The 55,445-nt window shown below is 67.2% G+C and carries 57 protein-coding genes, 1 tRNA gene and 1 riboswitch (2 of these 59 only partly in view); of the genes, 45 read left to right on the top strand and 13 right to left on the bottom strand.

From position 1 onward, the window contains the following. Positions 1 to 518: the 3' portion of an N-acetyl-gamma-glutamyl-phosphate reductase gene (gene argC, locus IP65_RS02245; protein ID WP_054130597.1), read on the top strand. 412 nt of this gene lie to the left of the window's left edge; the window shows 518 of its 930 coding nt (coding positions 413-930); its start codon lies beyond the left edge, outside the window; its stop codon occupies positions 516 to 518. 75 nt (positions 519 to 593) lie between these two features. On the opposite strand, the gene IP65_RS02240 is transcribed toward argC, so the two are convergent. Further along, positions 594 to 899 carry a 2Fe-2S iron-sulfur cluster-binding protein gene (locus IP65_RS02240; protein ID WP_022674665.1) on the bottom strand — a complete coding sequence of 102 codons (306 nt, stop codon included), beginning with the start codon at positions 897 to 899 and terminating at the stop codon, positions 594 to 596. A gap of 127 nt (positions 900 to 1,026) precedes the next feature. On the opposite strand from IP65_RS02240, the gene IP65_RS02235 reads away from it, so the two are divergent. The 31 genes from IP65_RS02235 (at position 1,027) to IP65_RS02085 (ending at position 34,020) form a co-directional block, all read left to right on the top strand. Beyond that, a complete protein-coding gene (locus tag IP65_RS02235; protein WP_022674666.1) occupies positions 1,027 to 1,644 on the top strand; it encodes a DNA-3-methyladenine glycosylase in 618 nt (205 codons plus the stop codon). Then, positions 1,641 to 2,444, top strand: coding sequence for an SDR family oxidoreductase (locus IP65_RS02230; RefSeq protein WP_054130596.1), 804 nt, complete (start codon positions 1,641 to 1,643; stop codon positions 2,442 to 2,444). Before IP65_RS02235 ends, IP65_RS02230 begins: the two co-directional genes overlap by 4 nt. Before the next feature lie 4 nt (positions 2,445 to 2,448). Next, positions 2,449 to 3,063, top strand: a complete 615-nt coding sequence (gene ccmA, locus IP65_RS02225) for a heme ABC exporter ATP-binding protein CcmA (protein WP_054130595.1) — start codon at positions 2,449 to 2,451, stop codon at positions 3,061 to 3,063. Next, positions 3,060 to 3,722 (top strand): heme exporter protein CcmB, encoded by a 663-nt coding sequence (ccmB, locus tag IP65_RS02220; RefSeq protein ID WP_054130594.1) that lies wholly within the window; start codon positions 3,060 to 3,062, stop codon positions 3,720 to 3,722. Before ccmA ends, ccmB begins: the two co-directional genes overlap by 4 nt. Before the next feature lie 62 nt (positions 3,723 to 3,784). Further along, positions 3,785 to 4,783 carry a cysteine synthase A gene (locus IP65_RS02215; RefSeq protein WP_022676166.1) on the top strand — a complete coding sequence of 333 codons (999 nt, stop codon included), beginning with the start codon at positions 3,785 to 3,787 and terminating at the stop codon, positions 4,781 to 4,783. Positions 4,784 to 4,797: 14 nt separating this feature from the next. Continuing rightward, entirely contained in the window at positions 4,798 to 5,148 is a 351-nt protein-coding gene (locus IP65_RS02210; RefSeq protein WP_022676167.1) for a hypothetical protein, read from the top strand. Positions 5,149 to 5,549: 401 nt separating this feature from the next. Continuing rightward, positions 5,550 to 6,050, top strand: a complete 501-nt coding sequence (locus IP65_RS02205) for a division/cell wall cluster transcriptional repressor MraZ (RefSeq protein ID WP_022676168.1) — start codon at positions 5,550 to 5,552, stop codon at positions 6,048 to 6,050. Beyond that, the gene (gene rsmH, locus IP65_RS02200; protein WP_231627515.1) at positions 6,047 to 7,051 is read left to right on the top strand and encodes a 16S rRNA (cytosine(1402)-N(4))-methyltransferase RsmH; all 1,005 of its coding nucleotides are present in this window, start codon (positions 6,047 to 6,049) and stop codon (positions 7,049 to 7,051) included. The genes IP65_RS02205 and rsmH overlap by 4 nt, the downstream gene beginning before the upstream one ends. After that, entirely contained in the window at positions 7,048 to 7,845 is a 798-nt protein-coding gene (locus tag IP65_RS21215) for a hypothetical protein (protein WP_156306355.1), read from the top strand. Before rsmH ends, IP65_RS21215 begins: the two co-directional genes overlap by 4 nt. Beyond that, positions 7,842 to 9,581: a penicillin-binding protein 2 gene (locus tag IP65_RS02190; RefSeq protein WP_054130593.1), complete on the top strand. Its 1,740-nt coding sequence runs from the start codon at positions 7,842 to 7,844 to the stop codon at positions 9,579 to 9,581. Before IP65_RS21215 ends, IP65_RS02190 begins: the two co-directional genes overlap by 4 nt. After that, complete coding sequence (locus IP65_RS02185; RefSeq protein WP_054130592.1) at positions 9,578 to 11,044, top strand: UDP-N-acetylmuramoyl-L-alanyl-D-glutamate--2,6-diaminopimelate ligase; 1,467 nt, start codon at positions 9,578 to 9,580, stop codon at positions 11,042 to 11,044. Before IP65_RS02190 ends, IP65_RS02185 begins: the two co-directional genes overlap by 4 nt. Next, the gene (gene murF, locus IP65_RS02180; protein WP_054130591.1) at positions 11,041 to 12,546 is read left to right on the top strand and encodes a UDP-N-acetylmuramoyl-tripeptide--D-alanyl-D-alanine ligase; all 1,506 of its coding nucleotides are present in this window, start codon (positions 11,041 to 11,043) and stop codon (positions 12,544 to 12,546) included. Before IP65_RS02185 ends, murF begins: the two co-directional genes overlap by 4 nt. Continuing rightward, positions 12,547 to 13,611 carry a phospho-N-acetylmuramoyl-pentapeptide-transferase gene (mraY, locus tag IP65_RS02175; protein ID WP_022675968.1) on the top strand — a complete coding sequence of 355 codons (1,065 nt, stop codon included), beginning with the start codon at positions 12,547 to 12,549 and terminating at the stop codon, positions 13,609 to 13,611. Beyond that, positions 13,608 to 14,903, top strand: coding sequence for a UDP-N-acetylmuramoyl-L-alanine--D-glutamate ligase (murD, locus tag IP65_RS02170; RefSeq protein ID WP_054130590.1), 1,296 nt, complete (start codon positions 13,608 to 13,610; stop codon positions 14,901 to 14,903). The genes mraY and murD overlap by 4 nt, the downstream gene beginning before the upstream one ends. Positions 14,904 to 14,983: 80 nt before the next feature. Next, positions 14,984 to 16,135: an FtsW/RodA/SpoVE family cell cycle protein gene (locus tag IP65_RS02165; protein WP_231627547.1), complete on the top strand. Its 1,152-nt coding sequence runs from the start codon at positions 14,984 to 14,986 to the stop codon at positions 16,133 to 16,135. Continuing rightward, complete coding sequence (murG, locus tag IP65_RS02160; RefSeq protein WP_054130588.1) at positions 16,132 to 17,334, top strand: undecaprenyldiphospho-muramoylpentapeptide beta-N-acetylglucosaminyltransferase; 1,203 nt, start codon at positions 16,132 to 16,134, stop codon at positions 17,332 to 17,334. The genes IP65_RS02165 and murG overlap by 4 nt, the downstream gene beginning before the upstream one ends. Then, positions 17,331 to 18,755, top strand: a complete 1,425-nt coding sequence (murC, locus tag IP65_RS02155; protein WP_022675972.1) for a UDP-N-acetylmuramate--L-alanine ligase — start codon at positions 17,331 to 17,333, stop codon at positions 18,753 to 18,755. The genes murG and murC overlap by 4 nt, the downstream gene beginning before the upstream one ends. 104 nt (positions 18,756 to 18,859) lie before the next feature. Further along, complete coding sequence (gene murB / locus IP65_RS02150) at positions 18,860 to 19,765, top strand: UDP-N-acetylmuramate dehydrogenase (RefSeq protein WP_054130883.1); 906 nt, start codon at positions 18,860 to 18,862, stop codon at positions 19,763 to 19,765. Continuing rightward, positions 19,762 to 20,727, top strand: coding sequence for a D-alanine--D-alanine ligase (locus tag IP65_RS02145; protein WP_054130587.1), 966 nt, complete (start codon positions 19,762 to 19,764; stop codon positions 20,725 to 20,727). The genes murB and IP65_RS02145 overlap by 4 nt, the downstream gene beginning before the upstream one ends. A 2-nt stretch (positions 20,728 to 20,729) precedes the next feature. Continuing rightward, positions 20,730 to 21,671 carry a cell division protein FtsQ/DivIB gene (locus tag IP65_RS02140; RefSeq protein ID WP_054130586.1) on the top strand — a complete coding sequence of 314 codons (942 nt, stop codon included), beginning with the start codon at positions 20,730 to 20,732 and terminating at the stop codon, positions 21,669 to 21,671. Between the two features lie 7 nt (positions 21,672 to 21,678). After that, positions 21,679 to 22,962: a cell division protein FtsA gene (gene ftsA, locus IP65_RS02135; protein WP_054130585.1), complete on the top strand. Its 1,284-nt coding sequence runs from the start codon at positions 21,679 to 21,681 to the stop codon at positions 22,960 to 22,962. Between the two features lie 218 nt (positions 22,963 to 23,180). Continuing rightward, a complete protein-coding gene (gene ftsZ, locus IP65_RS02130; protein WP_054130584.1) occupies positions 23,181 to 24,644 on the top strand; it encodes a cell division protein FtsZ in 1,464 nt (487 codons plus the stop codon). A gap of 153 nt (positions 24,645 to 24,797) precedes the next feature. Beyond that, positions 24,798 to 26,855, top strand: a complete 2,058-nt coding sequence (locus IP65_RS02125; RefSeq protein ID WP_054130583.1) for an SPOR domain-containing protein — start codon at positions 24,798 to 24,800, stop codon at positions 26,853 to 26,855. Positions 26,856 to 27,069: 214 nt separating this feature from the next. Beyond that, a complete protein-coding gene (locus IP65_RS02120; RefSeq protein WP_028658410.1) occupies positions 27,070 to 27,573 on the top strand; it encodes a YbjN domain-containing protein in 504 nt (167 codons plus the stop codon). 18 nt (positions 27,574 to 27,591) lie between these two features. Next, positions 27,592 to 28,398, top strand: coding sequence for a pyrroline-5-carboxylate reductase (locus IP65_RS02115; RefSeq protein ID WP_054130582.1), 807 nt, complete (start codon positions 27,592 to 27,594; stop codon positions 28,396 to 28,398). Between the two features lie 130 nt (positions 28,399 to 28,528). Further along, positions 28,529 to 29,272, top strand: a complete 744-nt coding sequence (locus IP65_RS02110) for a Bax inhibitor-1/YccA family protein (RefSeq protein WP_054130581.1) — start codon at positions 28,529 to 28,531, stop codon at positions 29,270 to 29,272. 232 nt (positions 29,273 to 29,504) lie between these two features. Beyond that, a complete protein-coding gene (locus IP65_RS02105; protein ID WP_133726760.1) occupies positions 29,505 to 30,275 on the top strand; it encodes a hypothetical protein in 771 nt (256 codons plus the stop codon). Between the two features lie 103 nt (positions 30,276 to 30,378). Beyond that, a tRNA-Ala gene (locus IP65_RS02100) sits at positions 30,379 to 30,454 on the top strand. A gap of 179 nt (positions 30,455 to 30,633) precedes the next feature. After that, entirely contained in the window at positions 30,634 to 31,689 is a 1,056-nt protein-coding gene (obgE, locus tag IP65_RS02095; protein ID WP_054130882.1) for a GTPase ObgE, read from the top strand. 236 nt (positions 31,690 to 31,925) lie between these two features. Further along, complete coding sequence (gene proB, locus IP65_RS02090) at positions 31,926 to 33,059, top strand: glutamate 5-kinase (protein ID WP_054130579.1); 1,134 nt, start codon at positions 31,926 to 31,928, stop codon at positions 33,057 to 33,059. Between the two features lie 25 nt (positions 33,060 to 33,084). After that, on the top strand, positions 33,085 to 34,020 hold the full coding sequence (locus IP65_RS02085; RefSeq protein WP_082349707.1) for an NAD(P)-dependent oxidoreductase: 936 nt from the start codon (positions 33,085 to 33,087) through the stop codon (positions 34,018 to 34,020). An 18-nt stretch (positions 34,021 to 34,038) separates the two neighbouring features. On the opposite strand, the gene IP65_RS02080 is transcribed toward IP65_RS02085, so the two are convergent. After that, on the bottom strand, positions 34,039 to 35,052 hold the full coding sequence (locus IP65_RS02080) for an aromatic ring-hydroxylating dioxygenase subunit alpha (RefSeq protein ID WP_054130578.1): 1,014 nt from the start codon (positions 35,050 to 35,052) through the stop codon (positions 34,039 to 34,041). A 59-nt stretch (positions 35,053 to 35,111) separates the two neighbouring features. Here IP65_RS02080 and IP65_RS02075 point away from each other — a divergent pair, with 59 nt between their 5' ends. Further along, a complete protein-coding gene (locus IP65_RS02075; RefSeq protein WP_054130577.1) occupies positions 35,112 to 35,741 on the top strand; it encodes a TetR/AcrR family transcriptional regulator in 630 nt (209 codons plus the stop codon). Between the two features lie 19 nt (positions 35,742 to 35,760). Here IP65_RS02075 and IP65_RS02070 read toward each other — a convergent pair whose 3' ends face one another. The 6 genes from IP65_RS02070 to cobA form a co-directional block, all read right to left on the bottom strand. Further along, positions 35,761 to 37,164 (bottom strand): MFS transporter, encoded by a 1,404-nt coding sequence (locus IP65_RS02070; RefSeq protein ID WP_197279193.1) that lies wholly within the window; start codon positions 37,162 to 37,164, stop codon positions 35,761 to 35,763. A 123-nt stretch (positions 37,165 to 37,287) separates the two neighbouring features. Further along, positions 37,288 to 38,088 (bottom strand): phosphoadenylyl-sulfate reductase, encoded by an 801-nt coding sequence (locus tag IP65_RS02065; protein WP_022674676.1) that lies wholly within the window; start codon positions 38,086 to 38,088, stop codon positions 37,288 to 37,290. 4 nt (positions 38,089 to 38,092) lie between these two features. Next, positions 38,093 to 38,533, bottom strand: coding sequence for a DUF934 domain-containing protein (locus IP65_RS02060; RefSeq protein ID WP_054130576.1), 441 nt, complete (start codon positions 38,531 to 38,533; stop codon positions 38,093 to 38,095). Next, positions 38,526 to 40,160 carry a nitrite/sulfite reductase gene (locus tag IP65_RS02055; protein WP_022674674.1) on the bottom strand — a complete coding sequence of 545 codons (1,635 nt, stop codon included), beginning with the start codon at positions 40,158 to 40,160 and terminating at the stop codon, positions 38,526 to 38,528. Before IP65_RS02055 ends, IP65_RS02060 begins: the two co-directional genes overlap by 8 nt. Positions 40,161 to 40,162: 2 nt before the next feature. Beyond that, complete coding sequence (locus tag IP65_RS02050) at positions 40,163 to 40,459, bottom strand: DUF2849 domain-containing protein (RefSeq protein WP_028657417.1); 297 nt, start codon at positions 40,457 to 40,459, stop codon at positions 40,163 to 40,165. 8 nt (positions 40,460 to 40,467) lie between these two features. Beyond that, positions 40,468 to 41,235, bottom strand: coding sequence for a uroporphyrinogen-III C-methyltransferase (gene cobA / locus IP65_RS02045; protein ID WP_054130575.1), 768 nt, complete (start codon positions 41,233 to 41,235; stop codon positions 40,468 to 40,470). Positions 41,236 to 41,402: 167 nt separating this feature from the next. On the opposite strand from cobA, the gene IP65_RS02040 reads away from it, so the two are divergent. The 9 genes from IP65_RS02040 to IP65_RS02000 all read left to right on the top strand — a co-directional run bounded on the left by IP65_RS02040 (position 41,403) and on the right by IP65_RS02000 (position 48,342). Next, entirely contained in the window at positions 41,403 to 41,867 is a 465-nt protein-coding gene (locus tag IP65_RS02040) for an EF-hand domain-containing protein (RefSeq protein ID WP_054130574.1), read from the top strand. A gap of 54 nt (positions 41,868 to 41,921) precedes the next feature. Continuing rightward, on the top strand, positions 41,922 to 42,479 hold the full coding sequence (locus tag IP65_RS02035) for an RNA polymerase sigma factor (RefSeq protein WP_082349705.1): 558 nt from the start codon (positions 41,922 to 41,924) through the stop codon (positions 42,477 to 42,479). Next, positions 42,472 to 42,864 carry a hypothetical protein gene (locus IP65_RS02030; RefSeq protein ID WP_156306353.1) on the top strand — a complete coding sequence of 131 codons (393 nt, stop codon included), beginning with the start codon at positions 42,472 to 42,474 and terminating at the stop codon, positions 42,862 to 42,864. Before IP65_RS02035 ends, IP65_RS02030 begins: the two co-directional genes overlap by 8 nt. Then, a complete protein-coding gene (locus IP65_RS02025) occupies positions 42,861 to 43,298 on the top strand; it encodes a periplasmic heavy metal sensor (protein ID WP_054130572.1) in 438 nt (145 codons plus the stop codon). The genes IP65_RS02030 and IP65_RS02025 overlap by 4 nt, the downstream gene beginning before the upstream one ends. A 98-nt stretch (positions 43,299 to 43,396) precedes the next feature. Next, positions 43,397 to 44,890: a DUF1800 family protein gene (locus tag IP65_RS02020; protein ID WP_022677934.1), complete on the top strand. Its 1,494-nt coding sequence runs from the start codon at positions 43,397 to 43,399 to the stop codon at positions 44,888 to 44,890. Between the two features lie 2 nt (positions 44,891 to 44,892). Further along, positions 44,893 to 46,038 carry a DUF1501 domain-containing protein gene (locus tag IP65_RS02015; protein ID WP_054130571.1) on the top strand — a complete coding sequence of 382 codons (1,146 nt, stop codon included), beginning with the start codon at positions 44,893 to 44,895 and terminating at the stop codon, positions 46,036 to 46,038. Between the two features lie 97 nt (positions 46,039 to 46,135). Continuing rightward, a complete protein-coding gene (locus tag IP65_RS02010; RefSeq protein ID WP_022677932.1) occupies positions 46,136 to 46,384 on the top strand; it encodes a GCG_CRPN prefix-to-repeats domain-containing protein in 249 nt (82 codons plus the stop codon). A 157-nt stretch (positions 46,385 to 46,541) separates the two neighbouring features. Next, positions 46,542 to 46,874 (top strand): hypothetical protein, encoded by a 333-nt coding sequence (locus IP65_RS02005; protein ID WP_054130570.1) that lies wholly within the window; start codon positions 46,542 to 46,544, stop codon positions 46,872 to 46,874. Positions 46,875 to 46,913: 39 nt separating this feature from the next. Further along, positions 46,914 to 47,002, top strand: a riboswitch (Fluoride riboswitch). A 38-nt stretch (positions 47,003 to 47,040) separates the two neighbouring features. Next, positions 47,041 to 48,342, top strand: coding sequence for a chloride channel protein (locus IP65_RS02000; RefSeq protein WP_054130569.1), 1,302 nt, complete (start codon positions 47,041 to 47,043; stop codon positions 48,340 to 48,342). Here the strand turns inward: IP65_RS02000 and IP65_RS01995 are convergent. The 4 genes from IP65_RS01995 to IP65_RS01980 form a co-directional block, all read right to left on the bottom strand. Further along, complete coding sequence (locus IP65_RS01995) at positions 48,310 to 49,260, bottom strand: mechanosensitive ion channel family protein (protein WP_054130568.1); 951 nt, start codon at positions 49,258 to 49,260, stop codon at positions 48,310 to 48,312. The two genes, IP65_RS02000 and IP65_RS01995, sit on opposite strands and share 33 nt — an antisense overlap. Next, complete coding sequence (gene metC / locus IP65_RS01990) at positions 49,257 to 50,489, bottom strand: cystathionine beta-lyase (RefSeq protein ID WP_054130567.1); 1,233 nt, start codon at positions 50,487 to 50,489, stop codon at positions 49,257 to 49,259. Before metC ends, IP65_RS01995 begins: the two co-directional genes overlap by 4 nt. A 95-nt stretch (positions 50,490 to 50,584) precedes the next feature. Continuing rightward, complete coding sequence (gene sseA, locus IP65_RS01985; RefSeq protein ID WP_022675168.1) at positions 50,585 to 51,442, bottom strand: 3-mercaptopyruvate sulfurtransferase; 858 nt, start codon at positions 51,440 to 51,442, stop codon at positions 50,585 to 50,587. A 137-nt stretch (positions 51,443 to 51,579) separates the two neighbouring features. Continuing rightward, on the bottom strand, positions 51,580 to 52,899 hold the full coding sequence (locus IP65_RS01980; RefSeq protein ID WP_054130566.1) for a hypothetical protein: 1,320 nt from the start codon (positions 52,897 to 52,899) through the stop codon (positions 51,580 to 51,582). Between the two features lie 157 nt (positions 52,900 to 53,056). On the opposite strand from IP65_RS01980, the gene queF reads away from it, so the two are divergent. The 3 genes from queF to IP65_RS01965 all read left to right on the top strand — a co-directional run bounded on the left by queF (position 53,057) and on the right by IP65_RS01965 (position 54,354). Further along, complete coding sequence (gene queF / locus IP65_RS01975) at positions 53,057 to 53,536, top strand: preQ(1) synthase (protein WP_054130565.1); 480 nt, start codon at positions 53,057 to 53,059, stop codon at positions 53,534 to 53,536. Positions 53,537 to 53,750: 214 nt separating this feature from the next. Next, the gene (locus IP65_RS01970) at positions 53,751 to 53,933 is read left to right on the top strand and encodes a Flp family type IVb pilin (RefSeq protein ID WP_022678626.1); all 183 of its coding nucleotides are present in this window, start codon (positions 53,751 to 53,753) and stop codon (positions 53,931 to 53,933) included. Between the two features lie 238 nt (positions 53,934 to 54,171). Continuing rightward, positions 54,172 to 54,354 (top strand): Flp family type IVb pilin, encoded by a 183-nt coding sequence (locus tag IP65_RS01965; RefSeq protein ID WP_054130878.1) that lies wholly within the window; start codon positions 54,172 to 54,174, stop codon positions 54,352 to 54,354. Between the two features lie 145 nt (positions 54,355 to 54,499). Here the strand turns inward: IP65_RS01965 and IP65_RS01960 are convergent, their stop codons facing one another. Further along, positions 54,500 to 55,445, bottom strand: the 3' portion of a protein-coding gene (locus IP65_RS01960) for an aldo/keto reductase (protein WP_054130877.1). 104 nt of this gene lie beyond the right edge of the window; 946 of the gene's 1,050 nt are visible here — the last part of the coding sequence; its start codon lies beyond the right edge, outside the window; it ends in the stop codon at positions 54,500 to 54,502.

The raw sequence follows: 55,445 nt of genomic DNA, 5'->3' as shown, positions 1-55,445 counted from the left end.
ATGTGGTGCACGCCGTTTCGGGCTATTCGGGTGGCGGCAAGGCGCTGATCGCCCGGTTCGAAGACGATACCGATATTGCCTGGCGCGGCTATGGCCTGGCCTTCGGGCACAAGCACGTGCCGGAAATGACTGCCTATGCCGGTCTTTCGGTCGCTCCGCTGTTCAGCCCGGCGGTGGTGCCGGCGCTGCGCGGCATGGTGGTGGAAGTGCCACTGTCATTGCAAGCGATGCCCGGCGCCGGTTCGGCAGAGGCGATGTTCGCGGCGCTGGACGCGTTCTATGCCGGCAGCCCGATCGTCAGCGTCAAGCACGGCGCGCCGGCCGAGGGCGAGTTCCTGATGCGCCGCAGCGCCCAGGCGTGGGACGGCCTCGCGCTGAGCGTGATTGGCAGCAAGGATGGCACCCAGGTGCGCCTCGTCGCCCAGCTCGACAATCTGGGCAAGGGCGCCAGCGGCGCGGCGGTGCAGACGCTCAATCTGATGGCAGGCCTACCGGAAACCGCGGGTCTGTCGCTGTAATTCGCGATCCTCATCCGCAAAAAAAGGCGCCGGAGCGATGCCCCGGCGCCTTTTTTTGCGTCAACGCGCGAAAGATCAGTCTTCCGGCGCGATGGTGACCTTGAGGCCATCGACGACCGGCAGCTGGCACGACAGGCGCGACGTGGCGGTGCGGTGGTCCGAGCTGTCGAGCAGGTCGTTCTCGTCTTCGCTCATCGTCGGCAGCGCGTCGGCGCCATCATCGACATAGACATGGCACGTGGCGCACGAGCAGCACCCGCCGCACAGGGCAAGCAATTCGTCAAAGCCGTTATCGCGGATGGCTTCCATCACGGTAAGGCCGCTATCCACTTCGATGGCCTTTTCGGCACCGGCACGATCGACGACAACAAGCTTCGGCATTGTCTAAAGCTCCTCATGGTGGGCGGGATTCGCATCGATCTCTGTTCGCCCTTCGTCCCGGCTGCTAATGCCCTGAGAAAATATTGGCCAGAAAAATTTGAGCATGTGCGAAGGGATGCAGCGCCGAATGGGACTTTCTAACCAGGCGATCACGGCGGGACTGGATCATCTCGCCACGCAGAACCCGGCTTTTGCCGCAGCTTTGGCCAAAGTCGGCTATCCCGAACCGCGCATTCGCGAAACCGGCTACCGTACGCTGCTGCGCACCATCGTCGGGCAGCAGGTGAGCGTGGCGGCAGCCGCATCGGTGTGGGCGCGGCTCGAAGCGCTGCTGGGTCCCGACATGCCGCCGGCCGATCTGCTCGCGGCCGATTTCGATGCGCTGCGCAGCTGTGGCCTGTCTCGCCAGAAGCAGGGCTATGCCCGCTCGCTGTGCGAACTGGTGGTATCGGGCGCGCTCGATCTGGCGGCCTTGCCCGATGATGATGAGGCGGCCATTGCCCAACTGGTGCAGATCAAGGGCGTGGGCCGCTGGTCTGCCGAAATCTATTTGCTGTTTGCCGAAGGACGGCCCGATATCTGGCCAGCAGGAGACCTTGCCGTGCAGGTTGGCCTGGGCAAGTTGCTGGGCCTGCCGGAACGGCCGAGCGAGAAGGAAACGCGCGCCCTGGCCGAGCCCTGGCGCCCGCATCGCGGCGCCCTCGCGCTGTTTACCTGGCATTGCTATGCCAATCCCGCGCTATGACGAAATGCATCTTCGTCACCGGTGGCGCGTCGGGCATCGGCCGGGCCATCGCCATCCGCTTCGCCCGGGAAGGCTGGTTTGTGGCGCTGGCCGATGTCGATAGCGCCGGCATGGCCCAGACCGGTGCGCTGCTGCCGGCCGGGCGCTGGTCAGCTCACCTGCTCGACGTGCGCGATGCCGCTGGGTGGGACATTGCCTTGGGCTTGGCCGCAGCGGCAGGGGGCGGCGTGATCCATGTCGTCGCCAACAACGCCGGCGTGCCGCTGGGCGGCGCCTTGGCGCAGTGCACGGTGGACGAAATCGAACGGGTGATCGCGATCAACCTGACCGGCGCCACGCTGGGCGCACGGGCGGCCTATCCCTGGCTCAAGGCGGCCGCGGGGCAGGGCGCCTGCCTGCTCAACACCGCCAGCGCGGCTGCGCTCTATGGCACGCCGGGCACGTCGGTCTATGCTGCCACCAAGGCGGGCCTGCGCGCGCTGACCGAGGCGCTCGACGCCGAATGGGCGGGCGATGGGATTGCCGTGCGCAGCCTCATGCCTGGCTTCATCGCCACGCCGCTGCTCGAACACGCACCCAATGCCGCCACGCCCGGCACGATCACAGACGCAGTGGTGCGCCAGGGGTTGGAGATCGGCACGCCCGATGCCGTGGCTGAGGCGGCGTGGCAGGCGGTGCATGGGCCGCGCCTGCATATGCTGGTCGGCCCCACGGCGGGGCGCCTGGCCTTTGCCGCGCGCTGGCTGCCGGGCACGCTGCGCCGCCGGTTGCGGCGGGGCGGTGGCACGGCTACGGCTTGATCACATGACCGCGCCCCATCTTGCCGCCCATGACCTTGCCTGTCGGCGTGGCGATCGCGTGTTGTTTCGCGGCGTGGGCTTTGCGCTGGAAGCGGGACAGGCGCTGCATCTGGCCGGCGCCAATGGCATCGGTAAATCCAGCTTGATCCGCATCCTGGCGGGGCTGATGCGGCCCTTTGCCGGCAGCGTGGAGCGCGCTGGCAACGTCGCCCTGGTCGACGAGCGGCTCGCGCTCGATCCGCATCAGCCGCTGGGCCGGGCGCTGGCGTTCTGGCATGCGATCGATCGCACCGTGCCCACGCGGGATGATCCCTTCGGCCTGGCTGATCTGGCCGATGTGCCGGTGCGCTATCTTTCCACCGGGCAGAAGAAGCGCGCCGCGCTGGCGCGCCTGGCTGCGGCGCAGGCGCCGATCTGGCTGCTCGACGAACCGCTCAATGGCCTCGACACGGCCTGGGCGGCCAGGGCCCAAGCCGCGATCGAGGCGCACCGTGCCGCGGGGGGCCTGGTGATCATCGCCTCGCACCAGCCGCTGGCGCTGGCCGGGGTGCAGACCCTGGCCATGGCCGATCACGTGCCCGCGCTACAAAGCGATGATGGCGATGGAGACTGGGCATGATCGCGCGCATCTGGCCGATCTTCCGCCGTGATCTGGCGCTGCTGCTGCGCGGCGCGCAGGGGCGGGGCGGGGCTGCGCTGCCGCTGCTGTTCTTCCTGGCCGTGGCGATGCTCTATCCCTTTGCCGTGGGGCCGGATGCGCGCCTGCTGGCTCGCACCGGGGCTGGCGTGATCTGGGTCGCGGCGCTGCTGGCCGCGATCCTGCCGCTTGATCGGCTGGTAGAGCCCGATGTCGAAGCCGGGCTGTTCGATCAGTGGGCGTTGCGCGGCCTGTCGGAAGAAGTGCTGCTGATGGTGCGGATCGTGGCGCACTGGATCAGCTTTGGCGTGCCGCTGCTCCTGGCAGCGCCCGTGGCAGCCGGGCTGCTCTCGCTCGATGCCGGGCAACTGGCCATGGTCGAATGGGGTCTGCTGCTCGGCACGCCGGGGCTTGCGGCGATTGGCGTGACGATCGCCGCGCTCACTGCCGGCCTGCGCGCCGGTGCGGCGCTGGGCGGGCTGCTGGCCATTCCGCTGACGGTGCCGCTGCTGATTTTCGGGGCTGGTTCGCTGCAACCGGGAGGTGAGGGCGGGCTCGGCCTGCTGGCGGCGTGCAGCCTGGTAGCGCTGGCCGTGGCGCCGTTTGCCGGGGCAGCGGCGATCCGGGCGGCGCGCGAATAGCTTTGCCGGCCCCAAGCGCAATTGGGTTGCCGTTTGCGTCATGGCGCCTTACCTCGCAAGGCATGACTGCTTCCGCGATCGTCCCTGACAGCCTCTCCTTGATCGGCAACACTCCGCTCGTGCGCCTGGCCGGCCCGAGCGAGGCGGCTGGCGCCGAAATCTATGGCAAGTGCGAATTTGCCAACCCCGGTGCCTCGGTCAAGGATCGCGCCGCGTTGTGGATCGTGCGCGATGCCGAGGAACGCGGCGCGCTGCAGCCGGGCGGCACCATCGTCGAAGGTACGGCGGGCAACACCGGCATCGGCCTGGCGCTGGTCGCCAATGCGCTGGGCTACAAAAGCGTGATCGTCATGCCCGAGACGCAGTCGCGCGAAAAGATGGATACGCTGCGCGCGCTGCGGGCCGAGCTTGTGCTGGTGCCGGCGGCGCCCTTTTCCAATCCCAACCATTTCGTCCACACCTCGCGCCGCATTGCCGAGGAAACCGAAGGCGCGATCTGGGCCAACCAGTTCGACAACATTGCCAACCGCCGCGCCCATATCGAAAGCACTGCGCCCGAAATCTGGGCGCAGATGGATGGCCGCGTCGATGGGTTCATCTGCGCGGCGGGCACCGGTGGCACGATCGCCGGCACCGGCATGGGCCTCAAGGCCTTTGACGAAAAGATCACCGTGGGCCTGGCTGATCCCCACGGCGCTGCGCTCTACAACTATTACGCCCATGGCGAACTCAAGGCCGAAGGGTCTTCTGTCGCCGAAGGCATCGGCCAGGGCCGCATCACCGCGAACCTGGAAGGCGCGCCGATCGATACCCAGTTCCGCATTTCCGACCAGGAAGGGCTTTATTGGGTCGAGCGCCTCTTGGCCGAGGAAGGGCTGTGCCTGGGCCTGTCGAGCGGGATCAACGTGGCAGGCGCAGTGGCGCTAGCCAAGCAACTCGGCCCTGGCGCGCGGGTAGCCACGATCCTGTGCGATACCGGCTTCCGCTATCTCTCGTCGCTCTACAATCCCGAATGGCTGCGCGCCAAGGGGCTGCCCATCTTCCCGTGGCTTGAGCAATAAGCTATAGCCGCGCGATGGCGCTGTTCCGATTGCATCGCGAACGCAAGTTGACCCCGTTCGGGGCCGCATCGGCTGCGCCGATCGCGCCGGTGCATCATGTCCCGCTTTCGCCCCGTGAACTGCGCGCGCAGGCGGTCTATCGCCTGCAAGTGGGGCTGTTTGGCCTGGGCGGGATCATCCTGCTGATCAGCCTGGCCAATGTCGTCATGGAGCGGGTGACCCTGGCCAACCGCGCGGCCGCACTCGATCCCACGGTGGAAGCGAGCGCCACGGCCGCCAACGACCCGCTGGTCGACATGGGCGTGGCCCCCGAACTGCCGGTGGGCGCCGCCCCCGCGCAACAGAACCCCAGCCAGCAGCACTGATCCGCCGCACTGCGGATTGCCCCCAGGTGGCAAATCCGCCCTGTTCGGGGAAAGCACGGGCCAAACCGCCGATCATTCCCGTTCGTTCACGGGAAAGCGCGGGAAAAACCATCTCCATTACGGGCGTGATTCGGAAACTGGCGGGATTCCAAGGGCTTCAATGTGAAACATAAAGTGAACATATCTATGGTTAAGCGTAAAATACCATAAAAAACCTCAATCGAATCAGCTTCTGACCGTTCTTTCCCGCAATTTCCCCTTTTCGCCCGGGGCGTCCCGCGATAGCATGGCGCCATCGGGACAAACTTTCATGTCGCATCCGTGGGGGATGGTTCGGCTGGTGTGCGCACATCAGCCGTCGACGGGGAGCTTTTGTCCGGCGGGCAAGGTGGTGACGGGACGTGGCGGGAGCACCGTCAAACTATTGGGGGCAGGGCTTCTCGCCGCGTGGCGAGAAGAACCGCTTCGTCCTGCCCGCAGACTTCCGCGCCACCGTGAAAGACGCTTCGCAGGGCCAGCGCCTGCTTTGCCTCGATCGCCATCACAAGTTCCCCTGCCTCACCGGTTTCGGGCTGTCCCGCGTGGAAACCTTTCCCGCCCGCATTGCCCGGGAAGAGGAAATGGCCTTCAAGCGCGGCGACGACTTTGACCCTGACACCCGTGCCGCCCAGCTTTATGGTTTCCTGCGTGCCAGCTTTGACGAATCCGGTCGTTTCATCCTGCCCGATCACCTGGGGGAGCAGGCCAGCGTGAACGACGCGCTCTATTTCCATGGCGGCGGGGAATTTTTCACCATCTGGGCACCCGAGGTGCTGTTCACGATGGACAGCGGCTGGGACAGCGCCAAGGCGACCTGCCGCGCGCTGATGGCCGAAGCCGCGCAAAAGGCGAAGCGCAAGTGAGCGCGCAGTTGCCCACCGACCTGCCGCCCTCGGCAGCTGTGCCCGCGCAGGCCCCGCACATTCCCGTGCTGCTCGATGAAGTGATCGCCGCGCTGGCGCCGCGGCCGGGCGAGGTGATCGTCGACGGCACGTTCGGTGCGGGCGGCTATACCCGCGCGATCCTGGCTCAGGGCGCTACGGTCCACGCCTTTGATCGCGATCCCGATGCGATCACCGCTGGCCGCCTCTGGCCCGAAACCCAGGGCGCCGCGCCCACCCTCGTGCTCCATCCGCGCCGGTTTTCGGAAATGGCCACCGCCCTGGCCGAAGCCGGGGTGGGCCAGGTGCAGGGCGTGGTGCTCGATATCGGGGTCAGCTCGATGCAGCTTGACCAGCGCGAGCGTGGCTTTGCCTTTTCCAGCGATGGCCCGCTCGATATGCGCATGTCGCAGGACGGGATGAGCGCGGCCGATTTCCTGAACGAGGCCGACGAGGCCGAGATCGCCGATGTGCTTTATATCTACGGCGAAGAGCGGCAATCGCGCCGCGTCGCCCGCGCCGTGGTCGCGGCGCGCCCGCTGACCACCACCGGGCAGTTTGCCGCCGTGGTGCGCAAGGCGCTGGGGTATCGCCCGGGGGCGGCCAAGGATCCGGCCACGCGCAGCTTCCAGGCGGTGCGCATTCACGTGAACGGCGAACTGGATGAGTTGCGCGCCGCGCTCGATGCGGCAGAGCGCCTGCTGGCGCCGGGCGGGCGGCTGGCCGTGGTCAGCTTCCACAGCCTGGAAGACCGCATCGTCAAACAGTTCCTGCGCGAGGCGGCGGGCGCCACGCCTGCGGGCTCGCGCCATCTGCCGCCCCAGGCGCAAGCCTTTGCGGCCGTGTTCGAAAAGCCATCGGCGGCGATCCGCCCTGGCCCGGAAGAAGAGGCGCGCAATCCGCGCGCCAGGTCTGCCACCTTGCGCTGGGCGGTGCGAACCGCTGCCCCGGCGCGCGCGCTTGCGGGGAACCTGTCGGCATGATCCTGTCTGCTCAACGCCTGCGTTCGATCGGTTGGCTCGCCCTGCTTGCAGTGTGCGGCGCGCTGGTCATGATCCTGTCGTTCCGGGTCAATGCCCTGCGCAGCCAGGTGCATCGGGCCGAGGGCCAGATCGTGGCGCTCAAGCAGCAGAAGATGTACCTGGAAACCGAGTTCGAAACGCGCGCCAACCAGCAGCAGCTCAAGGCGTGGAACGATCTTGAATTCGGCTATGTCGCCCCGGTCGCCGGGCAGTATCTGGAAAACGAACGCCAGCTGGCAGTGTTGAGCAAGCCTGCCGAACCTGATGCACCCGCCCCGATTCGCGTGGCCACGGTGGATGACAGCGTGATTGCCGCTGCCGCGTTCCCGGCGCTGTCGGGCGATCATCCGACGGTGCGGCCGCTGTCGGAAACGCACGAGGCGGAAAGCGATGATGCTGGCGCCGGCAAGCCGCGCAGCCGCCCGCTCGACCATGCCCAGGCAACCGCCACGCTGGCCGAAAAGCTCGGTACGCTGCATGCGGCCAGCACCCATACGGTGGCGGCGCGCGACGAAAAGCGCGAAAAGCACGACAAGAGCGGCGCCAAGCACACGGCAAGTGTGGAGAAGGCCGCGTCCAAGGCTTCCCGCGAGGTGGCCGCGCGGACTAAGGCTGGCACCAAGTCTGCCCGGGCAGATGCGAGGGATGGCAAGGGCGGCAAGGACAAGGCGAAGGCCAAGGCCAAGTCGCCGGTCAAGACTGCGCAGAAGAGTGCCCGCGGGGATCGCAAGACAGGAGTGAAGACGAGCCGGTGAACCAGCTTACCGCCTCGGCTGCCATCGCCACCGGCCGCGTCCAGCTGGCCAGCGTGCGCCAGCGTTCGCTGGTCACTGCCAAGGTTCGCGTCTTGGTGGTCGCGGTTGGCTTTGTCTTCCTGACGCTGACGGCGCTGGTGCGCCTGACGCAGCTGGGCCTGTTCGAACAGGCGCCCGATCGCCGCTCGCTGGCCGAGGCATTGCTGCCCCCGCGCGGCGAGATCACCGATCGCAATGGCGTGCCGCTGGCCCGCGCGTTTCCGTCCTATTCGCTGTGGTTCAATCCCAAGGCGCTGGGCGAAAAGGGCAATCCCCTGGTCAAGACGCCCGAGGAAGTGGCCCGCGCCTTGATGCAGATCTTTCCCGATGCCGATTACAAGGATCTGGTTGCCCGGCTGAAATCGGGCAAGGGCAGCTATCTGCGCAAGCGCGTGCTGCCCGAGGAAGCCAACCGCGTGTTCGCGCTGGGCGAACCGGCGCTGGAATTCCCGCGCGAGAATCAGCGCTATTATCCGCAAGGCTCGCTCGCGGCCAACGTGCTGGGCTACGTCGATGAAGAGGGCAAGGGCCACGTCGGGATGGAGCAGGTGCTCGAACCCCGCCTGCTCGATCCGGCGCAGCGCGGCACCCCGGTGGAACTCTCGCTCGATTCGCGCGCCCAGGGTGCGCTGGAAGACGAGCTGCTGCGCGGCATGCAGGAAAGCAACGCCAAGGGCGCGGCCGGCATCGTGCTCGATGTCGATAGCGGCGAAGTGATCGCGCTCGCCTCGCTCCCTTCGTTCAACCCCAATCGGTCAGACCGCGCGTTCAACGACCTGGTGTTCAACCGCGTATCGAACCAGGTGTACGAGCTTGGCTCCACCTTCAAGCCGATCACCATTGCGGCCGCGATCGATGCCGGCGTCGTGACCGATCTGTCGGTGCGCTATCCAACCGCGCCGCTGCACATTGCCGGGCGCACCATTCATGACAGCCACAACTTCGGCGCCTCGCTCAACGTGCCCGAGGCGCTGATCCACTCGTCGAACATCGTCACCGCGCAAGTGGCCGACAAGCTGGGCGGCCCGCTGCTGAGGCAGACGATGATGGCGCTGCACATGAACCAGCGCCCCACGATCGAGCTGCCGGCGCGCGGTTTCCCGCTGTGGCCGCATGGCGAAAACAAGGCTGGCGACTGGAGCCGGATCACCACCATGACGGTCAGCTATGGTCACGGCATCGCCGTCACGCCGCTGCATCTGGCCTGCGCCTATGCCGCGCTGGTCAATGGCGGCCTCTGGCGCCCGGCCACGCTGTTCAAGGTCGATCCGGCGCACATTCCCGCCGGCACCCGGGTGTTCAAGGCATCGACCAGCGCGCGCATCCGCCAGTTGCTGCGCATGATCGTGGCTGATGGCACGGGCCGCAAGGCCGATGCCTCGGGCTTCCGCGTGGGCGGCAAGACCGGCTCGGCCGAAAAGCCCGGCAATGGCGGCTATCGCAAGACCTCGCTGGTCGCGACCTTTGCCGCCGCGTTCCCGATGGACAAGCCGCGCTATGTGGTCATCGCCATGCTCGATGAACCGCAAGGCACGGCGGCCACTTCGGGCCAGCGCACGGCGGCCTGGAATGCGGCGCCGATCGTGGGCCGCGTGGTGCCGCGCATCGGGCCGCTGCTGGGCGTGGTGCCCGATGGCAGCCGCGACGTGGATATTTCGGATCTTTCGCCGTTGATCGGCAATGGAGAAGGTGAATGAAGCTGGGTGTGCTGGCACGGTCTGCCGGCGTGGCGCTGCCCGATGCAGCCGCTGACATCAACGTAACCGGCTTTGCCATCGACAACCGCAAGGTGGCGCCGGGCACGGTGTTTGGCGCCTTTGCCGGCGCGCAGGTGAATGGCGAAGACTTCATTCCCGCCGCCATCGCCGCTGGCGCCGTCGCGGTGGTCGCCCGGCCCGAAGCGCGCGTCGAAGGCGCCGTGCACATCGCCGATGCCAACCCGCGCCGCCTGTTTGCGCATCTCGCCGCGCCGTTCTTTGCCCCGGTGCCCGAAACCGTGGTGGCCGTCACCGGCACCAACGGCAAGACCTCGACCGTGGAGATGACGCGTCAGCTGTGGCGCATGGCCGGCCACGCCGCTGCCTCGATCGGCACGCTGGGCGTCACCACGGCCGATGAAAGCGTCTCCACCGGGCTGACCACGCCCGATATCGTCACGTTCCTGGCCAACATGCATGGCCTGGCCCGCGAAGGGGTGAGCCATGTTGCCTATGAAGCATCAAGCCATGGCCTTTCGCAGTTCCGCAATGAAGGGCTGCGTGTGGTGGCTGGCGGCTTTACCAACCTGAGCCGCGACCATCTCGATTATCACGAGACCATGGACGCCTATTTCACGGCCAAGATGCGCTTGTTCGACGAAGTGGTCGCCGAGGGCGGCACGGCGGTGGTCTGGGCCGACGACGCCTGGAGCGACAAGGCCTTGGCCCATGTCGCCGCGCGCGGCCTCAAGGCGCTGACCGTGGGTGAAAAGGGCGAGGCGATCCGCCTGGCTGGCCGCACGCCGACCCAGCTGGGCCAGGTGCTGGAACTGGTGCACGATGGCGCCACGCGCAAGGTTACGCTGCCGCTGATCGGCGCCTATCAGGCGGCCAACGCGCTGGTGGCGGCAGGGCTGGTCATCGCCAGCGGCGGCGCGGCGGCGGCAACGCTCGATGCCCTGGCGCGCCTGCAGCCGGTGCGCGGGCGGCTGGAACGCGCCGCGATCAACCGCGCCGGGGCGCCGGTCTATGTCGACTATGCCCACACGCCCGATGCGATCGAGGCGGCGATTGCCGCGCTGCGCCCGCATGTCGGCGCGCGGCTGATCACCGTGATTGGCGCGGGCGGCGATCGCGATACCGGCAAGCGTGCGCCAATGGGCGCGGCGGCCTGCGCCGGGTCTGATCTGGTGATCGTGACCGATGACAATCCCCGTGGCGAAGATCCCGCCGCGATCCGTGCTGCCGTAATGGCCGGGTGCGATGGCCGCGCCGTGGAAGTGGCCGATCGCCGCGCTGCGATTGCCCATGCCGTGGGCCAGGCGGGCAAGGGGGATATCGTGCTGGTGGCCGGCAAGGGCCACGAACAGGGACAGATCGTGGGGCGTGGTGAAGCCATGCGGGTGCTGCCGTTCGATGACGTGCAGGTGGCCCGTGAATGCGTGGGAGAGATAACCGGATGACCGCAGCCGCCGCCCTGATCGATTGGCCGCTTGAGGCCGAGGACGACACCCCGCTGGCCCTGTGGACAGCGCAGGAGATCGCGGCGGCAACCGGCGGCAAGGCCTCTGTCGCGTTTGCCGTGGGCGGCGTGGCGTTTGACAGCCGCGAGGTGATGGAGGGCGACCTGTTCCTCGCGCTGCGCGGCGAAAGCGCCGATGGCCACCGCTTTGTCACCGGCGCATTCGGCAAGGGTGCTGCCGCTGCGGTGGTGGAGCATTCGGTGCTGCATCCGCATGTGCTGGTTGACGATACCACCGCCGCGCTCGATGCCTTAGGGCGCGCCGCGCGTGCGCGTCTGGCGCCCGAAGCGCGCGTGATCGGGGTGACCGGATCGGCCGGCAAGACTTCGGTCAAGGAAGCGCTGTTTGCCGCCCTCGATCGCGGCAGCCGGGGGCGGGCGCATCGCTCGGTCAAAAGCTACAACAATCACGTCGGCGTGCCACTCAGCCTGGCGCGCATGCCGGCGCGCACCCAGTTCGGCGTGTTCGAGATGGGCATGAACCATGCCGGAGAGCTGTCTGCGCTGACGCAGCTGGTGCGGCCGCACGTTGCCATCGTCACCACCATCGCGCCCGCGCATATCGGCCACTTTAGCGGCGAGGAAGCCATCGCCGATGCCAAGGGCGAAATCTTCGAAGGGCTGGAGGCGGGCGGCATCGCGATCATCCCGGCCGACAGCCCGCATTATGAACGCCTGCGCGCCAAGGCGGCCCAGCATGCCGGCGTGATCATCGCCTTTGGCCGCGCGGCCCATGCCGACGTGCGCCTGCTCGATGTGGTGGCGGCGCCGGGCGGTGGTTCACTTGTCACGGCCGACCTGGGTGGCTTTGGCGAAGGCGGCGGCAAGCTGTGCTATACCGTGGCGCAGCCGGGCGATCACTGGGTGATCAATTCGCTGGCCGTGATGGCCGCCGTGCGCGCCGTCGGTGGAGACCTGGGTGCGGCCGGCCTGGCGCTGGCGGAAATGGCCGGGCTTGCCGGGCGCGGCGCACGCCATCAGGTGGCTGCCGATGGCGGCGATGGCAGCGGCACCGCGCTGGTGATCGACGAAAGCTATAATGCCAATCCTGCCTCGATGGCCGTAACGCTCGCGGGCCTGGGCGCCACGCCTGCGGCGCGGCGCATCGCTGTGCTGGGCGCGATGCGTGAATTGGGCGCCGATGAAGATCGCTATCACGCCGAGCTGGCTGGGCCTGTGCTGGCCGCCGGCATTGCCCATGCCGTGCTGGTTGGCCCCGAAATGGCGGCATTGGCCGCCGCATTGGGGAAAAGCGAGGGAGCCGCGCTTGCAGCGCCCCTGCAAGTCGATCATGTGCAAACGAGTGCCGAGGCAGCAGACGTGCTGGCGCGGATCGGCATTGCGGGCGGGGACGCCATCCTCGTAAAAGGTTCGAATTCGGTTGGTCTGGGCGCGCTGGTTGACCTGTTGGGGTCAGGGCGCTGGCCTGACAAGGAACGGTGAATGCTCTATCTCCTGGCTCACTGGCTGCATTATGAAGGCCTGACCAATCTCTTTCGCTATCAGTCGTTCCGGGCCGGGGCGTCGCTGCTGACCGCGCTGTTGATCGGGCTGATGATCGGGCCGCGCTTCATCAACATGCTGCGCATGCGCCAGGGCAAGGGCCAGCCGATCCGCGAGGATGGGCCGCAAAGCCACCTGGCCAAGCGCGGCACGCCGACCATGGGCGGGCTGATGATCGTGACGGCGCTGGTGCTGGGTCTGCTGCTGTGGATGGACCTGTCGAGCCGCTATGTCTGGGCCTGTCTGATCGTCACGCTCGGTTTTGGCCTGATCGGCTTCATGGACGATTACGACAAGGTCACCAAATATGCCCACCAGGGCGTGCCGGCCAAAGTGCGCCTGCTGCTGGAATTCGTGATCGCCGGGATCGCCGCATGGTTGGTCGTGACCGAAACCAATCTCTACGTGCCGGTGTTCAGCAACCTCTATATCCCGCTTGGGCCGTTCTATTTCGTGTTCGCCGCGTTTGTCATCGTGGGCGCGGGCAATGCTGTGAACCTGACCGACGGGCTCGATGGGCTGGCGATCATGCCGGTGATCATCGCCTGCGGCACCTTTGCAATCATTGCCTATCTGGCTGGCCGCGCCGACTATGCCCATTACCTGGGCATTCCCCATGTGCCGGGCGCGGGCGAACTGGCGATCTATTGCGCCGCCGTCATGGGCGCGGGCCTGGCGTTCCTGTGGTTCAATGCGCCGCCGGCCGCGGTGTTCATGGGCGATACCGGCAGCCTGGCGCTGGGCGGCACGCTGGGCGTAATCGCGGTGGCTGCGCACCATGAAATCGTGCTGGCGATAGTCGGCGGGCTGTTCGTGATGGAAGCCGTTTCGGTGATCGTGCAGGTCTTCGTCTACAAGCGCACGGGCAAGCGGGTGTTCCGCATGGCCCCGATCCACCACCATTTCGAGCAGCTCGGCTGGAAGGAATCGACCGTGGTGATCCGCTTCTGGATCGTCTCGATCGTGCTGGCGCTGCTTGGCCTTGCCACGCTGAAGGTGCGATGATCGTCTCGCCTGCCTTTGCTGGAAAAAAGTATGCCGTGCTCGGCCTAGCGCGCTCGGGCATGGCCACGGTGGAATGCCTGCTGGCCAGCGGCGCGCTGGTCACCGCGTGGGACGCGCGCGAGGAACCGCGCGCCGCGCTGGAAGGGCGCGTGACCCTGGCTGATCCGCTGGCGATCGACCTGGCTGGTTTTGCCGGGATCGTGGTTTCGCCCGGCGTGCCGCTCAACCGCCATCCGATCGCCGCCCATGCCCGCGCCGCTGGCGTGCCAGTAATCGGCGATATCGAACTGTTTGCCCAGGCGTGCGGCGATCTGCCGCCGCACCGTGTTGTGGCGATCACCGGCACCAACGGCAAATCCACCACCACGGCGCTGACCCATCATCTGTTGCAGCAGGCTGGCGTACCTACGCTGATGGGCGGGAATATCGGCAAGCCGATCCTGGAACAGCAGCCGCTGCCCGCTGGCGGCGTCTATGTGCTGGAACTGTCGAGCTATCAGATCGACCTGACGCAGCGGCTTGATGCCGATGTCGCGATCCTGCTCAATCTCAGCCCCGATCACCTCGATCGTTACGACGGCTATGATGGCTATGTCGCGTCCAAGGCGCGGCTGTTTGGCATGCAGGCGCCGGGCCACCTCGCGCTGGTGGACATGCGGGCAGAGCTTGACGACGACGTGCTGCGCTTTGCTCCGGAAGGCGCCAACTTCACATTCATCAACGCGATCGATCTGCCCGGTGATCCGGCGCAGTGGCCATCGCTGCAAGGCCCGCACAACCGCGCCAATGCGGCGGCGGCGGTGGGCGCGGCGCGCTATCTTGGGCTGGACGAGCCGACGATCGAGGCGGGCCTTGCCAGCTTCGTGGGGCTACCCCATCGCATGGAACGCGTGGCGCAAAAGGACGGCGTGCTGTTCGTGAACGACAGCAAGGCCACCAATCCGGCTTCCACCGCGCCGGCACTCGCCGCCTTTCCGCGCATCCATTGGATCGTCGGCGGCCTGCCCAAGGGCGATGATCTTGACGAATGCGCGCCGCATTTCAGCCATGTCGTGCGCGCCTATACCATTGGCGAGGCGGGCCCGCGCTTTGCCGAAATCCTGGAACCGGTCTTGCCGGTGACGCGTGCCGAAATGCTGGGCGATGCCGTGCGCGCCGCCATGGCGCAGGCCGTACCGGGCGATGTGATCATGCTGTCGCCGGCCTGCGCCAGTTTCGACCAGTTCCGCGATTTCGAGGCGCGCGGCGAATGCTTCCGCCAGATCGTCGCCGCTCTCACGGCAGGGAGCTGACCGGCATGGCTTCAGGCGGCCCCGTCCTGCCCCCGGCATCGGGCACCGCGCCTGCCGCCACGGCGGCTTCGGCCTCGGCGATGCAGCGCTTCCGGCGCACCCGGCGCAGCGAACTGGTGATCTGGTGGCGCGAGATCGATCGCGTGCTGCTGGGCCTGATCCTGGTCTTGATGATCGTGGGCGCGATTGCCGTGGCCGCGGCCTCTCCGGCCAGCGCGCATCGCCTCTCCACCCATCAAAAGGCGCTGGGCGATCTCTATTTCTTCTGGCGCCAGCTGGAAATGCAGGGGCTTGGCCTGCTCGGCATGTTTGCAGTGTCGCTCCTGCCCAAGGATACGGCACGGCGCGCGGCGATCATGCTCGCCGGCGTGATGGTCGTGGCCCTGATCCTGGTGCCGATCATGGGCACCGAGGTGAAGGGTGCCAAGCGCTGGGTGCTGGGCATCCAGCCATCCGAATTCCTCAAGCCCGGCTTTGCCATTGCCGTCGCGTGGATCCTGTCGTGGAAAGTGCGCGATCCGCACATGCCGGTGATCCGCCTGTCGATGGTGCCGATGCTGCTGGTGGCGGTGCTGCTGATGGCCCAGCCCGATTTCGGCTCCACCGTGCTGTTTGCCGGGGTGTGGTTTGTGCTCGTGCTGCTCTCGGGCCTGCCGCTGGCGCGGGTGGGCTGGGCGATGGGCGGGGCGATCGTGGCGGTGATCCTGGCCTATCTGTTCTATCCCAACGCCACGCACCGCATCGACAACTTCCTGTCGGGCGGGGCAGAGTTCGACCAGGTGGACCTGGCCATGCGCACGCTGGTGGCTGGCGGGTGGAGCGGCACTGGCCTGTGGCTGGGCGCGCGCAAGAACGCGCTGCCCGAGGCGCACACCGACTATATCTTTTCCGTGATCGGGGAAGAGTTCGGCCTGATCTCGTGCGCCATCGTGGTGATCCTCTACTGCGCCATCGTCCTGCGCGTGCTGCTGCGCCTGGTGGACGAGGAAGACCTGTTCACCGTGCTGGCGGCCACCGGGTTGACCGCGCAATTGGCGGGGCAGGCGTTCATCAACATCCTGGTCAACCTGCAACTGTTCCCATCCAAGGGGATGACGCTGCCGCTGATCAGCTATGGCGGTTCGTCCACCATCGCGCTGTTGCTGGGTGTCGGTTTCCTGCTCGCCATCACGCGCCGCAACCCCTATCTGACGCGCGAAACCTTCCATCTGGGCGAATTGACGCGCAAATGACTGCACAACCTCAACCCGGCGTATCGCGCCATTTCGTGCTGGCCGCTGGCGGCACCGGCGGGCACCTGATTCCCGCCTTTGCCCTGGCCACCGAACTGCACGCGCGCGGCCATCACGTGGCGCTGATCACCGATGCGCGCGGCGCCAAGATCCCCGGCAAGCCCGATTTCCTCACTGCTCATGTGCTGCCCGCCGGGCGCCTGGGCAAGAACCCGGTTGCCCTGCTCAAGGGTCTGCGCGCGATCTGGCAGGGCCGCTCGATGGCGCTGCGCCTGTTTGAAAGCTTTGCGCCGTCGTGCGTGATTGGCTTTGGCGGCTATCCGGCGCTGCCCGCGCTGCTGGCGGCGCGCGCGGCGCGCATTCCCACGGTGATCCACGAACAGAACGCCGTGCTGGGCCGGGTCAATCGCTACCTTGCCAAGGGCGTCGATGCCATCGCCACCGCCTATCCCGAGGTGGACCGCCTCGATCCGCGCTGGTGGGGCAAGGTGCATTTGGTGGGCAATCCGGTGCGCCCCGAAGTGCTGGCGCTGCGCGGAGAGCCGTTCCCGGAATTTTCCGAAGACAGCCTGTTCCGCGTGCTGGTGACCGGGGGCAGCCAGGGCGCGTCGGTGCTGGCGCAGGTCGTGCCCGATGGCCTGGCCATGCTGCCGCCCGCCTTGCGCCACCGCCTGCAGGTGACACAGCAGTGCCGGCCGGAAGACCTGGAAGCCGTGCGCGCGCGCTATGCCGCGCATGAAATTCCCGCCGAACTGGGCACCTATTTCGAAGACATGGCGAGCCGGCTGGCTGGTGCCCACTTGTTCGTTGGCCGTGCTGGCGCATCGACCATTGCCGAACTTACCGCCGTGGGCCGCCCGGCGATCCTGGTGCCGCTGCCGATCGCGACGGACGATCACCAGGCCGCCAACACCCGCGAAATGGTCAAGGCCGGCGGCGCCCGCGCGATCCGCCAGCCGGGCTTCACGCCCAAGGAACTGGCCAAGCAGATCCAGGCCATGGCGATGAACCCTGTGGGGCTGGCCAACGCTGCCCATGCCGCATGGAACTGCGGCTTGCCGCGCGCGGTGGAAGACCTCGCTGATCTGGTCGAAGGGTTTGGCGGGGCGCCGCTGATGGATGTGATCCGGGTTGACGGCAAGGCGGCCGCCCCGGCAACGGCTGGCGGCGAAGCGCTGGCTTTGGAGAATGAAGCATGAAGGGTGTCGGCGTCGAAATCGGCACGATCCATTTCGTCGGCATCGGCGGCATCGGCATGTCGGGCATTGCCGAAGTGATGCACAACATGGGCTATGCCGTGCAGGGGTCAGACATGGCGGAAAGCTATGTCGTTGAAGGGCTGCGCGCACGCGGCATCCCGGTGATGATCGGCCAGTGCACGGAAAACGTCGCCAATGCCCAGGTGGTGGTGACCTCCACTGCGGTGAAGCGCGACAATCCCGAAGTGGTGGCCGCGCTGGAAGCGCGCATTCCCGTGGTGCGCCGCGCGGAAATGCTGGCTGAACTGATGCGCCTGAAAAACACCGTCGCGGTGGCGGGCACGCATGGCAAGACCACGACTACGTCGCTGGTGGCCTGCCTGCTCGATGCTGGCGGCGTCGATCCCACGGTGATCAACGGCGGCATCATCAACTCCTACGGCTCCAACGCCCGCCTGGGTGACAGCGACTGGATGGTGGTGGAGGCCGACGAGAGCGATGGCTCGTTCTTGCGGCTCGATGGCACGATCGCGGTGGTCACCAACATCGATCCCGAGCATCTCGATCACTATGGCTCGTTCGAGAAGGTCAAGCGTGCCTTTGTCGAATTCATCGAGAACGTGCCGTTCTATGGCGCGGCGATGCTGTGCATCGACCATCCCGAAGTGCAGGCGATCATCCCGCAGGTGCGCGATCGCCGCGTGGTGACCTATGGCTTTTCCGCCCAGGCCGACGTGCGCGGCGAAGGCGTGACTCCCGAACCGGGCGGCAACCGCTTCACCGCCGTGCTGCGCCAGCGCGATGGCTCGTTCCAGCGGATCGAAGACATTCACCTGCCGATGCCCGGCCGCCACAACGTGCAGAACGCGCTGGCCGCGATTGCCGTGGCGGTGGAAATGGGCGTGCCGCACGATCTGGTGCGCACGGGCTTTGCCAAGTTCGGCGGGGTCAAGCGCCGCTTTACCAAGGTGGGCGAGGTTGCCGTGCCCGGTGGCGAGGTGGCGGTGATTGATGACTATGGCCATCACCCGGTGGAAATCCGCGCCGTGCTGGCTGCCGCGCGTGAAGGCGTGCGTGGCCGGGTGATCGCCGTGGTCCAGCCGCACCGCTTCACCCGCCTGCGTGACCACATGGAAGATTTCCAGGGCGCGTTCAACGATGCCGACGTGGTCTATGCCGCGCCGGTCTATCCCGCTGGCGAACAGCCGATCGAGGGCGTGGACAGCGCCGCCATGGTCGAAGGCGTCAAGGCGCGCGGCCACCGCAGCGCGCATCTGATCGCCGGGCCGGAAGCCTTGGCCGCCGAACTGGCGCCGCAGCTTCAGGCTGGCGACATGGTCGTGTGCCTGGGGGCTGGCGATATTACCAAGTGGGCGGCCGGCCTGGCGCCGGCGATCGTGGCGTTGCGGGGTGAGGGGTAATGGCGGGCAAGGCCTCTCACCACCCCCCGGCCCCCTCCTCTGAAGAGGAGGGGGAGCACAATGCCAATCCCCCCCTCCTCTTCAGAGGAGAGGGCCGGGGAGTGGTGGAAGCCACACCCGAGCTTCGCGGCAAGCTCACCCCAAACGCCCCGCTCGCCCCGCTGGTGTGGTTCAAGTCTGGCGGCACCGCCGACTGGCTCTTTGAGCCCAAGGACGTGGCCGATCTGCAGGCGTTCCTGGCGGCACTCGATCCGCAAGTGCCGGTCATGGCGCTGGGCCTGGGTTCCAACCTCATCGTGCGCGATGGTGGGGTGCCGGGCGTGGTGGTGCGCCTGGGCAAGCCCTTTGCCAAAGTCATGGCGATCGATGCCGTCACGCTCGATTGCGGGGGCGGCGCCTCGGGCATTCTCGTCTCGTCGACCGCACGTGATGCGGGGATTGCCGGCCTTGAATTCCTGCGCTCGATCCCCGGCACAGTCGGCGGCTTCGTGCGCATGAACGGTGGCGCCTATGGCCGCGAGGTCAAGGACATCCTGGTCGATTGCGACGTGGTGATGCGCACCGGCGAGGTGGCGCGTCTGTCGGTGGCAGAACTGGGCTATGCCTATCGCCATTCCGAGCTGACCGATGGCAGCATCGTGGTTTCGGCGCGTTTTCGCGGGCAGCCGGGCGAACCCGAGGCGATCCAGGCCGAGATGGACCGCATTTCCGCCGCGCGCGAGGCGAGCCAGCCGCTGCGCAGCAAGACCGGCGGTTCCACGTTCAAGAACCCCGATGGGCACAAGGCCTGGGCGCTGGTCGATGCGGCCGGGTGTCGTGGCCTGACCCTGGGCGGCGCACAGGTGAGCGAAAAGCACACCAACTTCCTGATCAACACCGGTACCGCCACCAGCGCCGAGATCGAGGCGCTGGGCGAAGACGTGCGGGCCCGTGTGAAACAGACACAAGGCGTGGAGTTGCAGTGGGAAATCAAGCGGGTGGGCCGAATCAAGCACGAGAATCTGCCATGACAGATCTGCCCCGGCTTCATGTGGCGGTGCTGATGGGCGGCTGGTCGAGCGAGCGGCCGGTGTCGCTGACCAGCGGCGAAGGCGTGGCCGGCGCGCTCGAGGCGCGCGGGCACACTGTCACGCGGATCGACATGGGCCGCGACGTGGCGCTACGCCTGGCAGAGGCCGCGCCCGACGTGGTGTTCAACGCGCTGCACGGCACGCCCGGTGAAGACGGCACGGTGCAGGGCATGATGGACCTGATGGGGCTGACCTATACCCATTCGGGCTTGGCCACCTCGGTCATCGCCATCGACAAGGAACTGACCAAGCAGGCCCTTGTGCCCCACGGCATTCCCATGCCCGGCGGCCGCGTGGTCAAGACCGCAGAACTCTACAGCCACGATCCGCTGCCCCGGCCCTATGTGTTGAAGCCGGTCAACGAAGGATCGTCGGTCGGCGTGGCGATCGTCACCGCCGAAGGCAACTATGGCAATCCGATTAGCCCGGATGCGCGCGGCCCCTGGCAGGAGTTCGATGAACTGCTGGCCGAGCCGTTCATCCGTGGCCGCGAACTGACCACGGCGGTGCTGGGCGACCAGGCGCTGATGGTCACCGAGCTCAAGCCCAAGACCGGCTTCTACGATTTCGACGCCAAGTATACCGACGGGTTGACCGAGCATGTCTGCCCCGCCGAAATCCCCGATGATATCGCCCAGGCGTGCAAGGACATTGCCTTGCGCGCGCACAAGCTGCTGGGTTGCAAGGGCACCAGCCGTTCCGATTTCCGCTGGGACGATGAGCGCGGGGTAGAGGGGCTGTTCCTGCTGGAGGTGAACACCCAGCCGGGTATGACTCCGCTCAGCCTCGTGCCCGAACAGGCGCGCCACCTGGGCATGGACTATCCCGACCTGGTCGAGGCGATCCTGGCCGAGGCGATCAAGGATGCGGCCGCGGCCAAGACCAGAAAGGGGGCTGGCTGACCATGGCGCAGACGATCCGGCGTGGTGGCAAGGGCGTGCGGCGGGTGGCCGCGCAGCGCGGGGCCAAGGCCAAGGTGCAGACGGCGCGCAAGCAGACCGGCTCTGCCATCGGCCATGTCATGCGCGTGCAGCCGTTCAGCGAGGAAACGCTGCACCGGATCTTGTTGACCGTGATCCTGGGCACCGCGGCCGTCGCGGTGTGGACCGTGGCCAATATCGCCGGGGTTCCCGCCCTGATGGAAAGCGAAGTGGCGCGCCTGTCCCATGGCGCGGGTTTTGATGTGAAGCGGGTGGAAGTGCGCGGGGTCAAGCGCATGAACGAGCTGACCATCTATGAAAAGGTGCTGGGCCAGCGCGACCAGGCGATGTCGCGGGTGGACGTGGCGGCCCTGCGCGAAACGCTGCTCGGCCTGCCGTGGGTCAAGGATGCGCGCGTATCGCGCCAGTTGCCCGATACCCTGGTGGTCGACGTGGTGGAGCGCACCCCGCACGGTGTGCTGCGCAAGGGCGACCAGTTGATGCTGATCGACGAAACCGGCCACGAACTTGAGCCGGTGAGCCCGGCCCGCGCCAAGGGCATGTTCGTGCTGTCGGGCGATGGCGCCGCCGCGCGGGTGCCCGATCTCAACCACCTGCTCGATGCCGCGCCCGCGCTCAAGCCACAGGTGGCCGAGGCCGAATGGATCGGCAACCGCCGCTGGAACCTGACGTTCAAGACCGGCCAGGTGCTGGCCCTGCCCGAAGGCGCCGACGAATCGGCCGCCGCGCTGCTCGAATTTGCGCGCATGGACGGGGTCAATCGCCTGCTCGGAGGCAAGGTGGCGAGCTTTGACATGCGCGCCAAGGACCGCACCTATCTGCTGGTGCCCGGCCATGCTGACGAGCTGGCCCAGGAACAGCGCGACAAGGCCAAGGCCAAGGCCGCCGCCAAGGCGAAGGACTGAACCGCCCGTGGCTGCACCCCGCATCACCAAGGTCTTTGCCGCCGTCAATCTTGGCTCGTTCCGCACCTCGGCGATGATCGCTGGCCTGTCCGAAGCGGGCGAACTGGTCGTGCTCGGCTCGGGCCACCGCGCCTCGCAAGGGATCAAGCGCGGCTATGTGGTCGATATGCTGGCCGCGACCCATTCGGTGCGCGACGCGATCGAGCGCGCCGAAAAGATGGCCAATACTTCGGTCACCCAGGTATTGGTCGGCTGTGCCGGCGCGGGCTTGGCCAGTTCCACCGCGCAGGTCGAGGTGGAGATCGGCGGCCGGCGGATCGAGGATGATGACATCCAGCACCTGCTGGTGGCCGCGCGTGATGTGATCCAGCCCGATGGCCGCACCGTGCTGCATGCCCAGCCGGCGCATTATACGCTCGATGGCGCGCATGGCGTGCCCAATCCCAAAGGGTTGCATGCCGATCGCCTGGCGGTGGATATCCACGTCATGCTCGCCGATGGCGCGCCGATCCGCAACATCCGCGAAACGGTGGAGAACGCGCACCTCAAGGTGGATGGCGTGGTGGCAGCGCCGGTCGCGGCCGGGCTTGCCTGCCTGATGCCGGAAGAGCGTGATCTGGGCGTGGCTCTCGTCGATTTCGGTGCCGAGGTGACCACCGTGTCGGTCCATGCCGGGGGCATGCTGCTGGGCATGCAGGTGCTCCCGTTCGGCTCGGGCGACATCACCGATGCCGTCGCCTCGGCCTTTGGCATTCGCCGTTATCAGGCAGAGCGCCTCAAGTGCATGTCGGGTTCGGCCATTGCCAGCCCGGCCGACCATCGCGAGATGATTCCCGTCAATGCCCCCGGCGATCCGGAAGGGGCAGGGCCAGTGGCGCGCCATGCCGATGACAAGAACCGGATTCCCCGTGCCGAGCTGATTTCGGTGATCACCCAGCAACTTGGCCACTTCACTGACGAACTGGGTCGCTGCCTCAAGGCCATGGGCTTTACCGGCACGCGCGGACAGCAGGTGGTGCTCACCGGTGGGGGTGCACAGTTGCCGGGCCTGGCCGACTATGCCCAGTCGGCGCTGGGGCGGCCGGTGCGCATCGGCGCGCCGCCGGCCATGCTGGGCCTGCCGCAGGGCCATGCCACGCCCAGTTCCTCCACGCTGGTGGGCCTGGTGCTGCACGCAGCGTCCGATCCGATCGATATCCGCAAGTTGACGATGGCAGCGCAAGGCGGCGGCTCGGCCACGTTGTGGGGCTGGGGGCGGCGGATCGTGCGCGCGCTCAAGGAATATTTTTAACGGTTATGGCACCGATCCCGGCCTTTCGTCGCACGAAGCAACCGGATCGGCTGATTTCGGCGCGAAATAGGCGATCGATCTTGTGGAAAAGCGCCGATCGCCTTTGATTCGATGAAACGTTCCGTGCCAAAGCTGGAAAATCCGCATTTCGGCCGTTCCGGCCTCCGACCCGTCCCAACCGCCCGACCCGCAAGGGCCAACCCGTAAGGGAGACCGACATGAGCATCAACATCGGACCGCCGGCCATCGACGAGCTTCGGCCCCGTATCACGGTGATCGGGGTGGGCGGCGCAGGCGGCAACGCCATCGCCAACATGATCGGTGCCAATATCGAAGGCGTCGACTTCGTCGTGTGCAACACCGATGCGCAGGCGCTGAACAACTCGATCGCGGAAAACCGCATCCAGCTTGGGCCGGCGATTACGCAGGGCCTGGGTGCCGGCGCCCGCCCCGAAGTGGGCCGCGCCGCCGCCGAAGAAACCCTGCCCGAGCTTGAGCGCATTCTCGATGGCGTGCACATGGTGTTCATCGCTGCCGGCATGGGCGGCGGCACCGGCACTGGCGCTGCGCCGGTGATTGCCGAGGCAGCGCGCCGCAAGGGCGTGCTCACCGTGGGCGTGGTCAGCAAGCCGTTCCTGTTCGAAGGCACGCGCCGCATGCGCTCGGCCGAAACCGGCATCGAGGAACTGCAAAAGCACGTCGATACGCTGATCGTCATTCCCAACCAGAACCTGTTCCTGGTCGCCAAGGCGGAAACGACCTTCAAGGAAGCGTTCCAGCTGGCCGACGAAGTGCTCCAGCAGGGCGTGCGCTCGATCACCGACCTGATGATCATGCCTGGCCTGATCAACCTCGACTTTGCCGACGTGCGCTCGGTCATGGGGGAAATGGGCAAGGCGATGATGGGCACGGGTGAGGGCGAAGGCCCCAACCGCGCGCTCGAAGCGGCCGAACGCGCCATTGCCAATCCGCTGCTCGATGGCGTGTCGATGCAGGGCGCCAAGGGCGTGATCATTTCGATCATCGGCGGCGACGACATGAAGCTGCTGGAAGTGGACGAAGCGGCCAACCACATCCGCGAACTGGTCGATCCCAATGCCAACATCATCTGGGGTTCGGCGTTCAATCCCGATCTCAACGGCAAGATCCGCGTTTCGGTGGTGGCCACCGGCATCGAACAGAGCATGGAGCAGGCCGAACAGGCTGCCCGCCCGGTGAATCTGCCCGGCGGCACGCGTGGCCCGGCCTTTACCCCGGCCGCCGCGCCGCGTCCGGCGATCGCCATGCCCACCGCGCCGCAGGCACCTGCCGCCGCCACGCCGCCGCCCGCAGCCCCGGCCACGCCGCCGGCTGCCCCGGCCCAGGCCTGGGCGCCCGAGCCGGAAGCAACGCCGCCGGCTGATGATCCGCTGGACCTGACGTTCGATCTCGGTGCCGATCCGGCCCAGGACTATACCATCGATCCGGCGCCGGCTGAGCCCACGCCGCGCCTTGGCCTTGGCGCCGGGGCCGAGCCGGAACGCCCGACCCCGCGCGTTGGCGGTGGGGCAGGTGGCAGCACGTTGTTCGAACGCATGGCCAATCTCTCGCGCGGAGCGGCCCGCACGGAAGACGCGGAAGAGAGCGAGGATTCCGCCTCGCTCAGCATCCCGCGCTTCCTGGGTCGCCAGAACAACCAGTGATCGGCGCGGGCGGTCGTCGGTGATGACCGTTCGCTGCCCTGCCATTTTCACGATGCCATCTTCCCGATGCCGTCATCAGGCCGCCACTTTCCCCAGCGAGAGTGGCGGCTTGTTGTTCTGGCTTAAGACGCAATAGACTAAGGCGGCGCCACGATGACATTCCAGACTTTCCCCGCTCGCCCGAATCAGCTTCGCGGCGCCGCGCGCACCGCCCTGGCGCTTGCCCTGCTGGTCGGCGCAACTGCGCCAGTGCTGGCGCAGGATCTTTCGCAGATGCCGCAGCAATCGGTGCTCGATACGCCGGCCAGCCGCACTGCCCGCCCGGTCGCGCGCCCGGTGGCGCCGCTGCCAATGGTATCGAGCCCGGTGGTGCAACCGCTGCCCACCACCAGTGCCGCCCCGGTCGAGACCGGCAGCGTGTCGCGCCCGGTGGTGCAGCCGCTGCCAACCGGCGACGGGCAGACGCTTGATGCCGCGCTCGCCCGCCTGGCGCGCGATCCGCGCAACGCCGATGCGCTGCTCGATGCCGGCAATGCCGCGATGGCGCTGGGTGACGTGGATGCGGCGCTCGGCTTCCTGCGCCGCGCTGACGAGGTTTCACCGGGCAATGGCCGCATTAAGGCGCAGATCGGCAAGGCAATGCTGCGCCACAACGATCCCGTTGCCGCGATCCGCGCCTTTGATGATGCAGAGCGGGCCGGGGCCGATCAGGCCGCCATGGCCGGCGATCGCGGCCTGGCGCACGATCTGGTGGGCGATAACGCCATGGCGCAGCGCTATTACCAGCAGGCCCTGGCGCGCGCGCCGGATGCCGAAGTTACCCGCCGCCTAGCCTTGAGCCTGGCGATCGGTGGGGATCGCGCCGGTGCCGAGCGGGTGCTGGCGCCCCAGATCGCGCAGTCCGATCGCGCCGCCTGGCGTGTGCGCACGTTCATCCTCGCCATTGCCGGCCAGCCTGACGAGGCCGTGACGGTGGCCAATGCCTCCATGCCGCCGCAACTGGCCGCCGGCATCGCCCCCTATCTGCGCTATCTGACGCGGCTGACCCCGGCGCAGCAGGCCGCCGCCGCCAATTTCGGGCGCTTCCCGCGTGCAGCCGATATCGGCCGCGATGACCCGCAGATCGTGCAATACGCGCAGAGCCATCCGCGCCAGGCGCCGGTCTTGCTGGCCCAGGCCGCCCCGGCCGCGCCGGCAGCCGCCACGCCGGTGATCCGCCGTGATCGTCGCGGACGCATTATCCCGACACCTGCGCCAAGCACTTCGGCGCCGACCCAACTGGCGCAGAACAGCGTGGCGCAGCCCTTGCCGAGCATTCCCACGGCGACCCGCCCTGCCGCCGCGCCGGTGACATCTGCGCCAGCCCCGGCGCCCAGCTATCCGCCAGCGCCCACGCCCAGCTATTCGCCGGCGCCTGCGCCCACACCGGCCATTGTCCTGCCGCCGGTTCCCGCGGCCCGGCCCGTGCCCAGCGCACCGGCCTATACCCCGCCCGCACCGGTGCAGACGGCCATGGCGCAGCCCGCCGCATCGCCGCTGCCCGCGCCGCAAACCCTGGCGCAAGCGCAACCGCAGCCCCAGCCGACCTCGCCAGCACCGGCCCAACTGGCGCCTACTCCCGCGCCGCAGCCAGTGCCGGCTGGCGCGGCGCCTTCGCCCGATGGCTTTGCCACGCTCTTTGCCGGCTTTACCGCCCCCGCCGAAGAACAGCAGCGCCCCACCGTGGCGGTCGATATCGCCGCGATCCAGGCGGCCAACGAACGTGCGGCGGCCGAACGCGCCGCGATCGAGGCGCGCAAGGCGGCCGAGGCCAAGAAGCTGGCCGACGCCAGGAAGGCCGCTGCCGAAAAGAAGGCGGCCGCTGAAAAGAAGCTGGCCGATGCCAAGAAGGCCGAGGAAGCGCGCAAGGCCAAGGAAGAGGCCAAGCGCCTCGCTGCCAATCCGGCACGCACCTGGGTGCAGGTCCTGACCGGCGGCAACCGCGCCAAGATGGGCAAGGAATGGGCCGGGCTTCAGGCCAAGGCGCCCGAACTGCACGGGCGCAAGGCATACGTCACATCGTGGAACCGGGTCTATCGCCTGGTCACCGGGCCGTTCCCGAGCGATGCCGCCGCGCAGGAATTCGTGGCCAAGCTCAAGGCCAAGGGCGTCGGCGCGTTCCAGTTCGACAGCCCCGCCGGCCAGGCCATGGACAGCGTTTCGGCCAAGTGATTCTGCCGCGCCTGCCCCGGATCGTGATGCCGGGGTGGGCGTGGCGGCGCTTGTCCACAAGTTTTGCACAGCGTTGTCGAGTTTTGCCCAAGGCTGGGCTAACGGTCGATTGTCGGCGGCCAATCGCTCCGCGATGGAACGAATGGAAACCACGGTCGCTGGTTAAGGCGCTGGCATTCTCGCTGGCATGGGCACCGTGTGAGGGGGCGTGATGATGCGAACCGGCCACGACGACAGCGACCGCGACGACGCCGCGCCGGTAGACATGCTCGCCTCGCTGTTCGAAGCGCGCGGCTGGCCCTGCGAATTCGTGTCGGACGACGAGATCCATGGCGAAGTGCAGGGCTCCTGGGCCACGTACCAGTTGCGCTGCATCTGGCGCCCCGAAGACCATGTGCTGCAAATCCTCTCGCTGCCCGATATCCGCGTGCCCGATGACAAGCGTGGCGCGATGTTCGAGGTCATGGCGCTGATCAACGAGCAGGTCTGGCTGGGGCATTTCGATATCTGGTCCAACGGCAGCGTGCTGCTTTACCGCCACGGGCTGATGCTGGGCGACGATGGCCTGCTCAGCCTGCACCAGGCGCAGGTGGCGATCGAAGCGGCGGTGGACGAATGCGATCGTTTCTATCCCGCCTTCCAGTTCATCCTGTGGGGTGACAAGAGCCCGGCCGATGCGCTGGCCAGCGCGCTGGTCGATGCCGCCGGCGAAGCCTGAATTCGGAGCCATTTGCTGATGACCTATTCCTTCCTCCAGTTCGGCTGTGGCAACATGGGCGGCGCGATGCTGACCGGCTGGCTCGCCAGCGGCATTGCCCCGGCGGCCTTTACCGTGGTCGATCCGCATCTGCCCCAGGCGCCGGCTGGCGTGCGCCTGCTGCGCACCGCGCCGACCGGCGAAGCGCCGCCCCGTTTCGTGCTGCTGGGCTTCAAGCCGCAGGGCCTTGCCGCCGCCACGCCGGCGATCACGCCGCTGGTGGGGCAGGGCACGATCGTGCTGTCGATCCTGGCGGGCGTCGACCTCGCCACTTTGCGCGCGCGGTTTCCGCAGGCTGGGGCCGTGGTGCGGGTCATGCCCAACCTGGCGGCGGCCCTGGGCAAGTCGCCCATCGCGCTGGTGGGTGATGGCGACCCTGCGATCAATGCCGAAGTCACGCAGCTGATGGCCCCGCTCGGCACCGCCGAATGGCTTTCTGACGAGGCGGAGATGGACCTGGTTACCGCGCTGGCTGGTTCGGGCCCGGCGTTCATCTATCGCGTCATCGATGCCCTGGCGGCCGGTGCTGCCGATCTCGGCCTGCCGCGTGCGCAGGCCGATCGCCTGGCATTGGCCATGGTCGATGGCGCCGCGGCGCTGGCCGCTGCGTCGGAGCATGGCCCGGGCGAACTGGCCCGCCGCGTTGCCAGTCCGGGTGGCACCACGCAAAAGGGGCTCGACGTGCTCGATGCCGATGATCGGCTTGCCAGCCTGATGCGCGATACGCTGCGCGCGGCCCGCGATCGCAGCGCGGAAATGACCGAGGAAGCCCGCGCCGCCGGCTGATCGGCGGGCACTGCCCGGGAATACATTTTGTCACATTTTCCGGGCACCGGTTTCGCTTGAAAGCGGGGCGCGGAAGGCCGATATTGCCGGCATGGGCGATTTTTGCCCGCAATGGAGAAAGTGCAAGCACATGGCAAACTGGAACGATCCTCGGCCCTCGCAGACGGGCTTCGGCGCGTCTCCGAGCCTGTCGGGCGCCTATGGCCGTGGCGACGTGTTTGACGCCGGCCTGCGCCGCTACATGCTTTCGATCTACAACTACATGGCCTCGGGCGTCTTGCTGTCGGGCATCGTCGCACTGGTGTTCGCCACCAGCGGCATGGCCGCCGCCGTGTTCGGCACCCCGCTGCGCTGGGTTGTCGCACTGGCGCCGCTCGCGTTCGTCATGGTCATGAGCTTTGGCATCAACAAGATTTCCACCGGGACGCTCAAGGCGCTGTTCTGGGCGTTCAGCGTGACCATGGGTCTGTCGCTGTCGTCGATCTTCTTCGTCTATACTGGCGCATCGATCGCGGCCACGTTCTTTGCCACCGCCGGCGCTTTTGCGGGTCTGAGCCTGTTTGGCTACACCACGCGCAAGAGCCTGTCAGGCATGGGCACGTTCCTGATCATGGGCCTGTTCGGCCTGATCATCGCCTCGGTGATCAATCTGTTCCTGGCCTCGCCGGGCCTGGCCTGGGGCATCAGCTTCCTCGGCGTGCTGATCTTTGCCGGTCTGACGGCGTATGACACGCAGCGCCTCAAGGAGCAGTATGCCTATGTGGCGGGTACGGCCATGGCCGAAAAGGTCGTGGTGATGGGCGCGCTGACGCTCTACCTCGACTTCATCAACATGTTCACCTCGCTTTTGCAACTGATGGGCGATCGTCGCTGATCACCCCATTGCCTGCCCAGCGGGGAATACGGTAGATTGCGTGCCCGGCAACCTTTTTGGTTGTCGGGCATTTTCCTTTCCGGGAAAGCAGGTTACCAATTTCAGTCAGCTTTCAGAAAGGTTTGGCGCTCCACCAAAGGGCGCCACGCACGTGATCCGGGGTCTATCCATGGTGGGAATGCCGCGCGCCAGCGCCAATAACGTTTCGAAAATTCATGAGGGGGATATGGCCATGTCGCATGCGCGCCACTCTGCGCGGCCCACGCGGGCGCTTGCCTATGCATTGACTGCCGCGCTCGGCCTGGTCCTTGCTGGGTGTGCGGCCAAGGCCCCGCCGCCACCCCCGCCGCCACCCCCGCCGCCGCCGCCCAAGGTCGTGATCGTGCCGGCGCGGCCGATGCCGCCCAATGGCGCCAGCGCCAACCTGACGGTGCCGCCGCTGGCCGCCACCGGCCTGCGGGAATCGGTGAATCGCAACATCACGCCCGCGCAGATGGTGTGGAACCTGCGCTCGGCCTACAACGTTGCCGCGCTCAACTGCACTGGCCCGCGCCATGTCGAGCTGTTGCCGCTCTATCGCACGTTCCTAAAGTCGCAGGCCAAGGGCCTCGACAAGGCCAATCGCACTGTCGACCAGGAATTCAAGGCCAAGTTCGGCAGCAAGTTCATCGCCCCGCGCGAGCAGTACATGACCGCAGTTTACAATCATTACGCCCTTCCGGCGACGATGGGTGATTTTTGCGATGCAACGCTGGCGGTGGCGCGCGATGGCGCCGCTGTGCCCGCTGCCGAACTCGAAGCCTTTGCGGTGCGCAGCCTGCCCAACATCGAAATCGTGTTCGATGCGTTCTATCGCCGATATGACCAGTATCGTACCGATCTGGCTATCTGGCAGGCACAATATGGTGGTGCCCAGCCTGGCTCCACTATCGTGATTCCAACCGTTGCCAGCGACAACTCGACCAGCGGGACACCAACTACGCAGGCAACGGGCGCGCTCTAAAAAATATCACTTTTGCTCTTGGCGCCGCCATGGCTCTGCGCTAATGGCGGCGCTCCCGAAGCACGGGGCGCCTTGGTGGCCCTGCTTTGGACTATACTGGAACGGGGCCGTAGCTCAGCTGGGAGAGCGCGTCGTTCGCAATGACGAGGTCAGGGGTTCGATCCCCCTCGGCTCCACCAGTATAAAATTGAACGGATCGGTTCCATTTCCGGTCCCCATGCTCGCCAGCCTGCTGCCAGCCTGAATTCCGACGCGCCATCAGCCGACGGGCCGGGTGGGCAAAGCGGGCCTTGGCGCAATCGGCGTTTGCTGCAAAGGCGCCGGCTGCGCCCATTCAGGACTGCCGGACGCCAACGCCATGCACTTTCTCGATCAGGCCAAGATCTTCATCCGCTCAGGGCAGGGTGGCCCCGGCGCGGTCAGCTTCCGGCGCGAGAAGTATGTCGAATACGGCGGCCCCGATGGCGGCGATGGCGGCAAGGGTGGCGACATCATTTTCGAGGCGGTGACCGGCCTCAATACCCTGATCGATTTCCGCTATACCCAGCACTTCAAGGCCCAGCGCGGCCACGGCGGCGCCGGCAAGAACCGCACGGGCGCGGGTGGCAACGATCTGGTGATCAAGGTGCCGCTCGGTACCCAGGTGCTGGACGATGACCGCGAAACCGCGCTGGCCGACCTGACCGAAGTGGGCCAGCGCGTTGTCCTGCTGCGCGGCGGCGACGGCGGGCGCGGCAACCTGTCGTTCAAATCCTCGACCAACCGCGCGCCGCGCCAGTGCGGGCCGGGCTGGCCGGGTGACGAGATGTATGTCTGGCTGCGGCTCAAGCTGCTGGCCGATGCCGGGCTGGTGGGCCTGCCCAATGCCGGCAAGTCTACCTTCATCAACCAGATCACCAATACCAAGGCCAAGGTAGGCGATTATGCCTTTACCACCACGCGGCCGCAGTTGGGCGTGGTGCGGCACCGCGCGCGCGAATTCGTGCTGGCCGATATTCCTGGCCTGATCGCGGGTGCAGCAGAAGGCGCGGGCATTGGCGATCGCTTCCTGGGCCATATCGAGCGCTGCCGCGTGCTGATCCACCTGATCGACATTCACGGCACCGATCCGGCCGAGGCGCTGGCGATCGTCGAAGAGGAACTGGCTGCCTATGGCGCCGGGTTGGAAGACAAGCCCCGCGTGGTGGCGCTCAACAAGATCGACCTGGTCGATGCCGAACTGGTCCGCGCCTTTTCGCGCGAGCTGATCGAGGCGGGCGCCGCGCGCGTGTTCCCGATTTCGGGCGCAACGGGCAGCGGCATGGATGATCTGCTCGATGCCGTGCTCGATTACCTGCCGGCCGCTACCACCACAGAGCGGCCGACCGGCGAAGTGGAAGACGAGGCCGACGCCAAGCCGTGGTCGCCGATTTGAGGCTTGTTTTTGCAGCTTTTCATCAGTTGCTTTAGGGTTCCACCACCCCCAAACCCCCTCCTCTAAAGAGGATGGGGCTTTCCATCTTACTTCTCCCCATCCTCTTTAGAGGAGGGGGTTGGGGGTGCTGCGATGCCATGCGCATCCTGGCGGAAAACACCCCCGCGCCAAAGCGTGTCACAATTCCTTCAAGCGCCCTTCACCTGCCCGATCATTTGGCCTAAGCCGCGCCGATTATGCGCATTGCCCAGCTGTCTCACCTCGCCGATCCTGCCGTGTGCCCGCGCCTTGTCATCAAGGTCGGCTCGGCGCTGCTGGTGGGCAAGGACGGGCAGCCGCGCCGCGCCTGGCTGACGGCGCTGGTGGCCGAAATCGCTGCCGCCCGCGCTGCCGGGCAGCAGGTGATCGTGGTGTCTTCGGGCGCGATCGCGCTTGGTGCGCGCAAGCTGGGCCTGGCCAAGGGCGGGCGGGGCAGCCTGGCCGATGCCCAGGCCAGCGCCTCTGTCGGGCAGATCGCGCTGGCCGGTCTGTGGGCCGAACTCTTGGCCAGCCATGGCATTACGGCGGCGCAGATCCTGCTGACGCTGGAAGACCTGGAAGATCGCCGCCGCTATCTCAACGTCACGGCCACGCTGGGGCGGCTGCTGGCGGCTGGCGCGGTGCCGGTGATCAATGAAAACGATTCGGTCGCGACGCAGGAAATCCGCTTTGGCGACAACGATCGCCTGGCCGCGCGCGTGGGCCAGGCAGCTGCGGCGCAGGGCGTGCTGCTCTTGTCGGATATCGACGGGCTGTATGACCGCGATCCGCGCTTGCCCGATGCCGTGCGCATTCCGGTGGTGCAGGGCGTCACGCCGGAAATCCATGCCATGGCCACGGGCGGATCGTCTTCCGGCCTGGGATCGGGCGGCATGACATCGAAGCTGCAGGCGGCCGAGATTGCCGAAATGGCCGGCATGGCCCTGGCGATCATCGATGGCCAGCCGGTTTCGCCCATCGCCACGGCCTTTGGCGCGACGCGTGGCACGCTGTTCGTGCCGCGCCGCCGCCACACCGCGCGCAAGGCCTGGCTGGGCGGGCGGCTGCGCATGCGCGGCACGGTGACGGTCGATGCCGGTGCCGCCGCTGCCCTGGCGCGCGGGTCCAGCCTGCTCGCTGCCGGCGTCACCGCGATCGACGGCGATTTCGCGCGGGGCGATGCCGTTGCCGTGATCGGCCCCGATGGGCAGACCCTGGCGCGTGGCCTGGCGGAATACGACGCGGCAGAGGCGGCGCGGCTGCTGGGCCATCCCTCGTCCGCGCACGAGGCGATCCTGGGCTACGCGCCGCGCTCCGCGTTGATCCACCGGGACCAGATGGTGCTGTTGTGAGGTTGCCGGTGTCGAGGATCGGCGCATGATGGCGCTTCGCCAAAGACCGGGGGAATTGCTGGCGGTGACCGGTGCCACCGGGTTCGTCGGCCAGGCCCTGCTGGAGCAGGCGGCGCGCGCCGGGATGGATGTGCGCGCGCTGACGCGCCGCCCGCAACCCGCCCGCGAGGGCATCGAATGGGTCCAGGGCGATCTGCACGATACCGCCGCGCTCAAGCGGCTGGTGCATCGTGCCGGGGTGGTGCTGCACATTGCCGGGGTGGTGAACGCGCCGGACGAGGCCGGGTTTCACACCGGCAACGTGACGGGCACGCTCAACGTGGTCAACGCTGCGCTGGCGGGCGGGGTGGAACGCTTCGTCCACGTCTCGTCGCTCTCTGCGCGCGAGCCGCAGCTGTCGGTCTATGGCGCCAGCAAGCGCAAGGGCGAGATGATCGTGCGCGCTTCGAGCCTGGATTGGACAGTGGTGCGCCCGCCGGCGGTCTATGGCCCGCGCGACACCGAGATGTTCGAGCTGTTCAAGCTGGCACGCAAGGGCATCGTGCCGCTGCCGCCCGAAGGCCGCGCCTCGATCATCCACGTCAACGACCTGGCGCGCCTGCTGATCGCGCTGGTGCCGGGTGGCGAGGACGTCACCAGCCAGACGTTCGAGCCAGACGATGGCACGCCCGGCGGGTGGAGCCATACCGATCTGGCCCGCGCCATCGGCCTCGCCATGGGCAAGCGGGTCAAGCCGCTGCCGCTGCCGCGCGGCGTGCTGGAATGGGCGGCCAAGGCCGATCGCTGGGCCCGCAAGGACAAGGCCAAGCTCACGCTCGATCGCGTGGGCTATATGTGCCACCCCGACTGGACGGTGAGCGATGGCGCCCGCCCGCCCGCCAGCCTGTGGGAGCCGCAGGTGGAAACCACGCTGGGTCTCCACGCCACGGCGGCATGGTACAAAGAAGAGGGCTGGCTTTAGGACGCCAGCCCGGTTGCGTTATGCGGGCTGCAGGGCAGGTTCGGCTGCCTCACGCTTGCGCAACTGCATCATGCGGCGGCGCACCCGCACCGCGCCGGCATCAGACGCCAGGATCAGCGGCCGCGCCGCCCAGAACTCCTGACCATCGAGGCCGGCTTCGGCAGCCTGGATCATCGGCTCATCCTCTTCGAGAAAGACCTTGAGTGCCATGGCCTTGGCGGCATCGCCCGGTTCGCGGGTGTAGAAATAGTGCGAGGTGGTGGCTGTTGCCGGCGTGATGATGTGCGGGTTGGCCATCGGCGGGACCAGCGGCTGGCCGGTGTCGTCGCGAGTGAGTTCGATGAACAGCGCCATGGATGCCGGTGCGTGCCAGCGGATGTGCATCCTCTGGTCGGTATTGGTGCCGGGCGGCAGCATGGGCTTGGCCCATTCCGGCGCCTTGGCATCGACCATGTCCCACTTGTTCCAGATGCCGCCGGTATCATCGGTTTCGACGCTGTGCTTGCCGCCGAACAGCGAGCCGTTCACGCCGAAGGTTTCGACATGCAGGAATTCTGCGTGGCTCAGGTCCATCAGGTTATCGGTGATGAATTCATAGCCTGCATCCATCAGCAGGCTTTCACACACCACTTCTGCCCCGTCGGTCACGAAAGAAAAATTGGGAATGAGCGCAGGATCGGCAAGCGCGGCGTCGCCCGGCCAGAACCACAAGGCACCGTGCCGCGCCACGATCGGGCGCGTGGCCACCTGGGCATCAGGGACCGGCGTGGCAAATGGCGTATGCGCGCAGCGGCCATCGGCGCCAAAGCCCAGACCGTGATAACCGCATTGCAGCATGTCGCCCACGCGCTTGCCCCGGCTGAGCGGCACGAACCGGTGCGGGCAGCGATCGGCCAGCATGGCATAGCTGCCATCGCCCAGCCGATAGATCGCCCAAGGGGCATCGAGCAGGCGGCGGGCGAGCACGCCATCATCGGGCACCTCGTTTTCCCAAGCCGCCATATGCCAGAGGTTGCGCACGTAATCAGACATGGCCAAGCTCTCCCACTATCGAATTAAACAAACCTTATGGTTTCTTTATGGCAGGAACGATGACGACGCAAGCCGCCCGACCGATTCGCAGCCGCAAGCCCGAAGCCGTGCGCGAGCGCATTCTTGATGCCGCGCAGGCCGAGTTCATGGCGCATGGCTTTGCCGCAGCCAGCACCAACCGCATTCTCGAGCGCTTTGAGGGTTCCAAGCCCACGATGTTCCGGCATTTTCCCACCAAGCGGGCGATGTTTGGCGGTGTGGTGCAGCGCATTGCCGCGCGGTGGCGCAGCGCGATTGATCCGGCCGGGATCACGGCGGATGATCCGCAGGGCTGGCTTCAGGCATTCGGGCTGTTGGCGCTGGCGTGGATCACCAGCGACGAGAATATTTTCGTGGGCCGCATGGCGGTGGCTGAAGGCGCGGAATTTCCCGAGGTGTCGGAACTGTATCGGCGCGAAGCGGTGCAGCCGATCGAGGCTACGCTGGCCGATCGGCTCAGCGCCTGGGCGCAAGCCGGCTTGATTACCCCGGCAGACCCGGCGCGCGACGCGCTGGCGTTCCTCGACCTGACGTTGGCCGGCCAGGTCAGCCGGCTGCTCTATGGCGCGCCACGGCCCGATTCTGCCGCCTTGGCCGCGCATGTTGGCTATTGCGTCACGCTGTTCCTGAACGGGCGGATGGCGCGATAGGGCTGCGCTTCCATGCGCGTTATCCCGTGGTCAGCGTTCGTCCGGCCTCGTGCGGCAGTTTCAGCGCGCTGATCACGCCGCCGAGCGAGAGCACGGCCATGGCAATGAACGCGAAGCGATAGTCCGCGCCCTGGCCGTTCAGCCCAACCGCGCCGGCGAGAGCATCGCCTGCGTGCACGCTCATCGCTGCCGCGGTCACGCCGGCGGCGGCGCCCAGTTGCAGGATGGTGTTGAACAGGCCGTTGGCGTCTCCCATTGCGGTGCGGTCCACATCGGCAAAGGCCAGGGTGGAAAGCGACGAGAACTGGAGCGAGCGGGCCAGGCCGTTGACGAACAGCAAGGCCGCCACCAGCACCGCCGGCGAATGCGGGCCGATCGCCGAAAGCGAGAGCAGCGAGGCAGCGCAGATCACGCCGTTGATCGTGAGCACGTTGCGATGGCCGAAGCGGCGCAGGATGCGTTCGACCAAGGCCTTCATCGTGATGTCGCCGGAAAACAGCGCCACCACGAACAGGCCGGCATGCACCGCGCCATAGCCGAAACCGGCCTGCATCATCAGCGGCAACAGGAACGGCACTGCGCCGATCGCCATGCGGCTAAGCGATCCGCCGCTGACCGCCGCGCGGAACGATGGGATCTTGAGCGCGCCTAGATCCAGCAGCGGATTCGGGCTGCGGCGCAAGTGGGCCATCGTGATCGTCAGCATCGCAAGCCCGGCACACACCAGGCCCAGGCCCAAAGCATCGATCCGCCGGGCGCTATGCTCCAGGCCGATCTGCAAGGCGAACACGCCGACGGCGGTGAGCGCAAAGCCGGTCCAGTCAAACCGGCGGCGCGGGCCGCGTACGTCGGGGATCAGCCACAGCGCCGCGAGCAGGGCGAGGACGCCCAGCGGCACGTTGAAATAGAAGATCCAGCGCCAGCCCAGGTGCTCGGTAATGAAGCCGCCCACTGGCGGGCCGACCACTGGCGCGAACAGCGCGGGCCAGATCAGCGCCGAAAGCGTGGCGATAAGCTGGTCGCGCGGTGTGTGGCGCATCACCACCAGGCGCCCCACCGGCGTCATCATCGCGCCGCCGATCCCCTGGAGCACGCGCAGGGCCACGAATTCCGGCACCGATTGCGCCTGCCCACACAGCGCCGATGCCACCGTGAAGATCGCGATCGCGGTCACGAAGATACGGCGCGAGCCAAAGCGATCGGCCAGCCAGCTGCTCGCGGGGATCAGCACGCCGAGTGCGAGCATGTAGGCCGAAATGCCGATGTCGAGCGCGACGGCCGATGTACCGAAGGTGCGCGCCATCGAGGGCAGCGCGGTGGTGAGGATCGTCCCGTCGAGGATTTCCATGAACAGCGCGCCGGTGACCAGCCACATGATCAGGCGGCGGCGCAGCGGGGTGATCGGGGCGATCTCGTCAGTCAAGGGCAGGGCTTTCCGGGCAGGCGGGACTGGCCTGCCTTGACGAAAGCGCGCGCCCGGATCAACCCTGCGGGACCGATCAAATTTTGCACGGAACCATAAGGAAACCGCAGGCTTGGGCGCGGGTCAGAACACCGGTTCGTAGCCGGGGGGCAGCTCGCTGCCGTCGCCGTCATCCGTGCTGCCAGGCACATGGATGCCGCATTCGGTCTTGTCCCACCCCTTCCAGCGGCCCGAGCGCGGGTCTTCACCCGGTGCCACCTTGCTGGTGCAGGGGGCGCAGCCGATCGAGGGATAGCCTTGCGCCACCAGTGGGTGATGCGGCAGGCCATGGACGGTGAAATAGGCGTCCAGCGCGTCCTTGGTCCAGCTGGCGAGCGGATTGATCTTGAGGCGGCCAACTGCGTCGCTGCTGTCCAGCTCGAAGCGGGGCAGGCCAGCGCGGGTGGACGACTGGAAGCCCTTGCGCCCGGTGATCGTGGCATCCAGGCCCGCCATGGCCTTGGCCAGCGGGATCACCTTGCGGATTTCGCAGCAGCCATCCGGGTCCCACGACCAGCGCAGGCCCGCTTCGTCCTTCTTGGCCACCGTGGCGGCATCGGGTTCCAGCACGACCAGGTTGGTCAGCCCGAGTTGCGCTACCAGGGCATCGCGATAGGCCAGCGTTTCGGGAAAATGCTTATGCGTGTCGAGGAACAGCACCGGGGTTGCCGGATCGACCTGCGCCACCAGATGCAGCAGCACGGCGCTTTCCGCGCCAAAGCTGGAGACCACGGCCACGCGCCCCGCCAGCCCTTCGCCCAGCACGGCCGCCAGCATATCCTGCGTGGAGGCGTCAGCGAACCGCGCGTTGAGCGCGGCTACCTCAGCCGCGGTAAAGCGCGGGCCAAGGTCGAGCGTGTCGGGGGTGCGGGCGGGGCTGGCCATGGCTTCAGGCTTTCGCGGCCGGGTGGCGCGCGGCCCAGATCGGGGCGCGGCCATCGACGGTCTGCTGATAGACTTCCGGCCAGGTGGCAAAGGCGGCTTCGGCCGCCTCGGCACTGATCGGCTTGTCAGGGGCAAAGGAATCGAACCCGCAGCGGCGCATGTGCGAAAGCTGATCGATCAGCACATCGCCCACCGCGCGCAGTTCGCCGGTATAGCCGCGTTCGCGCAACGACCGCGCGGCGGAATAGCCCCGGCCATCGGCGAACGAGGGGAAATTCACCTCGATCAGGGCAATGCGCTCCAGGTGCGGCAACAGCGCCAGGGCATCGTCGCCCGGCTCGATGCGCACGGCGGTGGCATTGCTCTGCGCGGCAAAGGCATCCACCGTCACGGCGGGGTCACCCACGGGCTCGTCGGTGCGATAGCGCAGCACGGTCTCAACCATAGATCGCCTCCTTGAACGGGGCCATGCCGATGCGGCGATAGGTATCGAGGAAGCGCTCCGCCCCCTCGCGGCGGGCGAGATAGACGTCCGTCACCTTTTCGATGGCATCGACCACGCCGTCTTCGGAAAAGCCCGGGCCGGTGATCGTGCCGAGCGAGGTGTCGGCGCTTTCAGCCCCACCGAGCAGCAGCTGGTAGTTTTCCACGCCCTTGCGATCCACCCCCAGGATGCCGATGTGGCCGGCGTGGTGGTGCCCGCAGGCATTGATGCAGCCTGAAATCTTGAGCTTGAGTTCACCCAAGGTCCGCTGGCGGCCGATATCGGCAAAGCGATCGGTGATCTTCTGCGCCAGCGGCAGCGAGCGGGCATTGGCCAGCGCGCAGTAATCGAGGCCGGGGCAGGCGATGATGTCGGTGATGAGATCGAGGTTGGGCGTGGCCAGGCCCGCCGCATCCAGCGCCTGCCACACGCGATAGAGATCGGCCTTCTTCACATGCGGCAGCACGATGTTCTGCGCGTGGCTGACGCGCAGTTCATCGAGGCTGTAATCACGCGCGAGATCGGCCATCAGGCGGATCTGGTCGGCCGTGGCATCGCCCGGAATGCCGCCCACCGGCTTGAGGCTGATCGTGACGATCGCATAGCCCGCCTGCTTGTGGGTGTGCACGTTCTGATCGACCCACAGCGCGAAATCGGGATCGCTGCGATCGAGATCGTCAGACAGCCCGCTTTCAAGACCGGGATCGGCGAACATCGCCTTGATCCGCTCCAGCTCGGCCGGCGGCGGTTCGAGGCCCAGGGTAAGGATGTGGGCGAATTCTTCCTGCACCTGGCGGCTGTATTCGGCGACGCCGATTTCGTGGACCAGGATCTTGATCCGCGCCTTGTACTTGTTGTCGCGCCGGCCGTGACGGTTGTAGACGCGCAGCGCCGCTTCGAGGAAGCTGATCATCTGCAGCGCGGGCACGAATTCGGCGATGCACGGCGCGATCATTGGGGTGCGGCCCATGCCGCCGCCGGCAAAGAACTTGCAGCCGATTTCGCCGGCCTCGTTCTTGACGATCTGGATGCCGATATCGTGCAGGCGCATCGCGGCGCGGTCGGTCTCGCTGGCGATGATCGCCACCTTGAACTTGCGCGGCAGGTAATCGAATTCCGGGTGGAACGTCGACCACTGGCGCAGCAGTTCGGCATAGGGGCGCGGATCGGCCACTTCATCGGCGGCGGCGCCGGCAAAGTGATCGGCCGTGGTGTTGCGGATGCAGTTGCCGCTGGTCTGGATCGCGTGCAGCTGCACCTTGGCCAGATCGGCCAGGATATCGGGCGCATCGGCCAGCTTGATCCAGTTGTACTGGATGTTCTGCCGCGTGGTGAAGTGGCCATAGCCACGGTCATACTTATCGGCAATGTCGCCCAGCACGCGCATCTGCGTGGAATTGAGCGTGCCATAGGGCACCGCCACGCGCAGCATATAGGCGTGCAGCTGGAGGTAGAGCCCGTTCTTGAGGCGCAGCGGCTTGAACTGGTCTTCGGTCAGTTCACCCGACAGGCGGCGTGCCACCTGGCCGCGAAATTCGGCCACGCGCGCATCGACCATCGCCTGGTCGTGTTGATCGTATTGATACATGGTCAGATTACCCAGCTGCCGGCCTGCGGATCGGCAGGCTTGAGCGAAAGATCGAGGCGCACGGTGGGCCCCAGCGCGCGGATGCGGTCCTTGATGTGGGCCGGGCGTACCGCGCCGTCGGCGGCCACTGCATCGATCACGTGCGTGTCGGTCACCACCTGCTTGGCGTTTTCGCGGGCGATGATCGCGTCGGCATCGTGGGTTACCGCCACGGCATTGTCGACATGGCGCGACCAGCCTTCGCCGGTCCACCAGATCACGTCACCCGTGCGCAAGTCGTTGCCCGTGATGATCTTGATCTTCTCGCTCATCGGGCTGCCTCCACAACCGCTTGCAATTCCATGATGTCTCCCCGTGCGGTCACTTCGCCGATGACGATCAGTGCCGGACTCTTGATGCGTTCGCGCTCGACCAGGTCGGCCAGCCCCGCCAGCGCGCCCCTTACCACGCGCATCTGCGGGCGCGAGGCATTTTCGATCACCGCCACCGGCATCGTCGGGGCCAGGCCATCGGCCATCAGCTTTTCGGCGATGGCGGCGGCTGTGGCCACGCCCATGTAGATCACCAGGGTGCGGCCAACGCCAGCCAGGCCCGCCCAGTTCTGATCCGACAGGCCCTTGCACTGCCCGGCCACGAACGAGACGATCGAGGCATTCTCGCGATGGGTCAGCGGGATCTGTGCCGAAGCGGCTGCGCCCAGTGCGGCGCTGACCCCAGGCACCACCTGCACCGGCACGCCGGCGGCGTGGCAGGCCTCTGCCTCTTCCCCGCCGCGTCCGAAAATGAACGGATCGCCGCCCTTGAGGCGCACGACATCGTGCCCGGCCAGTGCCTCTGCCACCAGCAGGGCGTTGATGTCTTCCTGCCGCATGGTGTGGCGCGCGCGCTGCTTGGCCACCGACACGAAGCGGGCGCCGCGCGGGGCCATGGCCAGCACGGCCGGATCGACCAGGCCATCGTGCACCACGACCTTGGCCTTCATCAGCAGGCGCGCGGCGCGCAGCGTGAGCAGGTCGGGATCACCGGGGCCGGCGCCGACCAGAAACACGGTTCCGGGGAGGGGGGCATGACTCATGCTGGGGCATGTGGGCGCAGCGGCGCCATCGTGCCAGCGAGAATCGATTGGGCGGGGGCTAGGTCAGCTTTAGCGCGAACATTCTTGCTTCCTCTTCGGCATTTGCAGCGGGGTGCGACGGAATTCGCGTCATGCCCCGTTAAAGGGCCAGGCTCGATGGAGGTCTTATGAAAACACTTGGCTTGGCATCCCTGTTCCTGGCGCTCACCCCGGCGATGCCGGCCTTGGCGCAGGACACCACCCAATCCCCGCCACCTGCTGGCCAGGGCGTGACCCGCGATGCCTTTGTCGCGCGGCAGATGGGGCGGATCATGGCCGCCGATACCGATGGCGATGGCCGCGTGAGCAAGGCGGAACTGACCGCGATGATGGCCGGCCGGGGCGACCCCGACCGGCAGTTCACGCGCATGGACAGCAATGGCGATGGCTATCTCGACAAGGCGGAAATCACCGCTGCCCTGACCGAGCGCTTCAACCGCATGGACCGCAATGGCGATGGCGTGTTGACGCCGGACGAGCGCATGCGGCCCGGTGAAGGCATGCGGGGTGGCGGCATGCGCGGTGGTGCCGGTGGCCAGGAAGGCATGGGCGACCACGGCATGCAGGGTGACGGGCAGCAAAACCCGTCCTGAGGCTGATGCCGCCGTGCCCACCATCTTCGGGACACCGGCCTGCGAGGCCCTGGCTTGAGCGAGGCAGATCCCGACGCCGCATTGCTGGCGCGGATGGCCCAGGGCGAGGATGGCGCGGTGCGCCAGTTCGTCGGGGCCAAGCTGCCGCGCCTGCTGGCCCTGGCGAGCCGCCTGCTGCACGATCGGCACGAGGCCGAGGACGTGGCGCAGGAAGTGTTCGTGCGGGCCTGGCGACAGGCAGGGCGGTGGCGCCCGGGGCAGGCGCGGTTCGATACCTGGCTGCATCTCGTCACGCTCAACCTGTGTCGCGATCGGATGCGGCGGCGGCGCGGCGTGGTGGTGGCAGAGCCGCCCGAGCAGGCCGACACCGCGCCGCTGGCCGATGCGGCACTGGCCGCCCAAGCCCAGGCGCGCGCGGTGGCCGATGCGGTGGCGGCCTTGCCCGAACGGCAGCGCGAGGCGATCGTGCTGGTCCATTACCAGGAACTGGGCAATATCGAGGCGGCCGCCGTGCTGGGGGTGAGCGTGGAGGCATTGGAAAGTCTGCTGTCGCGCGGCCGCCGCGCATTGCGGCAGCGCTTTGCGCAAGAGGAAGGGGCCGATCATGACTGAACCGATGAGCCCGGAGCGCTTTGCCGCGCTGGCGCAGGCCTATGGCGGGATCGACCGCTGGCCCGCAGAGCTGCGTACCGCGGGCTGGCACCTGGCTGCAGCCGATCCCGCTTGTGCGCAAGCGCTGGCCCAGGCCGAGGCGCTGGACTTTAAACTGGCTGCCTGGACGGTGGCGCCACCCACGCCGGCCTTGCGCCAGCGCATGGTGGCACGGCGGCGGCGCGGCTGGATCGTGCGGGCGCGGCTGTGGTGGTCGGCGATCGGCGTGGGCACGGTGCTGGCCGGGGCCGTGGCCGGGCTCGGCGCTGCGGTGGTGATTGGGCCAGACCGCGTGGCGCCGCGCCTGGATGCCAGCGTGTTTGAAAGCGCGGGGGAAGAAGGATGAAGGCATCCCCGCGCCTGCGTGTGCTGCTGGCCGGCTCGATCCTGCTCAACGCCTTTTTGCTGGCGGGCGCGGGCGCGGCTTGGTGGAGCATGCACAACCAGCATCCGGCGATCGGCATGGGCGCCTTGCGCGTGCCGGGGGCGGAACTCGCGCCCGAACAGCGCCGTGGCCTGCGCCAGGTGGTGCGCCAGGCGCGCGCAGAGGTGCGCCCGCAGGTGGATGGCAACCGCGCGCTGCGCCGCCAGATCGCCGCGCTGCTGCGCGCGCCGGTGGTGGATCAGCCGGCGCTGCTGGCCCAGCTTGAACGCCTGCGCGCGGGCGATGCCATGGTGCGCGCCCACGTGGAAATGCAGGTGGTGCCCTATGTGGCCGGCCTGCCGCAGGCCGATCGCAACCGTATCGCCGATCGGCTGGAGCCCAAGAGCGGGAAATAAGCTGCGTTACATCGCCAGCGACGGAATCGGCCGGTCGCTGCGTTCAAGCCCGCGACGAAGGAACGGAAAAAAGGGTTTCCGTTTCAAAGGGCTTTGCCATGGTCTCGGAACAACCCCTGTCTCCTGCCGCAATTGCGCTCAACCGCTTTGGCTTGGGCGCTACGCCCGATGCCGCAAGCGCGGCGGCGCTCGCCGATCCGCACGGCTGGTTGATCGCGCAGTTCGATCACTTCGATGTCACGCCGCCGGCCTGGGCCGCGCTGGCCGACGCCCGCGCGCTGCTTTCTGCCTATCAGGAACAGCAGCGGGCCTTGCGCCAGGCCCGTGCCGCAGCGCCGGCCCCAGCACCAGTTCCTGTAGCCACAACCCCGCTGCCGGCTGGCCCGGTCATCGCTGCCACGGTGCCGATGGCGGGAAAGCCGGCGCGCACGCCAGAGCAGAAGCAGGCCCGCCGCGATCTGGGCGAAGATATCCATGCGCTCTATCGCCAGGGCGTGCAGGCGCGGGCGCAAAGCGCGCTGGAAACGCAGGCGCCGTTCGTGGAGCGGCTGGTGCATTTCTGGTCCAACCATTTCTGCGTGTCGGTCGACAACCTGCCGGTCACCGCGCTGGCCGCCTCGTTTGAACGGGACGCCATCCGCCCCCATGTGCTGGGCCGCTTTGAAGACATGCTGCTGGCGGTAGAGCGCCACCCGGCGATGCTGCTCTATCTCAACCAGAACCAGTCGATCGGGCCCAACAGCCCGGCGGCGCTGCGGGCGCGCGCCAAGGGTGGCGCCGATCGCCAGCGCGGCCTCAATGAGAACCTGGCACGCGAGATCATGGAACTGCATACCCTGGGCGTGCGCAGCGGTTATAGCCAGGCTGACGTCACCGAATTTGCCCGCGCGCTGACGGGGTGGACCGTGGGCGGGATCAACGATGATGCGCCGGGCGATTTCGCGTTCCATCCCCAACAGCACGAACCCGGCACCCGCACGATCGTGGGCAAGACCTATGCCCAGACCGGGGTGGACCAGGCGCGGGCCGTGCTGGTCGATCTGGCCCATGCGCCGGCCACGGCCAGCCACGTCGCCACCAAGTTGGCCCGTCACTTTGCCGGCGACGTGCCGCCCCAGGCGCTGGTCGATCGGTTGGCCGATGCCTTTGCCCGCAGCCGGGGCGATCTGCCCACGCTCTATCGCGCGCTGGTGGCCAGCCCCGAACCGTGGGAGCCGCGCCCGCTCAAGGCCAAGACCCCGTGGGAGTGGACGATATCGTCGTTGCGCGCGCTGGGGGTGGGAGACATCGGCACGCTGCAGGTGGCCACGATCACCCAGCAACTGGGCCAGCCGGTGTGGAAGCCGGGCTCTCCCGCCGGGTGGGACGATACGGCCGCCAGCTGGATCGCGCCTGATGCGCTGATGCGGCGGGTGGAATTTGCCCAGCGCTTGGCTGGCCCCCGCGCCGCGCAGATCGATGCCCGCCAGCGTGCGCCGCAAGTGCTGCCCGGCGGGCTGTCTGCGGCAACGGCCGAACAGATCGCCCATGCCGAAAGCCCGGCCAGCGCGCTGGCGCTGATGCTCGTCTCGCCCGATTTCCTGCGGAGGTAACCATGCTCCATCGCCGAAACTTTCTTCACCTTGCCGGCGGTGCTGCCGGCAGCCTGCTCGTGGCACCGGGCATGGTCCTGGCTGCAGCCGAGACCGAACGCCGCTTTGTCTTCGTGATCCAGCGTGGTGCGGCCGATGGCCTCAACATCGTCGTGCCCTATGCCGATCCCGGCTATGCCCGGCTGCGTGGCGCGCTGGCGATCGATCCGGCGGCGGCGACGCGGCTGGACGGCACCTTTGCCCTGCATCCCGCGCTCAAGGAAACGGCGGCGATGTATGCCCGTGGCCAGGCGCTGTTCGTGCATGCGGTGGCCTCGCCCTATCGCGACCGCTCGCATTTCGATGGGCAGAACGTGCTCGAAACCGGGGGCAGCCAGCCCTATCAGGCGCGCGATGGCTGGCTCAACCGCCTGGTGGCCATGCTGCCCCGCGCGAGCGATTCGGCGATCGCGATTGCGTCCACTGTGCCGCCGGCGCTGCGCGGGCCGGTGCAGGTAACCTCTTATGCGCCGTCCGGGCTGCCCGGTCCGACCGATGACCTGATGACGCGGGTGGGCGCGCTCTATGCGCCAGACCGCCAATTGCAGGCAGCTTGGAGCGCGGCGCTCGATACGCGCAAGCTCGCCCAAGGCAGCGGTGCGCGGCAAGATCCCGCTTCGCTGGGCAAGCTGACCGCCACGTTCCTGACCAAGCCGCACGGGCCGCGCATCGCCATGCTGGAAACCGAAGGATGGGATACCCACAGCGGGCAGGACGGCCGCTTGGCCACGCAGCTGCGCGGGCTCGATACGCTGCTGGCGGCGCTGCGCGACGGGATGGGCCCGGCCTGGGCGCAAACCACCGTGCTGGTTGCCACCGAATTTGGCCGCACCGCAGCGGCCAATGGCACGGGCGGCACCGACCATGGCACGGCCTCGGTCGCCTGGGTGCTGGGCGGCGGCGTCAAAGGCGGGCGCGTGGTGGCCGATTGGCCGGGGCTGGGCAATGGCCAGCTCTATGAAGGGCGCGATCTGGCACCCACCAGCCAGCTTGACGCGCTGCTGGCCGGTGTTGCCGCCGAAAGCCTCGCCCTCGATCCGGCGCAAGTGGCGCGGCGCCTGTTTCCGCTGGCCGGCGCGCCACGGCCAATGACTGGCTTGTTGGTCTAAATTTGCGACGAACCGACAGACGGAAACATCGGCCGCCATCGTTCAAGTAATGTCAGGCAACGATGAACAGCCTGCAGCAACGATAAGTGAGGTCGATATGAAAAAGATCCTGCTGAGCGTGGCGATCGCCACGGCTGCACTCGCCACTGCGGCGCCGGCGATGGCGCGCGATGGTTGTGGTGGCGGATGGTATCGCGCCTATGATGGCCGCTGCTATCCCATGGGGCGCACGGTCGTGGTCGAACGCCCGGTCTTTGGCGGCTATTACGGCCATGGCTATTGGGGTGGTCGTCCCTATTGGGGATACCACCATTACTGGCATCGTGGCTGGGGTCACCGCTGGTGATGATCGCGGCAGGGGCCTTGATGGCCCCTGCCGACTACCTCTTGCCCCGGCTGCGGCGTCTATCGGGCGAGGGCAGCGGTTGATCGAACGCCCGGTGTGTCGATCGGACCGGCCGGGCACAGCGATCCTTTACGCCCGACTCAAGGAAGCCACGCCGATGCTCGTTCCCCGCCATGCCCTGCCGCTGGCTTTGCTGATAGCCATGGGCGGCGCGCTGGCCGGATGCCACCATGATGGCACGCCCGATGCAGCGGCGAACGGGACCACCATTGGCGGCGATTATCGCCTGGAAGGCAAACGCACGTTTCGCGGCATGATCGGCGGCAATGCTACTGTCGCGGCTGGCGCCGATGTCACCGTTGCCGGTATGATCGGCGGAGACCTGATCGTGGAGCAGGGAGCCCGGGTGACGGTCAAGGGCCTGGTCGGCGGCCGCATCATCAACAACGGCGGCCAGGTCGACGTGCGCGGCGCCGTGGGCGGGGCGTAATTCCGCAATCTTGACGGAACTCGCCGCGCACGGCATAGGCGCGGCCAAGGCGATGGATTTCCGCCGGGCATTTTGCCGAACCGCCTGCCGCGCCAAACGGCGCCAGGGCTGATGATTCCTACCTGAAACCAAGCTGCCCGACCGGGCACATGCAACAGGAGGAATCGTGCGCGCTTTTTTCACCCGTTCGTTCGTTACGCCGGCCCGCATCCGCTTTGTGCTGGCGCTCCTGGCCATGGCGCTTGCCGTGGGCACGGCCTGTGCCGGCTTTCTCTGGTCGCTTGATGCGGTCACGCGGCTGCGCTTTGCCGCGCCCTGGCTGCTTTATGGCCTGCCGCTGTGTGGCCTTGCGGTGGCCTGGCTGTATCGCCGCTTTGGCGCGCGGGCAGAGGGCGGCAACAATTTGATCCTCGATGAAATTCACGAACCCGGCGGCGGGGTGCCGCTGGCCATGGCGCCGCTCGTGCTGATCGGCACGGTGGCCACGCATCTGTTCGGCGGATCGGCCGGGCGTGAAGGCACCGCAGTGCAGCTGGGCGGCAGCCTGGCGCATGGCCTGGTCGATCGCCTGGGCCTGACCGGCAAGGCCCGGCGCCTGCTGCTGATGGGCGGGGTGGCGGCCGGCTTTGGCGCGGTGTTCGGCACGCCGCTGGCCGGTGCGGTCTTCGCGATCGAGGTGCTGGCGCTGGGCGGGCTCGACCTGGCTGCCCTGGTGCCGTGCCTGGTGGCGGCGCTGGTGGGTGATTTCGGCTGCCGGCTGTGGGGTGCGCACCACACGCTCTATCCCCACATCAGCCTGCCACAGACCGATCCCGCCGGTTTTGCCGTCCTCCTCGCCAAGGCCGCGCTGCTCGGCCTTGCCAGCGGCGTGGTGGCGCGCCTGTTTGCCGAGGCGAACCATGGCGTTGCCGATCTCTACAAGCGTTTTGTTGCCATTCCGCTGGCGCGGCCGGTGATCGGCGGCGTGCTGGTCATCGGCTTGACGTTTGCGTTCGGCACGCAGGACTATCTCGGGTTGGGTGTGCTGTCGGCCCATCCCGGCGCGCCCACGCTGCCGGGCTTTTTCGTGGCTGGCCCTGATCAGTGGAGCTGGCTGATCAAGCTGGTGTTCACCGTTGCCACGCTCAGCGCCGGGTTCAAGGGTGGGGAAGTGACCCCGCTGTTCTTCATCGGCGCCGGTCTGGGCAGTGCGCTGTCGCTTGTGCTGGGCCTGCCGGTGCCGCTCGCCGCCGCAGTGGGCATGGTGGCGCTGTTCGGCGCGGCGGCCAACACGCCGGTGGCCTGCGCGGTGATGGGCCTGGAACTGTTCGGGGTCGATGCCGCCCCTGCGCTGATCGTGGCGTGTGTGGCGGGCTATCTCGCCTCGGGCCATGGCGGCATCTATCTGTCGCAGCGGATCGCCCGGCCCAAGTGGCCGCGCCGCAGCGGCGGGGCATCACTGCGGGCGGTGCGGCACGTCTGGCTCTGACGCCGGGCCGGCGCCCAGCACCGCGCGCAGGCCGGCGGTATCGCGCAGGCGCACTTCCTGCTGCGGATAGGGCACTTCCACGCCGTGTTCCTGGAACAGCTGCCACAGCGCGCGCAGCACCTGGCTGCGCACGTTGCCGGTGCCATCCTGCGGGTCTTCGATCGTCACATAGATCGCCATGTCGATGCCGCTGGCACCCAGCGCGGTCATCGCCACCGATGGCCCCGGATCGCTCAGCACGCGCGGCGCGGCGCGGGCGGCCTGCAGCATCAGCTTTTCCGCCATGTCGATATCGGTGCCATAGGCCACGCTGACCGGGATGGTCAGCACGATCTGGGTGTTGGAATAGGACCAGTTTTCGACCTGGGTGGTCATGAGGATTTCGTTGGGAATCAGGTATTCGCGGTTGTCACGCGTGGCCACCGACACGGCGCGGATGCCGATCTTGCGCACCTGGCCCACGGTGCTGCCCTTGCCATCGTTGATCGCGATGACGTCTCCGGGCTTGATCGACCGATCCATCAGCAGGATTAGCCCGGCAATCAGGTTGCCGAAGGTCTTCTGCAGGCCAAAGCCGATGGCCAGGCCAAAGGCACCGGAAAACACCGTCAGCGCGGTGAAGTTGATCCCGAGAAGGTCAATGCCCATGAAGAACGCCAGCGCCCAGACCATGAGCGAGACGATCTTTTCGCCCAAGACCTGCTGCACCGGATCGAGACTGGTGGCGCGGGCAAAGAAATAGCGGGCCAGCCGGCTGCCCAGCCGGGCCAGCATGAACATGGCAAAGACCACCAGCACCATCTTGCCGGCGTTGAACACCGAGATGTGGTAGTGCCCCACGTCAAACCCGAGATCGTCGAGCGACTGGAGGAAATCGCCGACCTGGCGGTGCGTCTTGTGGCTGACCCAGCTGCTCATCGTGCCGCCGCCCAGGCAGCCAGCGCCTGTTCCAGATCGGCAATCAGATCGTCGGCATCTTCCAGGCCGATGGCCAGGCGCACGGCAAAGCGATCGGCCGCGTCCATGTCGGGCCGGGGCCAGGGGCTGGCGGTGCGGATCGCGGCGGGATCGACGGGCGTGGCCAGGCTTTCAAAACCGCCAAAGCTGTAGCCGATGCCGAACAGAGCCAGCGCATCGATCAAGGCATCGCGTGCCTTGGCCGTGCCGCCCTTGAGCACGAAGCTGAACAGCCCGCAGCCGCCGGTGAAATCGCGGCGCCAATGATCATGGCCCGGCGAGCCCGGCAGCATCGGGCACAGCACGCGCGCCACTTCGGGCCGGGTATCGAGCCACTGTGCCACGCGCAGCGCGGCAGCGGTGGCGGCATCGAGGCGCAGCGCCATGGTGCGCAGGCCGCGCAGCATGATCGCGGCATCGTCTGGCGAAACGACCAGGCCCAGGTTCTGGCAGCGCAGGCGCAGCTTGCCATACCAGTGCGCGCCAGCCGTGGCGCTGCCCATCACCACGTCGGAATGGCCGCTGACATGCTTGGTCAGCGACGTGATGCTGATATCTGCGCCATGGGCCAGCGGGGCAAAGCCCAAGGGAGAGGCCCAGGTATTGTCCACCAGCACAGCTAGCCCCTGCGCCTTGGCCGCAGCGATCAGCGCGGGCATGTCGGGCACTTCCATGGTCAGGCTGCCTGGCGCTTCCAGCAGCACGGCCTTGGCGCCAGGACACAGCGCGGCAAAGGCGGCGGTGTCCATGGGATCGAACCAGATCGTCTTCACGCCGAAATCGGCCAGCAGGCCGCGCGCCATGGCGCGGCTGGGCTCATAGGCATTGTCGGTGAGCAGCAGCGTGTCGCCCGGCCGCAGCACGGTGAGCAGCGCGCCGCAGATCGCGCTGACGCCCGAGGGATAAAGCACGGTGCCGCCGCCCTCTGCGCCCGGTTCCAGCCCGGTCAATGCTTCGGCCAGGGCCCATTGCGTGGGCGCACCGCGCCGGCCGTAATAGAAATGCCCGTCGGCGTTGCCGGGGTGGCCGCGCAGGGCAGCCATATCGGGATAGAGGTGCGTGCTGGCGCGCCACACCGGCGGGTTGACCACCGCGCCGGGCTGGCCGGGCGTGCCGGTCCATTCCGGCCGGCGCCCGGCGGCAACGATACGGGTGGCGGTCTTGAGCGGCTTGTCGGAAGGGGCAGTCATGCCCGCGTGCAAAGCACAGATGCGCCCATTCCGAAAGCCTGCAAACAGATGCGCCGCGCCCGGCAGATCAATGCAACGCGATCAATCTACGCCGGTCAATCTACCAGGCAGGTGGCCGGGCCGGTTTCCTTGGGCGTGGCGGGATCGGCGCCCCATTCGCTCCAGCTGCCATCATATAGCGCCACGTCGGTCTTGCCGAGCAGGTGCAGGGCAAAGATCACGACATTGGCCGTCATCCCCGAACCGCAGCTGGCGATGACCGGGCGATCGAGATCGACTCCGGCGTCGGCAAAGGCGGCGCGCAGGCCATCGGGCTTTTTCCAGGTGCCATCAGCAGCGAACAGGCTGGCATAGGGCACGTTGCGCGCGCCGGGAATGTGGCCGCTGGCCAGCGCCGGGTTGGTTTCCTTGACATCGCCGGTAAAGCGGCCGGCGCCGCGCGCATCGACCAGCTGTTCGGCATGGCTGGACAGGTTGTCGAGCACTTGCGCCTTGGAACGCAGCGCGCTCAGGTCGCTCCACGCGGTGAAATGACGGTGGCGCAGGGTTTCGCGCCCTTGGGCGCAGGGGCGCCCTTCGGCCTTCCACTTGGCGATCCCGCCATCGAGCAGCGCCACGTTCTGCGCGCCGAACAGCGTCAGCAGGAACCAGGCACGGGTGGACGATTTGATCGGGCTGTCATCGTAAAGCACGATGCGGCTGCCATCGCCCAGGCCCAGGCTTTGCATGCGGCTGGCGAACTTTTCCGCCGGGGGCAGCGTGTTGGGCAGGCCGGTGGCGTTGTCCACCAGGTTGCCCAGATCCATGAAGACAGTGCCAGGAATGTGGCACGCCTCATACTCCAGCGCGGCATCGCGCTTGTGTTCGGGCAAAAAGCAACTGGCATCGACGATGCGCAGATCGCTCGCACCCATCTCGTTGGCGAGCCATTGGGTGGAGACCAGCGGTTCCATGAATTTCTCCTGCCTGCGTGCGACCCGTCTGGCGCGGGTTGATTTTGGACGCTGAACTTAATCCTGCGGGGCGATGGCGTCGATTGCAAAAATAGCCAATCGACGCCCCGTTTCGTTTCACTTTTCGCCGCAGCCTCTCACAGTGCAGGCAGGGGCATGGGCCGCTGATCGAGCGTTTCGAATACGCGTGGCCCCTGATCGAGGCGAAAGGGTTGCAGCCGCGCGGCCGGATCGCCCGGCGCGGCCGGCTGGCCGACCAGGAACGCGGCATGGGCATGGGCCGCGCCGCCATCGTCCTCGCGCGTGGCCCAGACGCCAGCGCGCACGATCGGCACGAACAACTGCGCGGCGCCGGCGCGAATCGTCAGGATGGTGGACAGCGGCAGGCGCATTTCGGCCGGCACCGTCACGCTCTGGCCCGGCTCCAGCCGGGCAATCGTGCGCAGCGGCGGCAGTTCCGGCCCGGCCAGGCCCAGTTGCTCGTCCATCGGGCGCGAGGCATGGGCCGAGGTCATGTCGCCCGACAGGGCCAGATCGGTCAGCGCGTGGGGGGCATGGTTGGTCAGCACCAGTCGGCACGAGAGCGTGGCGTTGACCAGCGTGGCGCTGAGGCGGTCAGCGTGCAACGCCACATCCAGCCCGCGCGGCAGACCCGGCGGGGGAAGATCGCCGGGCGGCGTTTCGACCGGCGGCACCGGCGCGGGACGCGGCGCTGGGCGATAGGGCGCGGGCGGCGGCGCAACCGGCACTGGTGCATCGATTACCGGTTCGGGCGCCGTTGTGTCCGCTGCGCGACGACGGCGCCGGGCAAACAGCACGATTACCACAGCCAGCGCGGCGATCCCGGCGGCCCAGGGCCACCAGGCGTTTTCGCTGCTGCTTGCGCCGGTGTCCGGTGCGGGGGTGTCGCTGGCAAGCGGCGTCGGTTCGCTGGTGGTGCTGGCATCGGGCAGCGGGGTTGCTGGCGGTAGATCGGGCGTCGGGCTGGCTGCGGGAGACGGCGTGGCACTGGGCGTTGCGGTGTCCTGCGGCAGGGGGACGAGGCGGGGGGCTGGTGCTGGCGCTGCCGCTGCCGCGGGGGTTTCTGCGCGTGTGGCAGGCCGGCGCGTGGGCGTGGCCGCGGCGCGGCTGGGCTTGGCCTGTGGCAAGGTGATGACTGTGGGCGCGGTGGTTGGCGCTGTGGGCAGCAGGTTCGATCCCGCCGGGGCCGCCGGCTTGATCACCGGGGCAGGGCTGGGAGAATTGAGCGTGGGCAGCGTGGGCGCGGGCACGGCCGGGGTAATCGGCTGGGTGGTGGCCGGTTGGCCCGTAGCCGCCGCCGTTTGGGCCTGGGCCTGTGCCGGGACCAAAGCAGCCGGTGCCGCGATGAGCAGGGCCGATGCCGATAGGGCCGACGCCAGCAGGGCGGCGCGCGGTGATCCGGTTGCCGATGAACGTGAGAGGAAAATGCCGCGCATGGCCTGGCCTGAACTGCCTCGTTTCATGATGTGTCGCACTGGCCGGATACGGCCGGATGGCGTTGAATAGTGCCTGAACGGGAGGGCGCAAGCCGCCGGGTTGCGTCATCGCCGGGTTTCGGTGCATGGCGCGCGCAACAGAAAGGATTTTCCCGCCATGTCAGATCCCCATCGTCCGGCTTCCGGCCATCCGGCCCCGCTGCACCTGGGCCAGACCAGCGCCCTGCCGGCATCGCCCGAGGAAGCGGTGCTGGACTATGTGCCCAATCCGCGTGCCGGCACGCTCTATCTCGTGCGGTTTGCCGCGCCGGAATTCACCTCGCTGTGCCCGGTCACCGGCCAGCCCGATTTTGCCCACCTGGTGATCGACTATGCGCCGGGCGAAACCATCGTCGAATCCAAGTCGCTCAAGCTTTTCCTCGGTGCGTTCCGCAACCATAACGGCTTTCATGAAGACGTGACCGTGGGCATTGGCCAGCGCCTGTTCGACGAGATGAAGCCGCAGTGGCTGCGCATCGGCGGTTACTGGTATCCGCGCGGCGGCATTCCGATCGATGTGTTCTGGCAATCCGGCCCGCCGCCCGCAGCCCTGTGGCTGCCCGACCAGGGCGTGCCGGGCTATCGCGGGCGCGGCTGAAGACACAGGCGCCTTGCCACGGATGGACGCAAAAGGGGCGATTCGGCCCCTTTTGTTTTGCATGACTGTCACGCGCGGGACCCGTTAACCATCAAGATGTCAGGTTGAAGTGGTTTTATCCGCACGGATACAGCAGGTTGCGACCATCATTTACCATTGCTTAGGATGCTTTTGCCAAAAACGCGGCAGGGGGCCGGAAACAGGAGACTTGGATATGACCTTTTTCCGCCAGCTGATTACCGACACCGAAGGCGCCACCGCCATCGAATATGGCCTGATTGCCGCCCTCATCTCCGTTGCCGCGATCACCGCCATGGGGACGCTCGGCAACTCGCTGTCCAACACGTTCAATTTCGTGTCGAACGACATGAACAACGCCTCTGACGGTCACCTCTAAGGCGCCAGCGGAACGGCCGTGATCGGCCGGGCCAGGCCTGTGCACGGTTTGGGGTAACCGTGCACAGGCTGTGCTGCCTGCGTGGCCGGCAACCCCTTTTCAAAAAATTAAGGCTATTACTGACCGAAAGTTAGTGTTTCGGCCGGTTCAGCTACGCAAAAATGCGTAGGCCATTTACCATTGGTTAGGGGGAGTTTGCCAAAAGAGCAGCGGGGTTACTCAAACAGGAGACTTGGACATGACCTTCTTCCGCAAGCTCATCAAGGACACCGAAGGCGCCACCGCCATCGAATACGGCCTGATCGCTGCTCTCATCGCTGTTGCCGCCATCACCGCCATGGGCGCGCTGGGCAACTCGCTTGGCAACACTTTCAACCTCGTGTCGAACGACATGAACAACGCTTCGGACGGCAAGCTCTAAGGCTTGATCCTGGCGCGATCGCCCGGGCCACGCCGATGCGGCGGCCGGGGCGGTCCCCAGGTCTGCGACGGTCGCCAGCGATCGGGGCGCAGACCATCCACGGTAGAGGGAAAGGGGGGCGGAAACGCCCCCCTTTCTTTTTGTGTCACGGGCAGGGATCGGGCAGCACGGCGTGCACCGCCTCGATCGCGGCCAGTGCTTCGGGCGGCAGCGTCACATCGGCACTGGCCACGGCCAGCGCCAGCTGTTCCGGCGTGGTGGCGCCAATGATGTTCGCTGCCACGAACGGGCGGCTGTTGACATAGGCCAGCGCCAGGGTGGCGGGATCGAGGCCAAAGGCATGGGCGATGGCGACATAGCGCGCGATCGCAGCGTTGGCATTGAGCGTGTCGTAGCGGGTGAACTGGTTGGCCACGTCGCGCCGCGATCCAGGGGGAATCACCCCGCCCAGATACTTGCCGGTGAGATTGCCCGCTGCCAGCGGCGAATAGGCCAGCAGCGGCACGTTTTCGCGCAGCGCCACTTCGGCCAGGCTGCCTTCGAACAGGCGATTGACCAGGTTGTAGGCATTCTGGATCGAGGCCACGCGCGGCAGGCCCTTGTCGCGCGAGAGACGAAGATACTCACCCACACCCCATGCCGTTTCGTTCGACACACCGATGTGGCGCACTTTGCCGGCCTTGACCAGTTCGCCCAGCGTATCGAGCGTTTCCTCCAGCGGGGTCAGATCCTCTCGGTCCTCCACCTGCGCCAGCCCGCGCGCGCCGAACATCGGCACATGGCGTTCGGGCCAGTGCACCTGGTAGAGATCGAAATGGTCGGTGCGCAGGCGTGCCAGGCTGCCGTCGATCGCCGAGAGGATATTGCGGCGATCGAGCTTGTTGTCGCCGCCACGGAACTTGCGCACCATGTCGCGCGCCGGGCCGGCCACCTTGGTGGCCAGGGTCACCTTCTCACGCTTGCCGGGCTGGGCCAGCCAGGTGCCGATATATTCCTCGGTGCGGCCGATCGTGTCGTTGTGGAACGGCGTGACCGGATAGGCCTCGGCCGTGTCGACGAAATTGACGCCGTGGTCGATCGCGTAATCGAGC

The sequence above is a fragment of the Novosphingobium sp. AAP1 genome (genome assembly GCF_001295765.1).
Taxonomy (GTDB): domain Bacteria; phylum Pseudomonadota; class Alphaproteobacteria; order Sphingomonadales; family Sphingomonadaceae; genus Novosphingobium; species Novosphingobium capsulatum.
Note: the sequence above shows the minus strand (reverse complement) of the source record. Positions and strands in the feature narration are given on the sequence as shown.

What these genes read in the sequence shown, in the direction of transcription:
- mraY (WP_022675968.1), top strand. Translation starts at nt 12,547, where the DNA reads ATGCTCTATCTCCTGGCTCACTGGCTGCATTATGAAGGCCTGACCAAT.
- IP65_RS02005 (WP_054130570.1), top strand. Translation starts at nt 46,542, where the DNA reads ATGCTCGTTCCCCGCCATGCCCTGCCGCTGGCTTTGCTGATAGCCATG.
- murG (WP_054130588.1), top strand. Translation starts at nt 16,132, where the DNA reads ATGACTGCACAACCTCAACCCGGCGTATCGCGCCATTTCGTGCTGGCC.
- IP65_RS02030 (WP_156306353.1), top strand. Translation starts at nt 42,472, where the DNA reads ATGACTGAACCGATGAGCCCGGAGCGCTTTGCCGCGCTGGCGCAGGCC.
- IP65_RS02215 (WP_022676166.1), top strand. Translation starts at nt 3,785, where the DNA reads ATGACTGCTTCCGCGATCGTCCCTGACAGCCTCTCCTTGATCGGCAAC.
- IP65_RS02125 (WP_054130583.1), top strand. Translation starts at nt 24,798, where the DNA reads ATGACATTCCAGACTTTCCCCGCTCGCCCGAATCAGCTTCGCGGCGCC.
- IP65_RS02085 (WP_082349707.1), top strand. Translation starts at nt 33,085, where the DNA reads ATGATGGCGCTTCGCCAAAGACCGGGGGAATTGCTGGCGGTGACCGGT.
- IP65_RS01995 (WP_054130568.1), bottom strand. Translation starts at nt 49,260, where the DNA reads ATGAGCAGCTGGGTCAGCCACAAGACGCACCGCCAGGTCGGCGATTTC.
- proB (WP_054130579.1), top strand. Translation starts at nt 31,926, where the DNA reads ATGCGCATTGCCCAGCTGTCTCACCTCGCCGATCCTGCCGTGTGCCCG.
- cobA (WP_054130575.1), bottom strand. Translation starts at nt 41,235, where the DNA reads ATGAGTCATGCCCCCCTCCCCGGAACCGTGTTTCTGGTCGGCGCCGGC.
- IP65_RS02145 (WP_054130587.1), top strand. Translation starts at nt 19,762, where the DNA reads ATGACAGATCTGCCCCGGCTTCATGTGGCGGTGCTGATGGGCGGCTGG.
- IP65_RS02025 (WP_054130572.1), top strand. Translation starts at nt 42,861, where the DNA reads ATGAAGGCATCCCCGCGCCTGCGTGTGCTGCTGGCCGGCTCGATCCTG.
- IP65_RS02060 (WP_054130576.1), bottom strand. Translation starts at nt 38,533, where the DNA reads ATGGTTGAGACCGTGCTGCGCTATCGCACCGACGAGCCCGTGGGTGAC.
- IP65_RS02230 (WP_054130596.1), top strand. Translation starts at nt 1,641, where the DNA reads ATGACGAAATGCATCTTCGTCACCGGTGGCGCGTCGGGCATCGGCCGG.
- IP65_RS02055 (WP_022674674.1), bottom strand. Translation starts at nt 40,160, where the DNA reads ATGTATCAATACGATCAACACGACCAGGCGATGGTCGATGCGCGCGTG.
- IP65_RS21215 (WP_156306355.1), top strand. Translation starts at nt 7,048, where the DNA reads ATGATCCTGTCTGCTCAACGCCTGCGTTCGATCGGTTGGCTCGCCCTG.
- IP65_RS02015 (WP_054130571.1), top strand. Translation starts at nt 44,893, where the DNA reads ATGCTCCATCGCCGAAACTTTCTTCACCTTGCCGGCGGTGCTGCCGGC.
- ccmB (WP_054130594.1), top strand. Translation starts at nt 3,060, where the DNA reads ATGATCGCGCGCATCTGGCCGATCTTCCGCCGTGATCTGGCGCTGCTG.
- murD (WP_054130590.1), top strand. Translation starts at nt 13,608, where the DNA reads ATGATCGTCTCGCCTGCCTTTGCTGGAAAAAAGTATGCCGTGCTCGGC.
- ccmA (WP_054130595.1), top strand. Translation starts at nt 2,449, where the DNA reads ATGACCGCGCCCCATCTTGCCGCCCATGACCTTGCCTGTCGGCGTGGC.
- IP65_RS02120 (WP_028658410.1), top strand. Translation starts at nt 27,070, where the DNA reads ATGCGAACCGGCCACGACGACAGCGACCGCGACGACGCCGCGCCGGTA.
- IP65_RS02105 (WP_133726760.1), top strand. Translation starts at nt 29,505, where the DNA reads ATGTCGCATGCGCGCCACTCTGCGCGGCCCACGCGGGCGCTTGCCTAT.
- IP65_RS02115 (WP_054130582.1), top strand. Translation starts at nt 27,592, where the DNA reads ATGACCTATTCCTTCCTCCAGTTCGGCTGTGGCAACATGGGCGGCGCG.
- IP65_RS02040 (WP_054130574.1), top strand. Translation starts at nt 41,403, where the DNA reads ATGAAAACACTTGGCTTGGCATCCCTGTTCCTGGCGCTCACCCCGGCG.
- queF (WP_054130565.1), top strand. Translation starts at nt 53,057, where the DNA reads ATGTCAGATCCCCATCGTCCGGCTTCCGGCCATCCGGCCCCGCTGCAC.
- IP65_RS02235 (WP_022674666.1), top strand. Translation starts at nt 1,027, where the DNA reads ATGGGACTTTCTAACCAGGCGATCACGGCGGGACTGGATCATCTCGCC.
- IP65_RS01970 (WP_022678626.1), top strand. Translation starts at nt 53,751, where the DNA reads ATGACCTTTTTCCGCCAGCTGATTACCGACACCGAAGGCGCCACCGCC.
- IP65_RS01965 (WP_054130878.1), top strand. Translation starts at nt 54,172, where the DNA reads ATGACCTTCTTCCGCAAGCTCATCAAGGACACCGAAGGCGCCACCGCC.
- IP65_RS02020 (WP_022677934.1), top strand. Translation starts at nt 43,397, where the DNA reads ATGGTCTCGGAACAACCCCTGTCTCCTGCCGCAATTGCGCTCAACCGC.
- murF (WP_054130591.1), top strand. Translation starts at nt 11,041, where the DNA reads ATGACCGCAGCCGCCGCCCTGATCGATTGGCCGCTTGAGGCCGAGGAC.
- IP65_RS02140 (WP_054130586.1), top strand. Translation starts at nt 20,730, where the DNA reads ATGGCGCAGACGATCCGGCGTGGTGGCAAGGGCGTGCGGCGGGTGGCC.
- murC (WP_022675972.1), top strand. Translation starts at nt 17,331, where the DNA reads ATGAAGGGTGTCGGCGTCGAAATCGGCACGATCCATTTCGTCGGCATC.
- IP65_RS02080 (WP_054130578.1), bottom strand. Translation starts at nt 35,052, where the DNA reads ATGTCTGATTACGTGCGCAACCTCTGGCATATGGCGGCTTGGGAAAAC.
- IP65_RS01980 (WP_054130566.1), bottom strand. Translation starts at nt 52,899, where the DNA reads ATGCGCGGCATTTTCCTCTCACGTTCATCGGCAACCGGATCACCGCGC.
- IP65_RS02165 (WP_231627547.1), top strand. Translation starts at nt 14,984, where the DNA reads ATGCAGCGCTTCCGGCGCACCCGGCGCAGCGAACTGGTGATCTGGTGG.
- IP65_RS02110 (WP_054130581.1), top strand. Translation starts at nt 28,529, where the DNA reads ATGGCAAACTGGAACGATCCTCGGCCCTCGCAGACGGGCTTCGGCGCG.
- sseA (WP_022675168.1), bottom strand. Translation starts at nt 51,442, where the DNA reads ATGGAACCGCTGGTCTCCACCCAATGGCTCGCCAACGAGATGGGTGCG.
- IP65_RS02065 (WP_022674676.1), bottom strand. Translation starts at nt 38,088, where the DNA reads ATGGCCAGCCCCGCCCGCACCCCCGACACGCTCGACCTTGGCCCGCGC.
- metC (WP_054130567.1), bottom strand. Translation starts at nt 50,489, where the DNA reads ATGACTGCCCCTTCCGACAAGCCGCTCAAGACCGCCACCCGTATCGTT.
- obgE (WP_054130882.1), top strand. Translation starts at nt 30,634, where the DNA reads ATGCACTTTCTCGATCAGGCCAAGATCTTCATCCGCTCAGGGCAGGGT.
- ftsZ (WP_054130584.1), top strand. Translation starts at nt 23,181, where the DNA reads ATGAGCATCAACATCGGACCGCCGGCCATCGACGAGCTTCGGCCCCGT.
- IP65_RS02185 (WP_054130592.1), top strand. Translation starts at nt 9,578, where the DNA reads ATGAAGCTGGGTGTGCTGGCACGGTCTGCCGGCGTGGCGCTGCCCGAT.
- IP65_RS02075 (WP_054130577.1), top strand. Translation starts at nt 35,112, where the DNA reads ATGACGACGCAAGCCGCCCGACCGATTCGCAGCCGCAAGCCCGAAGCC.
- IP65_RS02210 (WP_022676167.1), top strand. Translation starts at nt 4,798, where the DNA reads ATGGCGCTGTTCCGATTGCATCGCGAACGCAAGTTGACCCCGTTCGGG.
- IP65_RS02010 (WP_022677932.1), top strand. Translation starts at nt 46,136, where the DNA reads ATGAAAAAGATCCTGCTGAGCGTGGCGATCGCCACGGCTGCACTCGCC.
- IP65_RS02240 (WP_022674665.1), bottom strand. Translation starts at nt 899, where the DNA reads ATGCCGAAGCTTGTTGTCGTCGATCGTGCCGGTGCCGAAAAGGCCATC.